Annotated in this window: 47 protein-coding genes, 1 tRNA gene, 1 rRNA gene, 1 other RNA gene and 1 riboswitch; of the genes, 38 read left to right on the forward strand and 12 right to left on the reverse strand. The window is 46.4% G+C overall.

Translation table 11 applies throughout. The features are described from left to right. The 10 genes from rrf to AC1DE7_RS30475 form a co-directional block, all read left to right on the forward strand. A 5S ribosomal RNA gene (gene rrf / locus AC1DE7_RS30430) occupies window positions 1-109 on the forward strand; the annotation flags it as partial. Window positions 110-476: 367 nt separating this feature from the next. Beyond that, on the forward strand, window positions 477-1,934 hold the full coding sequence (gene guaB / locus AC1DE7_RS30435) for an IMP dehydrogenase (RefSeq protein WP_036607306.1): 1,458 nt from the start codon (window positions 477-479) through the stop codon (window positions 1,932-1,934). A 416-nt stretch (window positions 1,935-2,350) separates the two neighbouring features. Then, window positions 2,351-3,742, forward strand: coding sequence for a D-alanyl-D-alanine carboxypeptidase family protein (locus tag AC1DE7_RS30440; protein ID WP_477535798.1), 1,392 nt, complete (start codon window positions 2,351-2,353; stop codon window positions 3,740-3,742). Between the two features lie 217 nt (window positions 3,743-3,959). After that, complete coding sequence (pdxT, locus tag AC1DE7_RS30445) at window positions 3,960-4,550, forward strand: pyridoxal 5'-phosphate synthase glutaminase subunit PdxT (RefSeq protein ID WP_036671585.1); 591 nt, start codon at window positions 3,960-3,962, stop codon at window positions 4,548-4,550. A gap of 273 nt (window positions 4,551-4,823) precedes the next feature. Then, a complete protein-coding gene (gene serS, locus AC1DE7_RS30450) occupies window positions 4,824-6,107 on the forward strand; it encodes a serine--tRNA ligase (RefSeq protein ID WP_017691327.1) in 1,284 nt (427 codons plus the stop codon). A 197-nt stretch (window positions 6,108-6,304) separates the two neighbouring features. Then, window positions 6,305-6,393: transfer RNA gene (locus tag AC1DE7_RS30455), tRNA-Ser, on the forward strand. Window positions 6,394-6,585: 192 nt separating this feature from the next. Beyond that, on the forward strand, window positions 6,586-6,924 hold the full coding sequence (locus AC1DE7_RS30460) for a hypothetical protein (protein ID WP_036607297.1): 339 nt from the start codon (window positions 6,586-6,588) through the stop codon (window positions 6,922-6,924). Between the two features lie 29 nt (window positions 6,925-6,953). Beyond that, window positions 6,954-7,130 carry a hypothetical protein gene (locus tag AC1DE7_RS30465; RefSeq protein WP_340983792.1) on the forward strand — a complete coding sequence of 59 codons (177 nt, stop codon included), beginning with the start codon at window positions 6,954-6,956 and terminating at the stop codon, window positions 7,128-7,130. 21 nt (window positions 7,131-7,151) lie between these two features. Then, window positions 7,152-7,304 (forward strand): small acid-soluble spore protein P, encoded by a 153-nt coding sequence (locus AC1DE7_RS30470; RefSeq protein WP_036607296.1) that lies wholly within the window; start codon window positions 7,152-7,154, stop codon window positions 7,302-7,304. Window positions 7,305-7,539: 235 nt separating this feature from the next. Further along, entirely contained in the window at window positions 7,540-8,634 is a 1,095-nt protein-coding gene (locus tag AC1DE7_RS30475) for a hypothetical protein (RefSeq protein WP_340983791.1), read from the forward strand. A gap of 251 nt (window positions 8,635-8,885) precedes the next feature. Here AC1DE7_RS30475 and AC1DE7_RS30480 read toward each other — a convergent pair whose 3' ends face one another. Then, window positions 8,886-9,455: a GNAT family N-acetyltransferase gene (locus AC1DE7_RS30480; RefSeq protein ID WP_047841147.1), complete on the reverse strand. Its 570-nt coding sequence runs from the start codon at window positions 9,453-9,455 to the stop codon at window positions 8,886-8,888. Between the two features lie 43 nt (window positions 9,456-9,498). Beyond that, window positions 9,499-10,005 (reverse strand): tRNA adenosine(34) deaminase TadA, encoded by a 507-nt coding sequence (tadA, locus tag AC1DE7_RS30485; protein ID WP_076254823.1) that lies wholly within the window; start codon window positions 10,003-10,005, stop codon window positions 9,499-9,501. A 332-nt stretch (window positions 10,006-10,337) separates the two neighbouring features. Between tadA and AC1DE7_RS30490 the strand changes: the two genes are divergently transcribed. Together AC1DE7_RS30490 and rluF are read left to right on the forward strand one after the other, a co-directional pair. Continuing rightward, a complete protein-coding gene (locus AC1DE7_RS30490; RefSeq protein ID WP_036607315.1) occupies window positions 10,338-12,677 on the forward strand; it encodes an ATP-binding protein in 2,340 nt (779 codons plus the stop codon). 18 nt (window positions 12,678-12,695) lie between these two features. Further along, complete coding sequence (gene rluF, locus AC1DE7_RS30495) at window positions 12,696-13,397, forward strand: 23S rRNA pseudouridine(2604) synthase RluF (RefSeq protein WP_036607293.1); 702 nt, start codon at window positions 12,696-12,698, stop codon at window positions 13,395-13,397. 210 nt (window positions 13,398-13,607) lie between these two features. Here the strand turns inward: rluF and motB are convergent, their stop codons facing one another. Together motB and motA are read right to left on the reverse strand one after the other, a co-directional pair. Then, complete coding sequence (motB, locus tag AC1DE7_RS30500) at window positions 13,608-14,426, reverse strand: flagellar motor protein MotB (RefSeq protein ID WP_127551369.1); 819 nt, start codon at window positions 14,424-14,426, stop codon at window positions 13,608-13,610. After that, the gene (gene motA / locus AC1DE7_RS30505; RefSeq protein ID WP_036607291.1) at window positions 14,413-15,213 is read right to left on the reverse strand and encodes a flagellar motor stator protein MotA; all 801 of its coding nucleotides are present in this window, start codon (window positions 15,211-15,213) and stop codon (window positions 14,413-14,415) included. The genes motB and motA overlap by 14 nt, the downstream gene beginning before the upstream one ends. A 233-nt stretch (window positions 15,214-15,446) precedes the next feature. Between motA and AC1DE7_RS30510 the strand changes: the two genes are divergently transcribed. The 3 genes from AC1DE7_RS30510 (at window position 15,447) to rbsK (ending at window position 17,315) form a co-directional block, all read left to right on the forward strand. Next, entirely contained in the window at window positions 15,447-15,740 is a 294-nt protein-coding gene (locus tag AC1DE7_RS30510) for a hypothetical protein (RefSeq protein ID WP_036607290.1), read from the forward strand. 250 nt (window positions 15,741-15,990) lie between these two features. Then, a complete protein-coding gene (locus AC1DE7_RS30515; RefSeq protein WP_017691315.1) occupies window positions 15,991-16,287 on the forward strand; it encodes a 4a-hydroxytetrahydrobiopterin dehydratase in 297 nt (98 codons plus the stop codon). Window positions 16,288-16,331: 44 nt separating this feature from the next. Further along, entirely contained in the window at window positions 16,332-17,315 is a 984-nt protein-coding gene (gene rbsK / locus AC1DE7_RS30520) for a ribokinase (RefSeq protein WP_477535799.1), read from the forward strand. Between the two features lie 74 nt (window positions 17,316-17,389). On the opposite strand, the gene AC1DE7_RS30525 is transcribed toward rbsK, so the two are convergent. The 5 genes from AC1DE7_RS30525 to AC1DE7_RS30545 all read right to left on the reverse strand — a co-directional run bounded on the left by AC1DE7_RS30525 (window position 17,390) and on the right by AC1DE7_RS30545 (window position 22,457). Next, window positions 17,390-17,746 (reverse strand): c-type cytochrome, encoded by a 357-nt coding sequence (locus AC1DE7_RS30525; RefSeq protein WP_036607288.1) that lies wholly within the window; start codon window positions 17,744-17,746, stop codon window positions 17,390-17,392. A gap of 150 nt (window positions 17,747-17,896) precedes the next feature. Next, entirely contained in the window at window positions 17,897-18,391 is a 495-nt protein-coding gene (locus AC1DE7_RS30530; RefSeq protein ID WP_477535800.1) for a GNAT family N-acetyltransferase, read from the reverse strand. A gap of 355 nt (window positions 18,392-18,746) precedes the next feature. Next, entirely contained in the window at window positions 18,747-19,217 is a 471-nt protein-coding gene (locus AC1DE7_RS30535; RefSeq protein WP_405158255.1) for a C40 family peptidase, read from the reverse strand. Between the two features lie 3 nt (window positions 19,218-19,220). Then, window positions 19,221-19,358: riboswitch (cyclic di-AMP (ydaO/yuaA leader) on the reverse strand. Window positions 19,359-19,603: 245 nt separating this feature from the next. Continuing rightward, entirely contained in the window at window positions 19,604-20,455 is an 852-nt protein-coding gene (locus AC1DE7_RS30540) for a hypothetical protein (protein ID WP_036607309.1), read from the reverse strand. Between the two features lie 10 nt (window positions 20,456-20,465). Then, a complete protein-coding gene (locus AC1DE7_RS30545) occupies window positions 20,466-22,457 on the reverse strand; it encodes a M1 family metallopeptidase (RefSeq protein WP_405158256.1) in 1,992 nt (663 codons plus the stop codon). Between the two features lie 101 nt (window positions 22,458-22,558). Between AC1DE7_RS30545 and AC1DE7_RS30550 the strand changes: the two genes are divergently transcribed. Then, window positions 22,559-23,062: a YwhD family protein gene (locus tag AC1DE7_RS30550; RefSeq protein ID WP_017691308.1), complete on the forward strand. Its 504-nt coding sequence runs from the start codon at window positions 22,559-22,561 to the stop codon at window positions 23,060-23,062. 198 nt (window positions 23,063-23,260) lie between these two features. Here AC1DE7_RS30550 and AC1DE7_RS30555 read toward each other — a convergent pair whose 3' ends face one another. Continuing rightward, window positions 23,261-25,339 carry a transglycosylase domain-containing protein gene (locus AC1DE7_RS30555; protein ID WP_100528572.1) on the reverse strand — a complete coding sequence of 693 codons (2,079 nt, stop codon included), beginning with the start codon at window positions 25,337-25,339 and terminating at the stop codon, window positions 23,261-23,263. 412 nt (window positions 25,340-25,751) lie between these two features. On the opposite strand from AC1DE7_RS30555, the gene speE reads away from it, so the two are divergent. Together speE and speB are read left to right on the forward strand one after the other, a co-directional pair. Then, window positions 25,752-26,579 carry a polyamine aminopropyltransferase gene (gene speE / locus AC1DE7_RS30560; RefSeq protein WP_017691306.1) on the forward strand — a complete coding sequence of 276 codons (828 nt, stop codon included), beginning with the start codon at window positions 25,752-25,754 and terminating at the stop codon, window positions 26,577-26,579. 15 nt (window positions 26,580-26,594) lie between these two features. Next, a complete protein-coding gene (gene speB / locus AC1DE7_RS30565; protein ID WP_036607280.1) occupies window positions 26,595-27,464 on the forward strand; it encodes an agmatinase in 870 nt (289 codons plus the stop codon). 308 nt (window positions 27,465-27,772) lie between these two features. On the opposite strand, the gene AC1DE7_RS30570 is transcribed toward speB, so the two are convergent. Then, entirely contained in the window at window positions 27,773-27,904 is a 132-nt protein-coding gene (locus tag AC1DE7_RS30570) for a hypothetical protein (RefSeq protein WP_017691304.1), read from the reverse strand. 628 nt (window positions 27,905-28,532) lie between these two features. Between AC1DE7_RS30570 and AC1DE7_RS30575 the strand changes: the two genes are divergently transcribed. From AC1DE7_RS30575 to argS, 5 genes are all read left to right on the forward strand, one after another. After that, complete coding sequence (locus AC1DE7_RS30575; protein ID WP_477535801.1) at window positions 28,533-29,720, forward strand: WD40/YVTN/BNR-like repeat-containing protein; 1,188 nt, start codon at window positions 28,533-28,535, stop codon at window positions 29,718-29,720. Between the two features lie 218 nt (window positions 29,721-29,938). Continuing rightward, window positions 29,939-31,420, forward strand: coding sequence for an alpha-N-arabinofuranosidase (locus AC1DE7_RS30580; RefSeq protein WP_101315114.1), 1,482 nt, complete (start codon window positions 29,939-29,941; stop codon window positions 31,418-31,420). A 3-nt stretch (window positions 31,421-31,423) separates the two neighbouring features. Continuing rightward, window positions 31,424-31,690: a DUF6171 family protein gene (locus AC1DE7_RS30585; protein WP_477535802.1), complete on the forward strand. Its 267-nt coding sequence runs from the start codon at window positions 31,424-31,426 to the stop codon at window positions 31,688-31,690. Between the two features lie 265 nt (window positions 31,691-31,955). After that, a complete protein-coding gene (locus AC1DE7_RS30590) occupies window positions 31,956-32,381 on the forward strand; it encodes a YwiB family protein (RefSeq protein WP_017691299.1) in 426 nt (141 codons plus the stop codon). Then, window positions 32,378-34,057: an arginine--tRNA ligase gene (gene argS, locus AC1DE7_RS30595; RefSeq protein WP_036667693.1), complete on the forward strand. Its 1,680-nt coding sequence runs from the start codon at window positions 32,378-32,380 to the stop codon at window positions 34,055-34,057. Before AC1DE7_RS30590 ends, argS begins: the two co-directional genes overlap by 4 nt. 288 nt (window positions 34,058-34,345) lie before the next feature. Here the strand turns inward: argS and AC1DE7_RS30600 are convergent, their stop codons facing one another. Continuing rightward, a complete protein-coding gene (locus tag AC1DE7_RS30600) occupies window positions 34,346-35,500 on the reverse strand; it encodes a S8 family peptidase (protein WP_036667694.1) in 1,155 nt (384 codons plus the stop codon). A 461-nt stretch (window positions 35,501-35,961) separates the two neighbouring features. Between AC1DE7_RS30600 and rpoE the strand changes: the two genes are divergently transcribed. The 15 genes from rpoE (at window position 35,962) to AC1DE7_RS30675 (ending at window position 49,268) form a co-directional block, all read left to right on the forward strand. Then, on the forward strand, window positions 35,962-36,531 hold the full coding sequence (gene rpoE, locus AC1DE7_RS30605; RefSeq protein WP_036607268.1) for a DNA-directed RNA polymerase subunit delta: 570 nt from the start codon (window positions 35,962-35,964) through the stop codon (window positions 36,529-36,531). 93 nt (window positions 36,532-36,624) lie between these two features. Continuing rightward, window positions 36,625-36,903: a hypothetical protein gene (locus AC1DE7_RS30610; RefSeq protein ID WP_165789966.1), complete on the forward strand. Its 279-nt coding sequence runs from the start codon at window positions 36,625-36,627 to the stop codon at window positions 36,901-36,903. An 80-nt stretch (window positions 36,904-36,983) separates the two neighbouring features. Then, the gene (locus AC1DE7_RS30615) at window positions 36,984-38,588 is read left to right on the forward strand and encodes a CTP synthase (protein ID WP_100528576.1); all 1,605 of its coding nucleotides are present in this window, start codon (window positions 36,984-36,986) and stop codon (window positions 38,586-38,588) included. Window positions 38,589-38,816: 228 nt separating this feature from the next. Next, entirely contained in the window at window positions 38,817-39,203 is a 387-nt protein-coding gene (locus AC1DE7_RS30620) for a response regulator (protein ID WP_017691292.1), read from the forward strand. 260 nt (window positions 39,204-39,463) lie between these two features. Further along, window positions 39,464-40,318 carry a class II fructose-1,6-bisphosphate aldolase gene (gene fba / locus AC1DE7_RS30625; RefSeq protein WP_036607263.1) on the forward strand — a complete coding sequence of 285 codons (855 nt, stop codon included), beginning with the start codon at window positions 39,464-39,466 and terminating at the stop codon, window positions 40,316-40,318. A 147-nt stretch (window positions 40,319-40,465) separates the two neighbouring features. Then, window positions 40,466-41,719 (forward strand): UDP-N-acetylglucosamine 1-carboxyvinyltransferase, encoded by a 1,254-nt coding sequence (locus AC1DE7_RS30630; RefSeq protein ID WP_036607261.1) that lies wholly within the window; start codon window positions 40,466-40,468, stop codon window positions 41,717-41,719. A 465-nt stretch (window positions 41,720-42,184) separates the two neighbouring features. Further along, window positions 42,185-43,510, forward strand: a complete 1,326-nt coding sequence (gene rho / locus AC1DE7_RS30635; protein ID WP_036607258.1) for a transcription termination factor Rho — start codon at window positions 42,185-42,187, stop codon at window positions 43,508-43,510. A 96-nt stretch (window positions 43,511-43,606) separates the two neighbouring features. Continuing rightward, complete coding sequence (locus AC1DE7_RS30640; protein ID WP_477535803.1) at window positions 43,607-44,881, forward strand: radical SAM family protein; 1,275 nt, start codon at window positions 43,607-43,609, stop codon at window positions 44,879-44,881. A gap of 102 nt (window positions 44,882-44,983) precedes the next feature. Then, on the forward strand, window positions 44,984-45,181 hold the full coding sequence (gene rpmE, locus AC1DE7_RS30645) for a 50S ribosomal protein L31 (protein WP_036607255.1): 198 nt from the start codon (window positions 44,984-44,986) through the stop codon (window positions 45,179-45,181). 146 nt (window positions 45,182-45,327) lie between these two features. Next, an RNA gene (ffs, locus tag AC1DE7_RS30650) (signal recognition particle sRNA large type) lies at window positions 45,328-45,595 on the forward strand. A gap of 174 nt (window positions 45,596-45,769) precedes the next feature. Further along, window positions 45,770-47,515, forward strand: a complete 1,746-nt coding sequence (dnaX, locus tag AC1DE7_RS30655) for a DNA polymerase III subunit gamma/tau (RefSeq protein WP_477535804.1) — start codon at window positions 45,770-45,772, stop codon at window positions 47,513-47,515. Between the two features lie 41 nt (window positions 47,516-47,556). Further along, window positions 47,557-47,868 (forward strand): YbaB/EbfC family nucleoid-associated protein, encoded by a 312-nt coding sequence (locus AC1DE7_RS30660; protein WP_036607248.1) that lies wholly within the window; start codon window positions 47,557-47,559, stop codon window positions 47,866-47,868. Window positions 47,869-47,904: 36 nt separating this feature from the next. Further along, window positions 47,905-48,504 (forward strand): recombination mediator RecR, encoded by a 600-nt coding sequence (recR, locus tag AC1DE7_RS30665; protein ID WP_036607246.1) that lies wholly within the window; start codon window positions 47,905-47,907, stop codon window positions 48,502-48,504. Window positions 48,505-48,737: 233 nt separating this feature from the next. Beyond that, window positions 48,738-48,965 carry a DUF2508 family protein gene (locus AC1DE7_RS30670; protein WP_477535806.1) on the forward strand — a complete coding sequence of 76 codons (228 nt, stop codon included), beginning with the start codon at window positions 48,738-48,740 and terminating at the stop codon, window positions 48,963-48,965. A gap of 33 nt (window positions 48,966-48,998) precedes the next feature. Next, window positions 48,999-49,268, forward strand: a complete 270-nt coding sequence (locus AC1DE7_RS30675; RefSeq protein WP_477535805.1) for a pro-sigmaK processing inhibitor BofA family protein — start codon at window positions 48,999-49,001, stop codon at window positions 49,266-49,268. The last annotated feature ends 339 nt before the right edge of the window (window positions 49,269-49,607 follow it).

The following is a 49,607-nucleotide window of genomic DNA, read 5'->3' on the forward strand; positions in this document are numbered from 1 at the left end:
CGATGGCGGAGGGGTTCCACACGTACCCATCCCGAACACGACCGTTAAGCCCTCTAGCGCCGATGGTACTTGGACCGCAGGGTCCTGGGAGAGTAGGACGCCGCCAAGCAAAGAACCACTGCCGATGTTATTCGGTGGTGGTTTTTATTATATAGTTTTATTATGCAGTATGGGATTAAAATACAGATTGAATTTGGTGATTTCTCAGCACAATAGGATGTATACAGGTAACGTTATTCGATATGAATTGACGTTTTTTTGCGTAATAACTAGACTTGTCCGCTCTGGAAAAACAGTTGTGTTCATCAGGCAATACACCTGATATAACCAAGTACTTTTCCTTGACAGTCTAAATATCGCTTTGCTAAGATGGCAATAATAAATTTTTCAGAAAACGTATTTTCGGCGTAAAATACAGCCTGGAATCTTCGGGTTTTGGACCGTAAAGCTGAGCAAACATAAGGAGGAACACTTGCGTGTGGGAAGATAAATTTGGTAAGGAAGGCCTCACCTTTGATGATGTATTGCTAGTGCCACGGAAATCCGAGACACTGCCTAAAGAAGTAGATGTATCTATTCGTTTGAGTGATACTGTAAAGCTAAATATTCCTTTGATCAGTGCGGGTATGGATACAGTAACTGAAGCGACATTGGCTATTGCCATTGCACGTGAAGGCGGTATCGGTATTATCCATAAAAATATGTCGGTTGAACAACAGGCAGAAGAAGTAGATCGTGTTAAGCGTTCGGAGAGTGGTGTTATTACAAACCCGTTCTCACTGACGGCAGATCATCTGGTATCTGATGCGGAAGCAGTAATGGCGAAATATCGGATCTCCGGTGTACCTATTATTGAAGGAGATCAGAAGCTGGTTGGTATTTTGACCAACCGCGATTTGCGTTTTATTCATGATTACGGCATCAAAATTAGCGAAGTCATGACTCATGAGAATCTGGTTACCGCTCCTGTTGGCACTACACTGCAAGAAGCTGAAGGTATCCTTCAGAAGCACAAGATTGAGAAACTTCCATTAGTTGATGAGACAAACACGTTGAAAGGTCTTATCACGATTAAAGATATTGAGAAAGCCATTCAATTCCCTCATGCAGCCAAAGATGCTCAAGGACGTTTGTTGGTTGGTGCAGCGATTGGTATTTCCAAAGATACATTTGAACGTGCAGATGCTTTGGTACAAGCTGGTGTCGACCTGATTACGGTAGACTCGGCTCACGGACACCACATCAATATCATTGAAGCTGTACGTCAGCTTCGTGAACGTTTCCCTAGTCTGACCATCGTTGCAGGTAACGTCGCTACTGGCGCAGCCACTCGTGACCTGATCGAAGCAGGGGCTTCGGTAGTCAAAGTAGGTATTGGTCCAGGTTCGATTTGTACAACACGTGTTATCGCTGGTATTGGTGTACCTCAAGTAACTGCAGTGTACGATTGTGCAACAGTGGCACGCGAATATGGAGTTCCGATTATCGCGGATGGCGGAATTAAATATTCTGGTGAAATTACGAAGGCACTGGCTGCAGGCGCACACGCGGTGATGCTGGGAAGTTTGTTTGCCGGCACAGCGGAAAGCCCGGGGGAAACTGAAATCTTCCAAGGACGTAGCTACAAAGTATACCGCGGTATGGGTTCAATGGCTGCAATGAAACAAGGTAGTAAAGATCGTTACTTCCAAGATGATGACAAGAAACTGGTTCCGGAAGGAATCGAAGGTCGTGTCGCTTACAAAGGACCATTGTCTGATACGATCCACCAACTGATTGGTGGTCTGCGTTCGGGTATGGGATACTGTGGTACAAGTAACTTGGAGCAACTTCGTAACGATACAGGCTTTATCCGAATTACAGGTGCGGGACTGCGCGAAAGTCATCCCCATGATGTACAGATTACCAAAGAAGCACCTAACTACTCGTTGTAATCTGAAGAGAGTTAATCATTTCCAGGACAGGCTCGGTGATTTTCACCGGGTCTGTCTTTTTTTGCAGATACCCCTGTGATAGAATAGAACAAGCGGTGACGATCCATGGGTGGATTAAGGCGTTGCGGCGGCTATTTGACGTGAATCTATGAATATGGTTTTGAAAAGCAAATGCAGTGCCAGAAAAGGCTGCCAGTTAAACAGAAGCGCGGACGTCCTTTTACATAAGCATTTGCAAAATGCGGACTAAGTGACAATCGATAACGAACTTTAGGAGCAATAATATTGCTCGTTCGATACAGCGCATATAGCACACATCTCATACATCAAACACGCAGGTTAGGGAACAAGAAAATCGCAGCATAAGCTGCACTGAAGCAATTAACAATGCTTTGGATCGAAGGGAGTATTCATCATTGAAAGCCAAACACATGAATAAAAAGAAACGCCAAATGCTCAAAAAGAGCGTAGCCTCGGTAATGCTAATTAACATGCTTTGCATGTCTGCAGTCATGCCGGTCATGGCTGCTGCGGACAACTCCAGTCAGGTTCTGACTGCTACGGCAACAACAACAACGAAGACGGAAAAAGCCGTAAAGGTGCCTGGGGTAGACTCACTTGGGCTTGAGGTTAGATCAGCGGTGCTAATGGAAGCCTCAACGGGACAGATTCTACTAAATGTCGATGCGGATAAAGCGATGCCACCTGCAAGTATGACCAAAATGATGACAGAGTACATTGTCGCCGAACAAGTCAAACAAGGTAAATTCGGGTGGGACGATATTGTAACTGTTAAAAAGAATGCTGCACAAAGTGTCGGATCACGTATCTTCCTGGCAGAAGGTGACCAGCACACAGTTAAGGATCTCTATATTGCTATGGCTGTTGGCTCTGCCAATGATGCTACGGTTGCTTTAGCTGAGTATGTTGCCGGTTCCGAAGAAGCTTTCGTGAAAATGATGAATGATGAAGCGAAGCGTATGGGCATGAAGGATACGTTCTTCATCAACTCTTCCGGTCTGGACCGAGCAGATATGCCTGCTGATTTCCGCCCAGCTGAAGACAAGGAAACAGTGATGTCCGCTCTGGATGCTGCAATTCTATGCCGATACATCATTATGGATCACCCGGACTACACAGAATTTACAACGATTCAATCCTACAAGTTCCGTCCCAATGATAAAGCTCCAATTATCAATTACAACTGGATGCTGGAAGCGAATAAAAATATAACCAATTTCAAAAGCTATGCCTATGAAGGTCTGGATGGAATGAAAACAGGCCATACCACGAACGCAGGTAATAACTTTACAGGTACAGCAGAACGTAACGGGATGCGTCTAATTAGTGTTGTTATGGGCACAGATTCGGAATCCGCACGTTTCAGAGAAACTAAAAAGGTATTGGACTATGGATTTAACAACTTTGAAGTGAAACAGGCTGTTGCGGGCAAGACCAAAGTGACGGGCTGGGAAGCGGTACCTTTGAAAAAAGGGAAAGAAACAACCGTTCCTGTTGTAACAGATAATGCGGTAAGTTTTGTTGTACCCAAAGGTACTCAGAACCTGAATGTGACGTTCAAAGCCAACGTAACTGAGGCTGACAAGTTGGTAGCACCACTCAAGGCAGGTACGAAGGTTGGTACGGTAACGTACACGTATAAAGCAGAGGGAATTGAGCCACAGGAAAAAACAGTGAACTTGATCACTGCTGAAGAGGCTGAAAAAGGCGGATGGTTCCGTTTGTTCTTCCGTGCCGTGAAGGATTTCTTCGTGGATCTTTTTGACGGGATTAAAAACCTGTTTTAGTCCATAACAAACTTCATGGAAAGAGTATGATCATGATTTTAATGTCTATCTGGTCATATCATTGACAAAATACAAGTTATTCCGACCGGATGGATTGTATATTTACAATTTTTCCGGTAAAATATCAAGTTAGAATTCACGTATGATGAAGTGAAAAAGTACAATGTTCGTTTACCGTATGCAAGATCGTGGCTGGTAAGAGAAGGGGAATGAGCGTATGAAGATCGGCGTTTTAGCACTTCAAGGAGCTGTCACAGAGCATATTCGAAGTATTGAACGTGCTGGAGCAGAAGGTATAGCTATCAAACAGGTTCAGCAATTGGAGGACTTGGATGGTCTTATCCTTCCTGGCGGGGAAAGCACGACGATTGGTAAACTGATGCGCAAGTATGGGTTTATGGATGCCATTCGGGCGTTTGCTGCTGAGGGTAAACCGGTATTTGGTACCTGTGCTGGCTTGATCGTTATGGCTAAACACATTGCAGGGCAAGAAGAAGCTCATTTGGAGCTAATGGATATGACTGTATCCCGAAATGCATTTGGACGGCAGAGAGAGAGTTTTGAGACGGATTTGCCAGTCAAAGGTATTGAGGAAACGGTAAGGGCTGTATTTATACGGGCGCCCTTGATCGAGAGTGTCGGAGACCAGGTGGAGGTTCTCTCCACATACAAGGATGAGATTGTTACGGCTCGTCAGGGACATTTGTTGGCTTGCTCCTACCATCCGGAATTGACGGATGACTATCGTCTGCATACTTATTTTGTAGACATGGCCAGATCCTACAAACACACGGTAGACTCTAAATAATGCATGATGTACAACCTATGATCTCCCGGTCATCGGATCACTTCACCAGAAGCCGTGTAAGGCCACTGGTTGGCAGTTGCATCTGAACGGATGCCTGATGTTGCCTGTATCTGCTTCATAGCGGGAATCGCAGCGGAGGGTGACAAGGGGGATATAGGTTGTTTTTTGGGTTACAGGTTCCGATAAGTATATAGTAAGGTGTATACAGTAGAGTTTTGAGAATGGATTTAACATAAGGCTTCACGTTGTGAGGTTATTTAGGAGGGGTATATCGTGCTTGATGTGAAAATATTGCGGAATGAGTATGCACGTGTAGAAGAAGCATTGACTAAACGTGGCAAATCGCTGGATCTTATCGCTGGATTTACCGAGATGGATGCCAAGCGTCGGGAATTGCTTCAAGAGAGTGAAACACTGAAGAGCCGTCGGAATACGGTCTCTGCGGAAGTTGCTAGACTGAAGAAAAATCGTGAGAATGCTGATGATCTGATTGTGGAGATGCGCGAAGTGTCTGATCGAATCAAAGCCATGGACGAGGAAGTTCGGGAACTGGAAGTAAAGATCAATGATCTCACAATGGCGATTCCGAACATTCCTAACGAAAGCGTACCTATTGGAGCTTCTGAAGACGACAATGTTGAGATTCGTCGTTGGGAAGAGCCGAAGTCATTTACTTTTGCACCAAAAGCACACTGGGAAATTGCACAGGATCTCGATATTCTTGATTTTGAAGCGGCTGCCAAAGTAACAGGTTCCCGTTTTACCTTTTATAAAGGTCTAGGCGCACGTCTGGAACGTGCATTGATTAACTTCATGATGGATCTGCACAGCGATCAACATGGATATGAAGAGATTCTGCCTCCATACATCGTTAATCGGGACAGCTTGTTTGGAACAGGTCAACTGCCTAAGTTCGAAGAAGACCTGTTCAAGTTGAAAGATACCGAATATTATCTGATCCCTACTGCTGAAGTTCCGGTAACGAACTATCATCGCGAAGAGATTCTGAATGTAGATCAATTGCCTAAGCACTTTGTGGCATACAGCTCTTGTTTCCGCTCTGAAGCCGGTTCGGCTGGACGGGATACACGCGGCTTGATTCGTCAGCATCAATTCAACAAAGTAGAGCTGCTCAAGCTCTCTACTCCAGAGACTTCGTATGAAGAGCTGGAGCAAATGACTCAAAATGCGGAGCGTGTGCTTCAATTGTTGGGCTTGCCGTATCGCGTCCTGACATTGTGCACGGCAGATATGGGCTTCACCTCAGCTAAAACGTATGATATTGAAGTATGGTTACCTGAGAGCAATACCTATCGTGAGATTTCTTCGTGCTCCAACTGTGAGGACTTCCAGGCACGTCGTGCCAATATCCGTTTCCGCAGAGAGCCAAAAGCCAAACCGGAATTTGTTCATACATTGAACGGGTCAGGATTGGCGGTTGGACGGACGGTAGCCGCTATCCTGGAGAACTATCAACAGGAAGATGGTACGGTTGTCATTCCTGAAGCATTACGTCCTTATATGGGCGGTGCAAGTGTGATCGCACGTCGCTCTTAAGTAAGAGTTAGCTAACCATCCTCATCAAGGGGAATACAAATTCAATCCGTCATTTCGGAATGGCGGATTGGAGTGTTTTGTATAACTGAGGCAGTTGTCTGATACGGAATTATCAATTTTAATATAAAAAGGTTGCATTATAATGTCGAGATGTGGTATGATACTTTTCGTGGCAAGTTTATAAAAGTTAATTCCCTGGAGAGGTACCGAAGCGGTCATAACGGGGCGGTCTTGAAAACCGTTAGGGGGCAACTCCACGTGGGTTCGAATCCCACCCTCTCCGCCATACTACACTTATAACAAGGATTCGAGCGATCTCGCTCGAATCCTTTTTTGCGTTGTGAGTTTGTCCAGCGTAGTGAGCATACAGGTTGGTGACCGATGTATATGTTGCATAGGACAACGTTATATTTTGAATAAGGCTAATATGTATAAAAACATCTTCATCGCCGCACTTTATAGGAGTGGAGGTGGTAAGATGAACCGCGAGTTAAACATCGATCAGACAGAGCTTGTAGGGGCTTGGCAAGAACGTTTGCCTCAAGTCCTGAATGTTGGAGACCAGGCTCAGGTAATGGCCGATGAAGCCGATCAGCAGGCGATTCGGATACACATTGCTACAGCAGGGCACGAGATGTACTCTTTTGATTTCAAATGTGCATATGTCGATTCCCGTGAAGTCAGCGTACAGCTGATTGATGTGGAACGGGATGGACGAACGACGGATGAGCGTACAGAACCGATTCAGGAACTGGCTCACGATTATACACGGCACATTCATGAATGCGCCCAGTCGTTACAATCCCAGACGAGATAATAGCCTGAAATCTGAAGGAGTGAACTCAATTGACTAAAGCCAAAGCGGGAGTAGACAAAAACCTGCAAAATGTAGTCGATGATCTGGAGCAGCCTGCCGTAAACAGTCATTATGCCCAGCAAAATCAGCAAGATATTAATGATCGCCGTCATCAGGATGCACTGAATCATGACAAAACGGAAGATAGGGACCCATCCCATTCCTAACAATGATGAGGGGGCAATAATATGAGCAAACCAAAAACAATTCCCGTACCGGAAGCGCAAGCATCCGAACAGCATCGTCATTCATCCAAACGCTCTTCCATGCAGGAACCATTATCCGGTTCCAAAAAAGTAAAAAATCAAAATCATGTGGATCATTTGAATCCTCAAGGTTAATAGAAGAAACAGATTCACGCAAAAGTCCCTTGTTACCTAACAGGGGGCTTTTGCGTATTCATACATATATAAAGACAGGCACATGGTTATTCCCAAAGCTGACATAGGTCTTTGTAGCCATTTTAAAGAGGAAAGATCACATTTTTCCCAAATTAGGTTTCGGTATCTGGTGATATGGTATATCATTGATATTGAATTACTTTTTTTTGGGGTTATCACGAGAGGAGAGAAACAAATGACTAAACGTATGGGGGCGCTTCTTCTCACGTTGCTGTTGACCGTATCTATGGCATTAACAGCATGTAGCAGCAAGCAGGAACCAAAAGAGGCATTGAAGACGGCTGCGGCCAATGCTTCCAAATTGACTTCGTATGAAATGAGTTCTAATTTCACTATTAATGAATTGAGCTATAAACCTGGGGATGCTTCACAAACTGATCCTACCATGACTCAGTTTATGAGCATGCTGAAGGATGCTCAGTTGAATGTAACAGGTGTATACCAAAGTGAGCCAATGCAGACAGAGATGACTCTTGGCATCGAGCTTAAAGGCGACATGGGTATGACCTTTAACATCCCAATGGTGATGACAGCAGAGAAACTCTATGTGAAAGTGCCGAATATTCCGTTCTTCCCGATTCCGGAGAATGTTGTTAACAAGTTCCTGGAGCTGGACCTGAAAGAACTGGCTGAGCAAGAGGGTACAGAATGGAACCCTGATGCTATGGACGCAGCCAAAACGCAAAAGCTGAGCAACGAAGTCATGGACGCAGTGCTGAGCGAGTACGATCAAGCTAAATTCTTCAAAAATCTAGACACCAAAGATGCAAAACTTCCTGAAGGTGTAGATGCGAAGCAAGTTGTACAATTCTCGGTGAATAATGACAATGTTAAAGAAGCAGTTACTGTACTGGTAACAAAAGCTATGCCTAAAGTATTGGATATTATTTCCAAAGAGGAATATCGTGAAATGCTGCAAATGGATCAGGCTGATATCGACAAAGCTAAAGAAGATCTGAAGATCACTGAAGCAGATCAGGCTGAAATGGCTAAAGACTTGGATAAATTGAAAGATGTTCTGACAATCAACCAATTCAACATCGATTTCGCATTGGACAAAAACGACTTCCCTGTATATCAAAAGATGGTCGCTGATGTGCTGATCAAGCCAGAAGGTACAAAAGACGAAGTGAAATTGGCATTTACCGGTTCCAATACGTACACTAAGATTAACGAAAAAGCAGCATTCAAAATCAACATCCCTACTGGCGATGACGTAATTACTATGCAAGAGTTCGAAGAACTGATGAACGCTTCATACGGATACTAATCTCGCTGAGTTCAAACCGTCTGTGATTCAAGTGAAGGATAATATCCTTCCGCTTGGGTACAGGCGGTTTTTTTTGTTAGACAGCGTAAGGGGGATATCCGCAAAATAATTGATTTTGAATCGTGGCTGGTGATCTATAAAAATAAAACCGCACTCTCTCCTACATAGCTAGGGTAGTGCGGTTTTATACATTAAATTTGTATATTTTAGAATTGGAATGCAGACGGTTGAGAGGATACGTTTCTTCTTAATTAGTTTGCAAGTTCGTCCAAGTCTTCAGCAAGTACAGCATAGATCTGATGATCCTGATATTTGCCGTTGATCTTGAGGTATTTGCGCGCAGTACCTTCAAACTGGAATCCGTTCTTCTCCAGTACGCGCTGTGAACCTTTGTTGGAGGGCAATACTGCAGCCTGAATCCGATTTAACTTTAGCGCACGGAAGCCATAAGCTACGGCCAGTTTAACCGCTGCTGTCATTCGTCCGCCACCCTGATAATCTGGATGGATAAAGTAACCCATATCCGCATAATTGGCAACGCCCAATACGACATTGTTGATACTTACTTGTCCAATCAACAGGCTGTCTTTAATGGTATAGATTCCAAATTGATATCCTGTACCATCTTCTGCTGCCTTGACCCGATCCTCAATCCGCCGAGTCTGAGCATCCAGTGTATAGAATTCATCGTCTCGCACGGGTTCTACAGACTGGTAGGGGACGCGTGTGACCTGAATCAGGTCCAAATAGGACTGTGTATCTTGGGGTGTGAGCAACCGAAGGCTTATGCCATTGGCTGTATCATAGAGTGTTAGTGCCATTACAGCACACTTCCTTTCTAATTGGGATGTTTGTAGTCGGTGACTACTTTAACTTTTGGCGCAGACTTCTGAAAAATTGAGTTAGCATCGTGGAGCATTCAGGTTGGAGAATATCCGCAATAACCTCGGTGCGATGGTTAAAACGCGGCTCCTGTAACAGGTTCATCAGTGTACCTGCACAGCCTGCCTTGGGATCAGCCGTACCATAGATAACGCGGGGAACTCTGGATTGTACAATTGCACCTGCACACATTGGACAAGGTTCCAGTGTGACGTACAGAGAACAATCCAACAAACGCCAAGCTCCGATGGTCTCGCTGGCCTGACGAATAGCCACCATCTCTGCATGGGCGGTGGAATCCAGTGTAGTTTCACGCAGATTGTATCCCCGACCAATAATTTGGTTATTTTGTACGATTACAGCTCCAATCGGCACTTCCCCGAGAGCTTCAGCCTTGTAGGCCTCGGCAATGGCCTCTCGCATCCAGTGCTCATGTTGAGCCTCTTCAGATAAATTCCCAAGATCGGGCTGGGGAGAATGGTCATTCATTACTATATAACTCCTTCCAAAATCGTTTATTCAGCGAACAAATATTCGGGTTGTTAACATGTTGTGCATAGAATTGTGGATAACCATGTAGTTGCTCACATAGTTATAAACAAACTATCCACAAGCCTGTGGGTATGTGGATAAATATAGTGATTAATTTCATTGTAGAGTTCGAAAATGCAAAAAACAACGAATTTCGAGCTTTTCAGTCATTCGGTAACTTTTGGACACGGGTCAATTATCCTTTTCAAAAAGAGATACAAGCGTTATGATGGAGATAGGTTTTGCCATATATCGCCAGAGGGTACAAGCCGAGAGGTGAACAAAAAAACTTGTCTATTAAAACGAAATTATCCATGATTATGTCGTGCTCAGTGCTCGTTATTTTAGTGTTGAATATCGCACTGAGTTATTATACTACAGAAGAGAATCTGAGGCAGGACAGTGAAACCAAGATGGTGCTCACTGCAAAGCAGATTGCAATTGCTGTCGAACAGAATCAATACAGTTCGGATTATGTAAAACGGCAGATTGGAAACAATCTGTGGCTTGCTGCTGTCATGGCAGCGGAAGAATTGGACCCGGATATTAATAATATCACAAATGAAGAACTTGTACGCTTGAGCCAAAAGGTCGGCGTCTCACATATTTCGTTAATGGAGCAGACGGATGATGACATCGTTGTTAACCGCTCCTCAGATCCGAGAGAAATCGGGCTGTCCACCAAATCCATGACTTATTGGTATCAGGCCTTTAAGCAATTATTTGAAAAACAACAGGTGACGATTCCCCAAGGACAGAAGTTGGAGCATTTCTGGTCAGATGGATTCGAATATTCGACATCCAGTCCTTCGGATATTGATATCTGGGGTTACTACCATGATGGAAAGAGAAACTACATAATCAATCCCTTCTATAATAATACGGAAGTTGATGACTATGTGAAAATCTCTAGTCCGGATGAGATTTTAAATAAAATTCGTGAGGTCAATCCCTCCATTCTGGAGATTACAGGCATCAATCCGTTGACTTTTGGTAGCCCGAACATGGGTGATGACGGAAGAGATTCGAACTTTAGCAAGTTGAATAACAGACCGATTCGTTTTGGTACATACCAGTATGGTTCTACGGATGAGGATCATCGTGCTGTGGTGCGCGCCATTCGAACAGGGCAAAATGTATCTTTTGTCAGTGAAACGCACGAACAGAAGGTACTGAAGAGTTTTATTCCCATTTTTACACCCAATCAGTCTTCCTATGTGATCAGTATTGTCATGGACTATAAGCAAATATCCTCCATGGTATCTGAGCAGTTGGTGAGCCATGCCTCCATATCGTTGGTTTTGCTGGAGATTGTGATCTTTGGCAGCTATTTGCTCGCAGGGTATATTACGCGTCCGATCCAATCCATACTGGGCAAAGTGAATGATGTAGCAGATGGGCACTTTGATTTCCGTCTGAAAGTACGGAGGAAGGATGAACTTGGCCAACTGGCCAATCGTATTAATGCCATGATTCGTAATCTGGGCCATTATACGAGTCGTCTGAAACAGATGTATGAAGAGAATCGGGCGGTGAAAGAACATCTGGAGTCCATTATCAATCAGACAGCGGACGCCATTCACATTACGGATCTTGAAGGAAAAGTGCTGCGGGTTAACCGCGCATTTGAACAATTATATGGCTTTCGAAGTCGTGAGGTGGAAGGTCGTAATCTGAAGATCATCCCGCCAGAGGCAGAAGAAGAAATGAAACGTCAGCATGCCCAACTCGTTGAAGGGATGTCCATTACGTCCAACGAAACTACCTGGATGAAGAAAGACGGGACCCGAGTAGAGGTCAGTGTCAGTACGGCTCCGGTACGAGACGAGGCTGGAGAGATTACCGCGCTCATTAGTGTCTCCAGGGACATTACAAGCCGTAATCGGATGGAAGAGCTGCTGAGACGTTCTGAGAAGCTAACAACCGTGGGCCAGCTTGCAGCAGGTGTGGCACATGAGATTCGTAATCCACTGACCACGCTGCGCGGATTCCTGCAGTTACAGCAAGAGAGCAACAAGCTGAATCATCGTCATCTGGATCTGATGTTATCGGAGCTGGATCGAATCAACCTTATTGTTGGTGAATTTCTGATTCTGGCGAAACCGCAGGCGGTTCATTTTCAGAATCGGGATATTCGTTTTATTCTTGGCGATGTCATCTCGTTACTGGATAGTCAGGCGCATCTGCATGGTGTAGAATTTGTACTGCGTGCCTCATCCGATTCGGCTATGGTACACTGTGAAGAGAACCAATTGAAGCAGGTATTCATCAATTTGCTGAAAAATGGTATGGAGGCCATGCCAAATGGAGGAAACATCCATATCAAGCTCAAGCATGACGAGCAATCGAAACGCGTCAGAATTGAGATCAGGGATGAAGGGATCGGTATCCCGGAAGAGATGATGCCCAAGCTTGGGGAGCCTTTCTTTACGAATAAAGAGTCTGGAACAGGGCTTGGCCTGATGGTCAGTCAGCGCATTATTCAATCACATAAGGGCATGATGGATATTAAAAGCGTCATGAACAAGGGAACAACGGTTATTATTGAACTGCCTGCATCCGAGCAACAACCGGAAGTTATTGAGGTAGATCAGGTAACAGATGACACACTTACAGATGAAGAGAAATAGATGAGGTGAGATTACCTTTTGCGTATTAATAAATTTATTAGTGAAACAGGTTATTGCTCCCGGCGTGAAGCCGACAAGTTGGTGGATAGTGGTCAGGTAACCATTAATGGAGTTAAGGCTGAACTGGGCAGTCAGGCAGAAGAAGGCGACGATGTACGAATCAATGGCAAGCCAATCAAGGAAAAGAGAAAACACGTATATATCGCGCTGAATAAACCGATCGGGATCACAAGTACAACCGAGCAGCATATTCAGGGCAATATCGTTGATTTTGTCGGGCACGATGAACGTATCTTTCCTATTGGGCGTCTGGATAAGGACTCGGAAGGTTTGATCCTGATGACCAATGATGGTGATATCGTTAACCGGATTCTTAGATCAGAAGGGCGCCATGAGAAAGAGTATATCGTTACTGTTGATCGATCTGTAACCCCGAGTTTCCTTAGAGGTATGAGCACTGGGGTGAAGATCCTGGGTGAAATGACCCTGCCTTGTACAGTGACCCGGATGACGGATCGAGTATTCCGTATCATCCTGACTGAAGGAAAGAACCGTCAGATTCGGAGGATGTGTAGTGCCTTTGGTTACGAGGTTCGTAAGTTGAAGCGTATTCGGATCATGAACATCCATCTTGGAGAAATGGCGACAGGTTCATGGAGAGAGCTTACCCCCGCTGAAAAAGCGGAGCTGGGCGGTCTGTTGGACTATTCGCTGGAATAGTTGATTCGAGTTCGACTAATTAACTGATTGAAGCCCTGCTTTCCGAAAAGGAGCGCAGGGCTTTTTGGTGCAGATTTAATGAAGACTGGTCAATAATACCTAATAGTACGGAAATATGTAGATGAACCAGGCATAAGCCTTATAAAACCAAAAAGACCGTTCTCCTTGTAACTGGAGAACGGTCTTTGGTTAATGAATCGCTGCAGGCCTCTAGTTTCCTCCGCCAACGGCTTTTACATTTGTATTGTTACTTTGATACTTCCGAATGATAGATACCTCTACACGGCGATTCTGTGCCCGTCCCGTATTGGTGTCATTGCTGGCAATTGGGTGATACTCTCCATAACCACTTGGTGTGAATTTGGAAGGGTCCAATTTCGAGTTCAGCAACAGGATTTTCAGGAAGTTGAGCGCACGATCTGCGCTTAGATCCCAGTTATCCTTATATTGGTTGTTCGAAATGGGAATATTATCGGTATGACCGGATACAACCACTTCATATTCAGGGAACTCCTGCAGCATGCTTGAGATTGCTTTGGCCAGGGATCGTGATTCAGGCTTCACATCTGCTCGGCCTGAGGAGAACAGGGCGTTATCACTGATGGTGATCTTCAATTCAGACTGATTCAGCTTGGTGTTCAGCTGGTCTGAAAGTCCGTTCTTCGAGATATATTTGTCGAGTCGCTCTTTGAGTTTCTCCAGGTCTTCTTGTTCTTTCTTAGCCATCTGTGCATCTGTAATCTGAGCTGGTGTTTTCTTGGTGATTTCTGTAGGTTCCTGTTTGTTCTTACCCAAATCAGCACCTGGCGTATCCGGATTCATGGACGAATGGTCCAGAATCCCGGAACCTCCATTTAATGCACTGTTTAGTGCGGAAGCCATCTGCTCGAACTTAGCTGCATCGATTGAACTCATACCGAACAATACAATAAACAGAGCGAGCAACAAGGTCATCAAGTCGGAATAGGGAAGCAACCAGCTCTCGTCTATATGCTCTTCATGTGGTTCGTGCTTCTTAGCCTTTTTCACCTGGTGATCCCTCCTTCTCTTCCAGTTGTTTACGTTCGGAAGGTGTCAGGAATACGGATAACTTTTGGTTGATGGCGATGGTGGAGACACCGGATTGTATGGATAACAGTCCTTCAACCATCATCAGCTTGATCTCCATTTCTTGCTTGGACATCCGTTTCAGCTTGTTAGACATCGGGTGCCATAACACGTAACCACTAAATATACCAAGGAGTGTTGCGATAAATGCTGCCGCAATCGCATGGGAGAGTTTCTCCATGTCACTGAGATCGGCAAGTGCTGCGATGAGACCTACAACGGCCCCGAGAACCCCGAGCGTTGGTGCGTACATCCCCGCCTGAGCGAAGATCAAGGCACTGCCACGGTGGCGCTCCTCTGTAGCATGAATATCTTCCATGAGCACATCACTTACAAATTCCTGATCGTTGCCGTCTATAATCATACGCATACCGCCACGAAGGAACTGATCGTCAATCTCTTCTACTTTTGATTCCAGTGCAAGCAAACCTTCACGACGGGTAGTGGAAGCCCAATCCATAAATGTGCCGATCAGGGATACGCGATCAATAAGTACTTGATTTTTGAAAACAATCCCGAAAAGCTTAGGGATTTTCTTAACTTCAGACATCGGAAATGCGATAAAGATGGTTCCTGCTGTACCAACAAAGATAATAATGTAGGCTGCGGGATTGTTAACCAGGTTGATTAAGGGCGCACCCTTCAAGAACATACCAAATACAAGGGAGACCAGCCCCAAAATTAGTCCAATAATCGTTGAAATGTTCATCATACACCTCATCCATGAGATAAAATTGAATCCTTTCAAGCGGCTGTGTTCGGGCTTCCGGACGAATTTTTGGCCGCAATCCGTTCAATGTTAGGCATTCCTTACGGTTGCTAAAACAGTTAAAACGGTCATATATGTATTTATCGACCAGAAGGCCTTTTTTTTTAAGGGCTATTTTCAGGTATAATAAGATCAAATCCGCTCCTTAGGGGCCGAATAGGAGTGAAAAGCCAATGGGCGTAAAGCATGGACGGGATTATGAAGGAATTTTGACAGATCTGACAACGGCAATCGGACGCATACCGGATCGGTATGTTTTCTTTGAAATGGACGCGGAAGAGTGGGGGAGACTGGCTGCATCTGACCAACTTGAAGTGGATGAGGCGTTGGCGGAGGATCTGTTCTATGCGCTGGGCGAGGAGTCCGTTATTCCGGTTGGAAGTGGCGTGGTCATCCATGATAAGGAACAGCACCGCATTCATATTTTGATCGGGGAAGAAGAGTTGACATTTGTACCTTTAATTTAGTGTGTTTACATGCATTTTCAGGGGTGTGAATGGAATTGGAATTCCCCTCAAAGCCTTATGGTTATTGGTTCTATGCCATGTAGTTGATTGGATTTTGAAGCTTGTCCGTGGTAAGATGTTAGTCGTGAAATGGGCCAACCGCATGGCGGTGAGCCTGGCCTTTGAGGTTGCTGTTGATTGCGCCGAAGGTGTCGGTGGTTATACGGACGCATGTCTGTAATGTACCATCCTATGGGGAGGAAGATAACGCATGGTTTTTTCGCAAGAGGAAGTCGAAGCTCATCTGGGAAGGCTGGAAGGCTGGGAACTGGAAGAGGGACGGTGGATTGTACGTAAATTCGTGTTCTCCAACTACATGAAAGGGATTGCATTTGTGGATGAGGTCGCTGCGATCTCGGAAGCATTCAATCATCATCCTTTTATTACAATTGATTATACAACGGTTACGCTGCGTCTCACATCATGGGATGCGGGTGGTATCACATCTGTAGATATCAAGGAAGCAGGGCAATATAACGAAGCATATGACAAAATGAGGTCGCAATAACGAGGTCGGTTATTATCGCGCGGCCAGAAGTGAGTGAACCATACATGTCAGACTATAATCAGAAACAACCTCTTATTGCTGTCGTAGGCAGTCTCAATATGGATCTTGTGGTGAAGACAGACACGATTCCGGAAGAGGGAGAGACGGTGAGCGGTGAGGAGCTGCATTATCTCGCTGGTGGCAAAGGGGCCAACCAGGCTGTTGCCGCTGCGCGTCTGGGTGGACAGACTACGATGATTGGTGCGGTGGGATCGGACGGTTTTGGCGAACGTCTGCTGCACAGTCTGACGGAAAGTGGTGCAGATGCCTCGCAGGTTCGCATATTGGAAGACACGGTTACAGGGACAGCTTCCATCTGGCTTTCTCGGGGAGACAACCGGATTATCGTTATTCCTGGTGCGAATGGGCAAGTGGCGCCTGAAATGCTGGAAGAGGCGGATACGGTAAAAAGCCTGACTGCAGCCGCAGCGGTGCTACTACAGCTGGAGATCCCGCTGCCAGCGGTTACCCGCGCCGCCCAACTGGCGGCTGAAGGCAGCGCACTGGTGGTGCTCAACCCGGCTCCCGCGGTGCCGGGTCTGCCCCAGGAGCTCCTGCGGTGCGTCGACGTTGTCACGCCAAACCGCAGCGAGCTTGCCGTGCTTACCGGCCGGGATCATCTCCGGCCGGAAGACCTGGATGCGGCGGTCGCAGAGCTCGCCGCATCCCTCGGGGCCACTGTCGTCACGACGCTCGGCCCCGAGGGGGCTGTGTACGCGGCGGCGCCTGGTGGCCGCGTACAAGCAGGGCGTGCCGGCGCGTGCCGTGCGCCCGGCTACGCCGTAAGCGCCGTCGATACGACCGGCGCTGGCGATTGCTTCAACGGCGCGCTGGCGGTAGCTCTCGCGCGCGGTGAGACTTTGGACGCGGCCGTAGGCTTTGCCATGGGTGCGGCCGCGTTATCCGTGACAAAGCTCGGCGCCCAGTCCGGGATGCCGTACGCACGTGAAGTTGAGGCCTTTTTGGCTGAGCATGCCGCAGAGGCTTAATAATTGATATAACAAAGAGGCTCTTATTCTCCGAAAAGGGGATTAAGCGCCTCTTTGTTATGCGTGTGCAGAGATTATTTCTTCTCTGACAGCCACATGGCGATATTTGCAATCTCTTCGTCCTGCAGTTTGCCCTTGAAGGAAGGCATGCCACCTTTACCTTTGACAATCGTAGAATAGATCTTCTCCAGATCATCCTGGCTGCCGATGTTTGCCAGAGCAGGTCCTACGCCACCTTGAAGCTGATCCCCGTGACAGGAAATACAATTGGCTTTGACCAGTGCTTCAGCTTGTCCGGCATCCAATGTTACTTCCGGCATGGTTGGCTTGGCTTCTTCGGCCACTTCTTCTTTCCCTGGAAGCGTAAACATTAAAACAATAGCTAAAGCGCATGCTGCAAAAAATACTCCGCTCATGATCCATTTGTGCATCCCTTATGTCCCCTCCAGAATGAAAGATCATCTAACCTGAAACTATCCATATCATTATAACGGAACCTGTACTGACATCATAGCATTTTGTGGGAATTTTTTGAACTAATCACATAACAAGGGGCAAATTTGGTTGTTTTGCAATGGATTCTAACCGCGAGGCCCCTCATAAACCATACAGTGAAAGGGCTTCAAGCCGCTGGGGGTCTGTCGTTCGTATGTATCCTGGGTGGCAAATCCACTCTTCAGATAGACTTGAATGGCACGAGCATTCCAAGTGAGTACTTCCAGATCAATCTCATTCGTGGGATTTCGGCGAATAGCTTCTTGTACAATGGCATTGACAAAAGCTGTCCCTTGACCCTGACCACACAGCTCTGGATGCATGCCAAGGCCAATCCGGGTTACCCCTTGAAGTGGGAAGTATTGAGCAAACCCACATATACGATCGTCCTGATCCAGGACGATCGCATATTGCTCCTGCCGCAGCTGTGCATCTCCGAATTCCACTTCCAGAGCTTTCATCTGCTCCCAGGGGAGCCAGCTGTAGATATTGTAAGGCGGATCATACTGCCAACTGCAGATAAGCTCCGCATGTTCTTCTCGCATGGGTACAACGTGAAACGTCACAGGGGTTTCCTTCATACACCTGCATGCTCCTTTCCTTGAAACAGAACTCTTTGTCCACTCTACAAAAGAGATGTTCATTTAGCAAGTCTTCCTTCCCAAGAAAAAAAATGAAACAAAAGTTCCGGTAATTTCGTTTATATTATAACGGGATGGGTAAAAACATCATAAGGGCACGGACGAACGAACGCAAAATGAACCTGTTGATGTCGCAGGATATGCCCCGAGTATAACTTGCAACATGAATAAGGATTGAAGCACAAAAAAACCGCCGGATACATTCCTGCGGAGAATGTACCGGGCGGTTCTGTTATGCTTCTTGCTTCGTTCCAGTATGTTTAATGGTTACAGCATCATGTTGCTCAGCTTGTCCCTAGTCAAGGGCCAGTGATTCATATGCGTCCGTGCTCATAATCCGTTTTGCGCCAACATAACGATTGGCCCAATAGTTTTCACTCAATGCACTGATCGTAACGCCTTTGGAAGAAGAGGAGTGTGCGAACTTTCCATCCCCTACAAAGATTCCTACATGGGATACGCCTTTACCTGTTGTATTAAAGAACACCAGATCGCCAGCTCTCATTTCCATGCGGGATACGGAATCGCCCATGTCGAATTGGGAACTGGATTGGCGTGCCAAATCAATACCCAACTTTTCGAATACATACCGTGTAAATCCGGAGCAGTCAAAGCCGTTGAGCGTTGTTCCTCCACTTTGATATGTAGTTCCCATTGCTGAATCAATTACTTTGTCCATCTTAGAATCTGCGAATGCGCTACCTGCACCAAGCGATAATGCGAATGTGATGCTAAGTACAGCTGCGGTTAATTTCTTCTTGAACAAGAGATATTCCCCTTCCAACGCCTGCGAGGTTAGCTTAAGGATTCGGTTGAAGGTCCCCTATGATCCCTCTGTAGCAAGATCAATTCACCCATAACTGGTTCCCCCGCTTCCCAGGTGCCAGGAATTTGGCTATGCTAGTTATGCACCTGCGAAATCAAGAAATGATGATTTAATTTTAAGTAGTTACAAATATGAATGTAAATATTACAAAGTTGTTACTAAAAACTCACTGCGATTATTGTAACAGAGGAGTACGGCTTTGGCAACGTTTAGCAACAAATTTAGCAAAAAAAACCTCGACCTTTGACGGGGAAAGGTTGAGGGTTGCCTATTTATAAGTACATATTAGGCCATGAGTTTAACATTTGATGGTAACAATTTTTAAACTATCTGCTCTCACCTTTGGATATTTTGGACTGCCATAAACGGAAATGGCTGCATATTTTCCACAGACTTAATAGACACCTGGCAAGTGGATACGTCTGTTGTAGTATAAGCCCGGTAAGTCCCGTTAATAACCATGAGGCTGTAGTGAATGCCCCAAAGACGAGCAGGTGTACTCCGCCCAGCAGGAGTGCAATGCCGATTACGGCGATGAGATGACGCAGTGCAATCCAGAGGGCTTTGAGGGTGCCGTGAGCCCCGCCTTCTCCTTCTGGTGCCGAAACACCGAACTGCATGTAGAGTATGACATGGTGGATGATCCAACCATATACAATCCAGGCAGCAACATAAGGTATACCAGGCAAAAGTAATTGAAGGGAATGAAATCCGTCCATGAGAATTGAGTAAAGCTTCGGTATGAGCCAGTAGGCGGGCAGAAGTATCAATAATGTACGTATGGTGTGGAGCAGTAGCATCGGTTTCCACAGATTTTTGATTCCGCGGACAAAGGGGATGCGCTCTTCTGTAGAATTAAAGTGCTGAAGTGAGTAGAGCAGTCCTGCCTGAATGAGGGGGCTGATCAACATGCGAACCAGCAGCATGCCCCCGAGAATCCATAGATAACGATGAACCTCCGGATGGGTAGACAGGTTAAGTTGACTTTCCATTTTGAACAAAAGTGTACTCAGCTCACCGGCATCAGCATCTGGATAGCGAAGGAGCAGTGGGATGACGGCCGATTGTACCATTCGATAGAAGAAATATCCCCAAATGAGTTGATAGAGAAATAAGAGTGCGGCAATGAACATATGCTGACGGACGAGAAACCAGCCTTCACGTATTTTCGCTTTCACCGTTTCCACCTCACCATGACAGACCTCCGAATATGGCTTCTATTAGTTTGGTTACACTCATGCTCCAGCGGGACTTCGTCTGCTCATCCAGTCCGGATTTCAGGAAATTGTTCATATGGCGGTTCTCCAGCACGATCGAGTACAGGGGATCGGTCATGGCCCAGGATACGGGGGATGTGTGAGTTAATTTATACGTGATGCGATCTTCTTTGCCATTCCATTGCTTGGTGAGGATATGCCCGTCTTCAAAAGCAATGCGAACAGGAACGGCGCTGTAATCACTACCTTTTTTTGCGATCGTCACGGATGACTCGTACAATGTTTGACCGTCTTTCTGTACGGGCGTAACACGAATCTTCTCTACAGCAAAGTCAGCCATCCCGTTACTATAGACGTATTGATCAAAATAATCAGACCAGGAAGTGCGGGTCACTTGTTCCACAATTTTCTGAAAATCAGCCGAAGTGGGATGTTTGAAGCGGTACTTCTTCACATAGGTAGAGAGGATGCGTTCCATCTTTTTGGCACCGACTTGATGTTCGATACCAAGCAATACAAGTTTGCCACGTGTATAGACATTGGCTGCATACTCATTCTGTGAATCAAACTTCCAGGATTCTTGTGTTAAGGATGAAGGAGACGTAATCAGTCCCGATTGTACTGGCAGATTCGGAATCAATCCGTATTCCTGCTCCATCAGTTTGTCTTCTGCATAAGAGGTGAATCCCTCATCCAGCCAGGCTTCCTCGAATTCGTTGCTGGCAACCATGCCGTAGAAGTACTGGTGTCCGATCTCATGGACTACGGTACGTTCCAGGTCATAACCCGGAGTAGTATCATCGGCTCCAAAGGCCGTAACTAGCGTAGGGTATTCCATACCTCCAGCGCCGTTCCCCGCTTTGGGTGGAACTACGATGGATAAGGTAGCGTAAGGATATGGGCCAAACCATTTGCTATAATTGGCTAGAGCGGCCTTCGCGGCGTAGAAGTAACGTTCTTTCAGATCCTGATGAGCAGGGTCCAGATATAACTTGATTCGTACACCAGGCACATTGGGTGCAGAGAAGGGTTCCTCGGCGTAGACAAAATCCGGTGAAGCTGCCCATGCGAAGTCATGCACATCATCGGCGTAAAATTGATAGACCTTTTCTCCATTCTTCACCACGGCTTGCTGCGTCGGAAATCCAGTAGCAGCTACTTTGTATGTTTCAGGCACCCGAATACGCACACTATATATACCGAAGTCAGCGTAAAACTCTGAATTGCCATGGTACTGGTGCAGATTCCAGCCTTCCGTTGTTCGTCCACGTCTGCCCACAGGTTCATAGGCACTTAATTTGGGAAACCATTGACCTGCCATGACAAAATGATCAGCAGTTCCCATCCGGGCAAAAATCTTCGGCAGATTCACTTCAAATCGGGTGTGGAGCGTGATGCTTTCCCCGCCTTTGACGGGTTTGGGCAAGCGTACTTTAATGAGGGTGGTGTCCTTGATATTTCCGTCATCTGGTTGCACATACTGCATCCGGTGCAGCAGAGAGAGCCCGTCCTCCGTTTTCATTTCGGTAATGTTCATGGAGCCATAACCATTGGTAGGCATGACATCACCCCGAAGCTTTCCACCGGATTCCTTCATAAAGGTGGTGTCAGCAGAAGAGAAGGCGTTGGGATACATATGAAAGTAAAGCTCGCTGACGGTTTTTTTACCTGGATGTGTCCAGGTAATCGTCTGAGTCCCTTCCAGTACATTCCCTTCGACCAGTTTTACATCCATGTGATATTCCACAACACGGTTGCTGTACACTTCGGCAGTAGGGGTCTGTACACTTTCTGGAGGTGCTGGCGTTGGGGCTATTGCCTTAGGCTTGCCCGATTCGGGGGCGAGTACTGGCAATTCGGAATGAGTTGAGCGATTATAACCCAGAGTGATCCATATCCCTCCGGCAAGTACACACAGGGCCAGGGATGCAGTGAGCCAGCTCTTGGCGCGTCGTGGAATCATCGTTAAATACCTCCCGTTGACAAGCATCTACAGCATGTATATGTTTGCAATGGGGCAATTATTAGTTAAAATATTTGTATCAACCCTTGGAGGTTATAAACATGGACCAAAACGAGCAAAACGGCAAAAAACAGATTGCCTTGAATATCGTTAGTGCAAAAAGCAAGCATAAAGGCTTCGGTGCAGGCTCCATTGAGCTGAATAACCTTTCCCCGGTCATTATTGATAATGGCGAAGCCAAAATCGATATCGGTGCGATGCATGCGAAGAGCAAAGTGGAACGCAATATCAAGTTCTCTACTAATCGTGAGGATGTGCCCAACGGACGCCAGGTATGGCTGGTGTGGGTAGCTGTCGACCGCACGGAGGAAGGCCAACTGTATGGTGGAGCAACGGCATGTGAGATGTGGATTGATACGGAAGCAAGACGTGGATGGAAACTGCTGGCCGAACATGTGAATCGCATGGATTATGCCTTGAAGCGTCGCTTCATGCTGGATGAGCTTGGACCCGAAGCTCGAGCTGCACTTAAGACACTGTTGATCTCACACAACGAAGACTGGTGGAATGCTTCTCCAGATGTATTGAAGGAAGCACTCGCCTAAGGCAGATCTTTCAACACAGTCTAAAAGAAAAAAGGCAAAAGGCCCCTTGACCGGAAAGTTCGGTTGGGGGTCTTTTGCTTGTGCTTTAATCGTATTCATCGATCTGAATAATTATGAGTTTTCATCCAAAGTGAATTTCCAATTGTTCAATATAACCAGGGGTTATAGGTGACGCAACTAAGTCATCGCCCATTTACGTCATTCTACCCACCAACGTTTGAAATCTCCCCACCAAGAATGTTTCTCTTCCTGTATGCCTTGTTGATTCTGTACCTGACGAGTCTTCTCATCTTCTCCAGAATCCGAATCATCCGTTGTACCATGACATACCTCTGTCGGTTCAGTACCATCAATAAAAACTTCCAATCGTTTCTCTTCACAACCGTTGCCTGCCAGCTTGCCGGATTCCGGATCAATATAGACACTTACGACATGATCAGGCACGGTGAAGATTTTGGGTGGTACGCTCGCAAGGGCCTGTTCTGTGAACTGGGCAAAGATCGGCGCTGCCCGGCGGCCATCCGAAGTGGAGATGGCTTTGCCTTGGTCGTACCCAACCCATACCGCGGTGGAGAGCTCCGGTGTGAATCCAACGAGCCAGGCATCCGTGTTGGTTGTTCCCGTTTTTCCCGCAACCGGGCGTTTGATCGCCTTAGACACACGGTTGCCCGTTCCTCCATTTTCGAAGACACTTTCCATTAAACGAGTCAGTACATAAGCTGCCGCAGGTTCCACAACGGTCTCAGCCTTCGTCTGAGGCGATTCATAGAGCACACGTCCTGCGGCATCTGTCACTTGTAGAATGGCTACAGGTGGCGTCCGTTGTCCACCAGCAGCAATGACGGAAAAGGCCGACGCCATCTCCAGCGGGCTGACAGGTGACGTTCCCAGTGCAAGAGAAGGTACGGCGCTCAGGTTGCTTGTAATGCCAAGGTTTTTTGCCATACTCACAACCTGCTCAGGACCGATCTGCATAATGGTGTTCACCGCATAAATATTGTCTGAAGCGGCGATCGCCTGTCTTAGATCAATCTCACCCAGATACTTGTCTCCAAAGTTGCCGGGTTTATAGGTTTTGCGGTCATTGTCATAGTGAAAAAGGGTAGGTTCACTGTTAAATATGGATGCACTAGTGAGCTGCTTGGATTCCAGGGCTGCCAGATACATAATCGGTTTAAACGCCGAACCTGGCTGGCGCGTTGTCGCTAGAACATGGTTAATCTGATTGGTACGGTAATTCTTGCCGCCTACCATGGCTTTGATGTAGCCCGTACGAGGGTCGATGGACACGAGGGCCGTCTCCAGCTCGCTTTTGGCATCCATACCCTTCGCTATGGCGTCTTCCGCTGCTTTTTGTACACGCAGATCCAGGGTGGTGTAGATGTTCAATCCCCCATGATCCAGCATCGCTTCACTGATTCCCAACTCTTTGATGGCCAGATTCCGGATATAGTCACGGAAATACGGGGCGCTTTCCACCGTTTTACGCTCGCTCTCCGGTTTGAACGAAAGCATTTTCTCATAGGCCTTATCGGCTTCGGCCTGGGTGATCTTGCCGATATCAGCCATGGCATTCAGCACAATCTTCTGTCGGTCTTTGGCATTCTTCATATGGTTATAGGGTGAATAGTAGGTAGGTCCTTTCGGGATTCCTGCCAGCATGGCACTCTCTGCAAGATCCAGCTGTTTGGCTGATTTGCCAAAATACATTCGTGAAGCCGCTTCGATTCCGTACGCACCATGCCCATAATAGATTTCGTTCAGATACATCTGCAAAATTTCATCCTTGCTGTATTTCATCTCCAATTGCGCCGTGTACATGGCTTCCTTGGCTTTGCGAGTCCATGTTTTCTCATGAGATAGATATAGGTTACGCGCCAGCTGTTGAGTCAATGTACTCGCACCTTGCGACATCTGCATATGTTCGAGGTTAACGAGCACAGCCCGTCCCATCCCTTGCACGTCGAACCCGTAGTGATTATAGAATTTGCGGTCCTCTACAGCCAGAGTGGCATGGACCAGATCTGGAGCGATATCCTCCAGTTGAACGGGTACAGAGTCTTTGCCACCTGCGGAGAAGGTAGCGATGACTTCACCCTGACTGTCCAGTAATCTGGAATTCCGATCAGAGTCTGCGAGAGGCAGGCTGGTTGCATATAGATAGACCAATCCTGCAGCGGTAGCAAGTATGGCGAGCACGGCGAGCAGAGACAGGTTTTTAAACAATTTACGTACACGGAACCCGCGTTTGCGGGTCTTTTGATTTGGCTTGGTCATGGAACGGGCTCCTCTCTTTTCTTCCAGTATGGGACTTGATTGGCAGGGATATTCAATCGGGTGCATAAGCAAACAAAATGTAGCGTTTTCGCCTTAAAAACCGTTTTGCAGTATAAACGTCAATCGCGTATAATGCAAAAGGGTAATGAAAAGGTAAGATTCGGCACAAGATACTAAAGCGCGTAAGGACGAACAGACGAATGGTCATTGATTCATTGATTAGTCAGACGCTCTGCACGCTCTGGTCAATTTAATCTATATAATGAAGTGAACCGCGGACCTTTCCCGCAGGCCAGCAATCATAACGCGATATGGCGCCGAACGCTGGACGTGCTTGGGCGAACCGAATATAGTGCACAGCACTTGATCGGGTATGGCTGATCATTAACTTTACGGAAAGAAGGTAGAGATTATGGAATTGTGGTTTACGGAGAAACAGACCCCGGTATTCGGGATCACCGCGAAGATTAAGCAGACCTATGTTACAGAGAAAACGGATTTTCAAGATTTGGCCATGGTAGAGACCGAAGAATTCGGTAACATGTTGCTTCTTGATGGCATGGTGATGACGACTGTAAAAGACGAATTCGTATATCACGAAATGGCGGCACACCCTGCGCTGAACACTCACCCGAATCCGAAAAAAGTTCTGGTTGTCGGTGGCGGCGATGGCGGAGTCATTCGTGAAGTCATTAAACATGCTGCTGTAGAAAAAGCAGTTCTCGTCGAAATCGACGGTAAAGTTATTGAATACTCTAAAAAATATTTGCCTGAAATCGCCGGCAAGTTGGACGAGCCTAATGTTGAAGTGCTCGTAAACGACGGCTACATGCATATTATTGAACATAAAAATGAATACGATGTGATCATCGTAGATTCTACGGAGCCTGTAGGTCCGGCTGCGCCATTGTTTGAGCGTGGGTTCTACCAAGGCATCTACGAAGCATTGAAAGAAGACGGAATCTTCGTTGCCCAAACGGACAACCCTTGGTTCAAGGCGGATTTAATCCAGAAGGTGAACAAAGACGTCAAAGAAATCTTCCCGATCGTACATGTGTACGGCTGTAATATTCCAACCTATCCAAGTGGTTTGTGGACATTCACCATGGGTAGCAAGAAACATGACCCGCTCGAAGTGGATGAGACTCAAATCCCGGAGATGGATACCAAGTATTACTCTCCGCGTCTGCACAAAGCAGCATTTGTACTTCCTAAATTCGTGGAAGATTTAACGAAATAAAAGGGGAAATCATTAATGAAACTGGATCAAGCTTATTCAGGAAACGTATTTATTTGCAGCTCTGAGGATTATGAGAACTCCAAAGCAGTTATCTATGGCATGCCGATGGATTACACCGTCAGCTTCCGTCCGGGTTCCCGTTTCGGCCCATCTCATATCCGTCAAGCATCGGTTGGACTTGAAGAGTACAGCCCATATCTCGACAAAAGCATTGTAGACATGACATACTTTGACGCTGGAGACCTGCTCTTGCCTTTCGGTAACGCGGGACGCAGCCTTGAGGTAATTCATGAATACATCGGCAGTCTGCTCGCTGACGACAAATTCCCAGTTGGTCTCGGTGGCGAGCATCTGGTTACTTGGCCAGTCATCCAACAGATGTACAAGAAATACCCGGATCTTATCCTGATTCATATTGATGCACACGCTGACCTTCGTGAAAACTATGAAGGCGAGCCATTGTCCCACTCCACACCAGTACGTAAAGCAGCTGAGTTGATGGGTGGCAAAAATATCTATCAGTTCGGTATCCGTTCCGGTTCCCGTGAGGAGTTCCAGTATGGTCGCGAGAACATCAACTTCTATCCATTTGAAGTGGCAGCTCCGATGAAGGAAGCTCTTCCGAAGATGGGCAACCGTCCGGTGTATGTGACCATCGACATCGATGTGCTTGATCCGTCAGCAGCACCAGGAACAGGTACAGCAGAAGCGGGCGGCATTACGTCCAAGGAACTGCTGGAAGCCATTCATATGATCGCAGGATCTGATGTAAATGTAGTTGGTTGTGACTTGGTTGAAGTTGCACCAATCTATGATCCAACACAACAGACACAGATTGTAGCTGCGAAGCTGATCCGTGAAATGCTACTTGGATTCGTGAAATAATCACAGAATAATCGATAAGTATAACGCTCTCTGTCTGCGCGGGTTCAACTTTGCGCAGGGGAGGGCGTTTTGTATTGTTAACTTTTGTACAGAGCTGTGCTATACTGACTACATAAGTATTCAGTAGTATATTAATTGATATATTACATTCGTGAAGTATATGGTGATCGGGTTCGGTCATATACTAAAAAGAGCCTTTACCGCTGCCAACGGTAAAGACTCTTAGGACCCGAAAGGCTGTGGATTGCCACGGCGCGCATGAACTAAATAATGCTATTCAAGCAAAACCCACCGTCAGGCTTCCGACCTTATGAGGTGGGTTTTCGCTTGCTACGAAACTTTTTGCGCAACCAACGGTAAAGCTTTCGCCCACTCAGTACAATACTGAGGATCGCAGCAATCCATCGGATTACATCAAGCAACGCCACAAGTTTGACCAACGACGTCACCCCCTTTCGGGAAGCTGCGCCGTGGTCTGGAAAACATCCACCGATATTCAAAAGTCCATAACATTAATTATAGCACGTATGTTCCCTTTCCTCTACCATTTATTTCATGTGTTAGTATGGACTCTCCTCTTACGCAGATATCGTGCCTTGGTATGACTCTATCTTAATATTTGTGTATAATATGGAAATAGAGGAAGGGCAAGGTGGATGTGAATGCGTGTGATTCGGACTCAATTGAGTATGTATTCCAAGTGGCTGACTGCAGTTTTTATAGTGTTTGTCATCAATTTTGTATTAGCAGTGACGATATTTCTCAACTTTACGTTGATGGTGGCTGATCTGGCTATGCTTTTTGCTGCATATAGTATTCGGGAATATAAATACAACAAAATATATTTTAGTTTATGCCTTTTATTAAGTATCAGTTTTGTTATCCTTGCTGTGGTGACGTATCCCATTTAATTTAGAGTACACAATGTTTGGTGATGAACCACCCTTGCCTACATGATCCAATCATGGGTAAAGGTGGTTTTTTTCTTGCAAAATTGTCATCAGGGTTAATCAGATTGTTACGTTAGAACCATCATATTTGGGTAAAACCATAGAAGGAGGTGTTACGATGACAACCAAGAGTACAATGACATGGAAACGGATTGGTGCACTCGCATTATCGTTAACGCTGGCTTGGGGGATGGGTCCGGTACATACGCTATCAGGTGCTAACGCTGCATCCTCACAGGCATGTGGAAAGGGAGATCATGGACTATCTGCTACATTAAAAAAGGGCAGCGGTGTGGAAGAGCAACACCTGCAATTTACTGACATTGATTTTCTTAATGATATGACTGGACGAGCTGGGGGTGAAGGCTTCCTGATCGGTACCTCGAATGCAGGATGTACGTGGCAGTCCATATATACCGGGCAGTGGCAATTCACTCAGCTTGATTTTCCGAATAATGTGAACGGATATGCGTTGGCGCGAGTGAAGGATTCACCTGCAACCTATCTGATCCGTACCCATGATGGGGGATCGCACTGGACGCGGCTCGATACGCCGGGCATTCAATTCAAGCGAATCGATTTTCGCAATAAAGATGTAGGTTATGGTTACACCTATAATGGTGCATATCAGACGAAGGATGGCGGGGTAACCTGGAGTAAATTGAATACACCTGCCAACACGCGTGCAGCTGCCTTTGCAACAGAGAAACAAGGGTATGCCGTTGTGGTTGTACCTGGATCGGGATATCATCTGAAGCAAACGAGTGATGGCGGCAAGAACTGGACAACCTCTCTTCGAGTTGTCTCAGACACATGGAGCGGAGCGGATCTGTATGCACATGGCCAGCAAGTCTGGGCCCTTCTGTATGGTGATGCAGGCATGTCCCAACAATCGTACTCCCTCTATGCGAGCGGTAATCAAGGCAAGAACTGGACCCAAGTATTTGCGCAATCCACAGCAGGGGGAGGTCCTGCACCGGGTACAAACAGTACGGGCAAAGGAAACGGACCAGCCAACCCGGGTGGTCATCCCGGCAACATGGCGTTGATTGGTAATCAGACGGCGTATCTGTCTGCAGGTTCACCCGCAGCTGGCAAAGTGGGTATTGGACGTTCTTATGATACAGGTTCCAAGTGGAAAAATATTGACCTGAAAGATCCGGGATACAGTTCCCGTATCTCGTTCTCATCGGCCAAGACGGGTTGGCTCGTAGTCACAAGTGATAACTCTCCTGCGATCTATCAGACTATAGATGGTGGAACGACGTGGACACAAAAAATGTTGTTGCCTTCAGAGCAGGATTAAGTAGCCTGTTATTCTGAAATAATAAACGGGCAAATCCAAATTAGAAATGTATAAAAATCAATTTGGTAAGTCTCTGTATGAATTTCTATAACAAACAAGCCTCTTCCTAATCAATTACACAGGAAGAGGCTTGTTTGTGTAGAAATAAAAACGGTTGAAACCTACTCTAAAACGAGTTATTGTAAGCGATAACAATACATTATATGGAGGTTGAAATAATGGTTGATGTTATTTTAAAGGCGGATTCTGATAAAGGATTAATAAATCGCAATATATATGGTCACTTTTCCGAACACTTGGGACGTTGTATTTATGAGGGGCTGTGGGTAGGAGAAGATTCACCTATTCCGAATACGGATGGGATTCGAAATGATGTATTGACGGCCTTGCAGAAGCTTAATATTCCAGTACTTCGCTGGCCAGGCGGTTGTTTTGCCGATGAATATCACTGGAAAGATGGTGTAGGTCCGAAGAGTGAGCGTGCTCGTATGATCAATACACACTGGGGCGGTGTGGAAGAGAACAATCACTTTGGTACACATGAATTCTTGAGATTATGTGAGTTGCTCGGCACGGAGCCATATATTAGTGGCAATCTGGGTAGCGGTACAGTGCAGGAGATGCAGGAATGGGTGGAGTACATCACATTTGACGGCGAATCCCCGATGGCGAACTGGCGTAAGAGTAATGGTAGGGAAGAACCGTGGAAAATGAAGTATTTTGGCGTGGGAAATGAGAACTGGGGATGCGGCGGCAATATGCGTCCTGAATATTATGCGGATGAATATCGCCGGTATGCTACATATGTACGTAACTATTCCGGGAACGAGATTTATAAAATCGCTTGTGGACCGAACGAAGGTAACTATGAATGGATGGAAGTCCTGATGCGGGAAGCTGCTCGCTTTATGGATGGAATCAGTCTTCATTATTACACCATCCCTACAGGAGAGTGGAACGATAAAGGCGCAGCTACAGGATTTGGTGAGGCTGAATGGTTCACTACCTTGAAAAAGACGCTCCATATGGATGAATTACTGGTGAAGCACTCCGAGATTATGGACAAATATGATCCAGAGGGCAGAGTCGGCATTATTGTGGATGAATGGGGCACGTGGTATAACGTTGAGCCGGGAACCAATCCAGGGTTCCTGTATCAACAGAATACGATGCGGGACGCTGTGCTTGCAGGTGTTAACCTGAATATTTTCAACCAACATAATAAACGGGTACACATGGCAAATCTTGCGCAGATCGTCAATGTGCTTCAATCGCTTGTGCTCACGGAAGGGGACAAAATGCTCCTGACCCCTACGTATCATGTATTTGATATGTATCAGGTCCATATGGATGCACAGCGACTGGATTTGAATTATGAAAGCCCAGGATACACATTCGGAGAAGAGACCATTCCGCAACTCAGCTTATCAGCTTCCCGCAACAAGGATGGGGTCATTCATGTGACAGCTTGTAATCTGAGTCACACGGATGAGTTGGAAGTTGTGTGTCAGCTGGACGCAGCTCAAGCGGCTAAAGTAAACGGGCAGATTCTGCACCATACTGATTTTGGTGCATTTAATACCTTTGAACAGCCGAATCATGTTCAGCCTGTGGCGTGGGATGGAATCACACTGGAGAATAACACACTGCGTTTTGTCCTTCCACCAGCATCGGTTGGGGTGCTCGCTGTCGAGGGTTAATGCATGAAAAGGCAGGAACCTTGCAAAGGCTGTAATGATCAGTACGATGTGAAGATTAGCGATGCCAAAATGGCCAGACTTGTGGAGATTGCCTCACGTTCGCGTCCGACGGTACAGGATGAGGAATATGAACGTCGGCTATCCATCTGCTCTGCTTGTCCGGGATTGCAATATGGAACAACTTGTCGGCATTGTGGTTGTCTCGTACAGGTGCGAGCGAAGCTGAGTGAGTCGACATGTCCTTTTCCTTATGAATCCCAATGGGACTGATCGGAGGAACGAATCTTATTATAATGAAGCAAAAGGGAGTTGCACTTTACCGGTGCGGCTCTTCTTTTTTGGCTTGATGAGGAAAAAACTCTGAATTTGGATTTGAATTGAGCGAGGGAACTGGATATAGTTATACAGTAGAGTGTAGGATAGCGAGCTATCCGGGAATATGAGCGCGTATAGCGACACAACAATACGGGAAGGGCTGTTCTCACCAGCCGTGCCTGATTTTGCGTCGCCTCGAATATAATGGAGGTTAACATTCATGTCGAACATGCGACCGGTACACATCCGGCTGCACAGCCGTTATGAAGGTGAAGATGTGCTGCAGGAAATGCAGGGTGAAGCCGTGTTAAAAGGGTCTGTTCTTTATGTTCGTTATGAAGAACCGCAGGTTGGACCTGAGGGAGGTACAACCCGTACAACATTGAAGCTGGGCGGACAATCCATCAAGATTATACGTCATGGTGAGGTGGAATCGGAGCAGACTTTTGAGTTGAATCGGAAGCTTCCTGGTTTCTACCGATCACCATACATGTCGTTTGCCCTGTCCACGCATACACAGAAGCTGGAACTTTCCATTCAGGGATTGAGCGCACGCGCAGCGTGGAGCTACGACTTTTACCGCTTTGATGAAGAATCTGGACATTTCGCGATTAGTTTGCATATACAGGAGGAACCAATTTCATGACACGTAATCCACTAGATACGATTAACGAACGGGTAAGTACGGCCATCGGCAACGCCATTGTGACGGCCGGAATTGTTACGCAGGACGAATTGCCAGCCATCACATTGGAAGTGCCGCGTGAGAAGACACATGGAGACTTGGCGACCAATGCTGCCATGCAGCTGACCAAGATTGCCAAGCGCAATCCGCGTCAGATTGCTGAAGAGATCATTGCCAATCTGAATCTGGCTGAAGCAGGAATCGAGAAGGCTGAGATTGCGGGCCCAGGATTCATTAACTTCAAATTGGACAAGAGTTACCTTTATCCAGTACTTGCGCTTGTGCAGGAGCAGGGTAAAGATTACGGAAGAATTAACATCGGAGAAGGACGCAAAGTCGAGATGGAGTTTGTCAGTGCCAACCCGACAGGCAGCCTGCATCTGGGTCATGCCCGTGGAGCAGCTGTAGGTGATGCACTATGTAACATCCTTGACTACGCAGGATATGATGTAACCCGTGAATACTACATTAATGACGCAGGTAATCAGGTGTTTAATCTGGCTCGTTCCATTGAAGCTCGTTATCTGCAAGAGCTGGGTCAGGATGCTGAGATGCCTGAAGACGGTTATCACGGTGAAGATATTAAAGGATTCGCCAAGCAGCTTGTTGCTGAAAAGGGTGACGAATTGCTGTCCATGCATCCGGGTGACCGTGCGGCTTATTTCCGTGACTTTGGTCTGGAGAAGGAACTGGACAAGATCAAACGTGACTTGAATCGCTTCCGTGTTAACTTTGACATCTGGTTCAGCGAAACTTCCCTGTACGATAACGGAGAAGTGCTGCGAGTGCTTGATGAATTGCGTGACCGTAATGAGATCTATGAGCAAGATGGAGCAACTTGGTTGAAAACGATGCAGTACGGTGACGACAAAGAACGTGTATTGATCAAGAACGATGGCACGTATACTTACCTGACGCCAGATATTGCTTATCACCGCGACAAATATGCTCGTGGATACGACACGATGATCAACATCTGGGGTGCCGATCACCATGGATATATTCCACGGATGAAAGCCGCGATGCAAGCACTGGGTAATGACCCTGAGAAACTGGTGGTCTTGATTGCACAGATGGTGAGCTTGTTCCAGAACGGTGAAAAAGTGAAGATGTCCAAGCGTACAGGTAAAGCTGTAACGATGGAAGATCTGATGGATGAAGTCGGCATTGATGCCATCCGTTACTTCTTCACAATGCGCAGCATGGACTCCCATCTGGACTTTGACATGGACCTTGCGATTTCGACATCCAATGAGAATCCGGTATTCTACGTACAATACGCGCATGCCCGTGTATGTAGCGTATACCGTCAGGCTGAAGAACAAGGTATTGAACTGTTGCCACTGGCACAGATTGACCTGTCCAAGCTGACAACAGAGCACGAGTATGACCTTCTCCGCAAAATGGGAGAGTTGCCTGAGGAAATCTCGGCAGCAGCAACAGGATATGCGCCTCATCGTATCATCCGTTATGTATACGAGTTGGCATCCCTGTTCCACAGCTACTATCGTGCAGAACGTGTCATTACGGAAGACACGCAGCAAACTCAAGCACGTCTGGCACTGATCGGTGCTGTACGTACCGTTATCGCAACAGCGCTTCGTCTGGTAGGCGTAACCGCTCCTGACAAAATGTAAATTCCAGGCTAGCGGCACATCCGCCGCTCTGCCTAACAAAAAAGTCTCCAAGTCCACGTTGCAACTGCAACGTGGTACATGGAGACTTTTTTTATTGTGTACCCGGAGTTGAAGAAAACGAAATGCCTGACCCATCCAAGGCACACTAGCCTGCTCTGACATCACAGTGGGCGTAACCTAGAGTTTCAGCCGCTACGTAATACTCCCTCGTGCGTACTGCCTGGTCCGGGCTACTGCGTTTCGCCACGAAGCCTCAATCAAGTTCGGCTGACGGCTGACAGAGCTGGCTCACTCCCCGCCCTCCTGCATTAGCTTCAGGGCATCAATCTCACCACCACGCACCTTGCTCTTTGCTGTGGTAGTCTTGCGAGCACGCAAAGGGATCGTAGCACGTTTGACGAGTGTCTTGATTTCACTAGGGGATAACCCCGGATGTTTGGAGAGTAGCAAGGCGATAGCGCCACTCACATGGGACGTCGCCATGGATGTGCCGCTCATCTCGTGATGCTTTCCTTGTACCCAGGAGGAGACAATTTTATCACCGGGTGCATAGACATCCACATATGCGCCACGATTGCTGAAGGACGCAATACGTCTGTTTTTGTCGGTTGCCCCAACAGATATGGTCTGGGGATACCGTGCAGGGTAATCAATACTGCGGCGTTTGCCGTCATTTCCTGACGAAGCAACAATAACGATTCCAGCATGGTATGCACGATTGACAACGTCAAGAAGCGCCTTGCTGCGTGTTTTCATGCCGAAGCTCATATTGATGATATCGACCTTGTTGCGCACACACCAGTCGATGCCAAGTACAATATCGGATACATAAGCCGATCCGTTGTGGTCAAATGCTTTCACCGGATAGATCAGGGAGCGTGGAGCTACACCAATCATGCCTGCGGTACTGTTGGCAGCAGCGATAGTCCCTGCTATGTGGGTGCCGTGTCCGTTATCATCATGAGGAAGCAGGCTGCGGTTTAACAGATTGATTCCGCGTGCCAGGGAATAACGAAGATCAGGATGGTGATAATCAGCACCTGTATCAATCACACCGATTTTAATCCGGTGTCCGGTAGACACAGACCATACTTTGGGCGCCCGAATCTGCTTCACTCCCCAGGGTATGCCTTGAGCATTGCTTGGTTTGCTGTGGAGTGCGTTGGCATGAAGGGAGATGGGAACGTCTTCTTCAATCGTAATTTCATCCCCATAGCGGTATAGGTCCTCCGGGCGTTGGACTGGAGCGATAATGGAACGAGCTAGTCGCGAGGAACGGACAGCCCCAAGGTCGGTGAATTCATTCCGCATTCGGGACAATTCTACGAGACAGGCCTCGTACTGCTGCGGTTTGGCAAATCGGATCAAATATCGCCCTCCCTGTTCTGGTTCAGGGCGTCGCATTCCGTCAATCAATTGATGCAATAAACCAGTATAGTCCATAATGGGCAGCCCCCTTCGGGATGAACATGCTGAGGTATTCTATGAATGCGCTCATCCCGCCGCATGGGGAACTTGCCCTTTTTTTACAAAAACACATTCTCTTCGTGTCAAAACGGGCGCAGGGACATATGATGGATGGAGAGCTAGAGGGCTCTTGCGGGGAACCTGGTGAGGAGTAATCCTCCAAGGGTATACAGTCAGAAGGCGGAGGGGACTCCGTCTTTTTTATTATGGAGTTGTCTCTTTGGCAAAGAGGATATTCCTGTGGGTTTGATGTCACTTCACGTTTAATATGTGGACATATTGTTGCTGCTCTCCGCATTTGCGTCACATCCGTACATAAAAACTTGCTTTTTAACGCTAAATAGGTTTTACTTAGGTTTGTTAATGGATATGTTATACGTAACAGTCCAGTTCGTAGGGGTTAAAAAGTGAATTTTGTGTGAGAGGAAGTGTCTGCAGTGAGTACCTCGCTCAATTTGAAAATTGATAAAGAAAAGGTAAAAGAGATCCCTTTGGTGGACCTTGCCTTTATGGTGCTGAAAGCGGCTAATACGCCGTATTACTATCGTGACTTAATGAATGAGGTAGCGAAGCAGCGCGGAATGACTGATGAAGAAATCAACGAGTTTATCGCCCAGCTATATACCGAGATTAATATCGATGGCCGTTTTGCTTGCGTCGGTACAAGTCTGTGGGGCTTAAAGCGCTGGTATCCGGTAGCTGGAACAGAAGATTCCATGACGGGTGCGAAGCGTCCGCGTATCATCAACGATGAAGACGATGATCTGGAAGATGAAGACTTCGGTGAAGAAGAAGACAGCTATAGCAGCGATGAAGGCTTCGACAGCACGGATAAAGAGGAAGAAGAAGACGAAGAAGAGGAAGAAGAAGACGACATCTTTGACGAAGAAGACAGCGAAGAAGAAGTGCTGGTTGAAGATGACGATCTGGAAGATGAAGACCTCGAAGAAGACGAAGAAGAGTCCGAAAACGAGGATGAATTTGACGACGATTCTGATAATCGGTAGTCATTTTTGACGTCTATAATTTACCCGTTTCCCCGGAATAGTCAGCCTTGACAGCAGACGGGGTAACGGGTAAACTATTGCATGGGCTTATGAATGAGCGACAATATATTTATGTTTTTTATAGAAGGTGCCCCGTCCTGCGGGAGTACTTTTTTTTGTATTTTTAGAGGCATAATTTTGCAAAATGATTTTTTTCCGTATGCTCCCGGCCAACATTTCGTGGCCCGTTTTTGTATATCAAAAACACCAAATGGAATGAAGGCCATCGGAATATTTGCACCATTTTTTGCTGTAGAACAACGTGTATTTAAACCGTCTTCGCAGAAAGAGCAGTTCGCAGATGCAGGGAATTTCTGCCATTGCTCTTTTTAACGATGATTACCTGGGAAACAGGTTACGATAACACCATATATCGCCTGAATTTCTGTACTTATATTAGGAGGGTAATAACAGTGACAAAGTATATTTTCGTGACGGGCGGAGTTGTGTCCTCCCTGGGCAAAGGGATTACGGCTGCTTCTCTGGGCAGATTGCTGAAAAACAGAGGGCTTAAGGTAACGATCCAGAAATTTGATCCATATATTAACATCGACCCGGGAACAATGAGTCCTTATCAGCACGGCGAGGTTTTTGTAACGGATGATGGCGCGGAAACGGATCTGGACCTTGGCCACTATGAACGTTTTATTGATATCAATCTCTCCAAAAACAGCAACGTCACGACTGGTAAAGTATACTCTTCCGTCATCAGCAAAGAGCGGCGCGGGGAATATCTGGGCGGAACGGTACAAGTTATTCCACACATTACGAACGAGATCAAAGAGCGTGTATTCCGCGCTGGACGTGAAGCGGGTTCGGATGTGGTTATTACGGAAATTGGTGGAACAGTGGGCGACATTGAGAGTTTGCCTTTCCTGGAAGCTATCCGTCAGATCAAGAGTGATGTAGGTCGCGACAATGTGATGTACATCCACGTAACACTTATTCCTTATATCAAAGCAGCTGGTGAAGTGAAAACAAAACCAACGCAACATAGTGTTAAGGAATTACGCAGCATCGGTATTCAACCGAATGTGATTGTATGCCGTACGGAGTATGAATTGTCTAAAGACATGAAAGCCAAGATCGCTCTCTTCTGCGACATTGATGAGAATGCCGTGGTTGAATGTCGTGACGCAGACACGTTGTATCAAGTACCTTTGAACCTGCGTGAAGAAGGCTTGGATGAGATCGTGGTAAATCACCTGAAACTGACTACTCCTGCACCGGATATGAGCGAGTGGGAAGGGCTGGTTGACCGGATCAACAAGTTGGAGCATACAGTTGAGATCGCTATTGTTGGTAAATATGTAGCGTTGCATGATGCATACCTGAGTGTTGTTGAGTCGTTGTCTCATGCAGGATTTGCATCCAATGCTGATGTGAAAATTCGCTGGGTTCCTTCTGAAGATATTACGGATGAGAATGTAGGCGACCTGTTACATGGTATTGGCGGTATCCTTGTTCCTGGTGGATTCGGAGATCGTGGTATTGAAGGTAAAGTATCGGCAATCCGTTATGCTCGTGAGAAACAAATTCCGTTCTTCGGTATTTGCCTGGGTATGCAGGTTTCCGTTATTGAGTATGCACGTTCCATCGTTGGCTTGAATGGTGCGAACAGTTCCGAAATTAATCCGGCTACGGAATTCCCTGTGATTGACCTGTTGCCTGAGCAAAAAGATATCGAGAATCTGGGTGGCACGATGCGTCTGGGTCTGTATCCTTGTAAGCTTCAGGAAGGTTCTTTGGCGATGGCTTGTTATGATGACGAGCTGGTGTATGAGAGACACCGTCACCGGTATGAGTTCAACAATGAATACCGTGAAACGATCGAAAAAGCAGGACTGGTTATCTCGGGTACATCCCCGGATGGACGTCTGGTTGAGATCGTGGAACTTCCAGGACACCCATGGTTCCTGGCGGTACAGTTCCATCCGGAATTCACTTCCCGTCCGAACCGTCCGCAACCATTGTTCCGTGATTTTGTAAAAGCTTCTCTGGAGAATGCGCAGAAGTAATAAATTTTTTGTGTTAACGTAATAGATATTGGGGATGTTCCTGGCAACCATAGTGGATGCCGGAACATCCTTTTTTTTTTTCGTAAAAAGTGGGTGAAAATGCTTTTTGTCATTTTGTGAAGGTAGCAGGATTTTAATGGAAGAGGTAGAATACTTATCATGACGACTATGGGATAGTTATCCAGATTCGAAGGTGTGCATGCTTTCCTAATTCTAGGAGGTTACAGAGTGGAAGATAAAAAAGTTTTGATTGTTGATGACCAGAATGGTATTCGAATCCTGTTAATGGAAGTGTTCAGCAGTGAGGGGTATAACACGTTTCAAGCACCCAACGGCAAGGTTGCTCTGGAGATTGTGAATAATGACAAGCCTGACCTGGTATTGCTCGATATGAAGATTCCTGGGATGGACGGTCTGGAAATCCTGAAGCATATTAAAGAAATTGATCCGGGTATCAAGGTGATCATGATGACCGCTTATGGTGAACTGGACATGATTAAGGAAGCCACGGATCTCGGAGCGCTCATGCACTTTACGAAACCGTTTGATATCGACGAGATGCGAGTGGCTGTGAATATGCAACTTCGCAACGGTACCGCCAATAAATGCAGCTGAATCCTGTTGATACAGGATTTTTTTGCGTGTGGAGAACATAGAAGGTACTTGGTGGGAAAATGAGGTATTTCACTCCTTTATCCGGGGAATATTGGAAATGGGGAAGTTATAAAGCGGTGTCTATGAAAACTGTGCTGCAAAGCACAGCATTTTTGCAAATGCTTGTTTAGTATTTGACATGGGATGTGGTATAATAAGCCCGTATGTGATTTCGGCTAAAAACCATAGACACAACCCAAACCCCTAGGAGGATTGAAACCATGCCATTAGTATCTATGACAGACATGTTGAACAAAGCACTTGAAGGAAAATATGCAGTTGGTCAATACAACATCAATAACCTTGAGTGGACTCAAGCGATTCTTGGTGCTGCTGAAGAAGAGAAATCCCCAGTAATCTTGGGTGTATCCGAAGGCGCAGCACGTCACATTGGTGGCTTCTACACTGTAGTTAAAATGGTAGAAGGACTCATTCACGACATGAAAATCACTGTTCCAGTTGCAATTCACCTGGACCACGGTTCAAGCTTCGACAAGTGTAAAGAAGCGATCGACGCTGGATTCACATCCGTAATGATCGACGGTTCCCACCACTCTATCGATGAGAACATCGAAATGACTAAAAAAGTTGTTGAATATGCACACGCTAAAGGCGTTTCTGTAGAAGCTGAAGTAGGTACTGTAGGCGGACAAGAAGACGACGTTATCGGCGGTATCATGTACGCTGACTTGAACGAGTGTATCCGTATCGTTAAAGAAACAGGTATCGATACATTGGCACCAGCTCTTGGTTCCGTACACGGTCCTTACCATGGCGAGCCTAACCTGGGCTTCAAAGAAATGGAAGAAGTTCGTGACGCGGTACAAGTTCCACTCGTATTGCACGGTGGTACAGGTATTCCTAAACACGACATCGACAAAGCCATTTCCCTGGGTACGTCCAAAATCAACGTAAACACAGAGAACCAAATTGCTTTTGCAAGAGTGGTTCGTGAAGTGCTTGCAGCTAAACCAGACGCTTACGATCCACGTACATTCATCGTACCAGGCCGTGAAGCAATTAAAGAAACCGTTAAAGGTAAAATCCGCGAGTTTGGTTCTAACAACAAAGCGTAATTTATCTTTACCAGTTCCATACTGTGAAATGGAAAAACACCGCCTAGCCGGTGTCTTTCCATTTTCACACCTTATTTCTACATCGGAAGCCAACAGCACGTATTGCCGTTCATCGGCTGCAAAACACGTAGGGGGACATTAAGCTTTATGGAAAAATTGATGATTAGTGGCGGACGTCCGTTACAGGGAACTGTAACTATAAGCGGCGCCAAGAACAGCGCCATTGCGCTTATTCCTGCAGCATTGCTTGCCGAGTCAGAAGTCGTGTTGGACAACCTGCCGCTTTTGAGTGACGTGGCGGTTTATGCAGAAATTTTGGAGGAACTCGGAGCACATGTGACTTGGGAAGGCAGTCAGATGAAGATTGACCCTTCTGACATCAAATCCATTCCTATGCCGAATGGTCCCGTGAAGAAGCTTCGTGCTTCGTATTATATGATGGGTGCATTGCTAGGGCGTTTCAAAGAAGCGACCATAGGTTTACCAGGGGGCTGTAATTTTGAGCCTCGTCCAATTGATCAACATATCAAAGGGTTTGAAGCGCTTGGCGCAACCGTAACAAACGAACATGGCTCCATTCATTTGCATGCCAAAGAGCTGCGCGGAGCAAAAATCTATCTTGATGTAAGCAGTGTCGGCGCAACCATTAATATCATGCTGGCGGCTACTCGTGCCAAAGGCTCTACAATTATCGAAAACGCGGCTAAAGAGCCTGAGATTATAGATGTAGCAACACTTCTGAATTCCATGGGTGCCAGCATCAAGGGTGCAGGTACCGAAACGATCCGTATTGAAGGGGTCTCGGAGCTTAAAGGCTGCCGTCATTCCATTATTCCGGACCGTATCCAAGCAGGTACGTATATGATCGCTGCAGCGGCGACGCGCGGAGATGTTCTGATTGACAATGTGATTCCCAAACATCTGGAAGCTTTAACGGCAAAACTGCTAGAAATGGGTGTTGGCATTGAGGAATTGGATGAAAGTATACGTGTCATTGGTAAACCAAGCTATAACCATGTGGACGTGAAGGCACTTGTATATCCTGGTTTCCCAACGGATCTACAGTCACCAATGACCAGTGTTTTGACACAGGCAACCGGTGTGAGCGTCCTGAGCGACTTTGTATACAGTAATCGATTCAAGCATGTGCCTGAGTTAGTGCGGATGGGTGCAAAGATTCGAGTAGAAGGACGGTCAGCGATTATTGAAGGCAGTGCATTAAACGCGGCCAAAGTAAAAGCATCCGATCTTCGCGCTGGAGCAGCGCTGGTGATTGCAGGTCTAACCGTCAGTGAAGGTGTGACCGAAGTAACGGGGGTCGAATATATCGACCGCGGTTATGATCATCTGGTGACTAATCTGCGACTGCTCGGTGCAGATGTATGGCGGGAAACTGATTAATAAGAAGCATTATGCATGATTCAGTCCTACACATGTTTATTTTAACTGAACTGCATATCTTTTTGATGATTAGGTAAACCTGTTTTAATAGAGTTCTCAGTCTCTCCGGCATAAGACGAAATGTTTCTGTTTCCTTTACCGGAGGGTCTTTTTTTGAAATAAACTTCATATGGCTGTAAGAACATCATTTCTCATCCCCAACCCCCGGTTTTGTTTGAACTGCGCTCCATAGCCGGTCTATCCGGATTGATCGCCTCAATGCATCGTTCACTCAATAGCGGATATTGCCGAATGTTGGCCATCCCACCCGGAAACTTACACTCAAAGACAAGTATTTGCATTATAACGGTTACATTCCGTACAATGGACAGAAGGGATTGTGGCAGACGCCGCTCTCTATAGCCGGAACATCTAGCGAAACTATCCATTTCACACGGACTTATTAATTGAATAGGTGGTTATTATATGGATCTACAAATTTCCGATTTGGAAGAAATGAAACTAACGGACCTCTACAAACTGGCCAAAAAATATCAGATACCGTACTATGGTACGTTAAAAAAGAAAGAATTAATCTTTGCTATACTGCGTGCACAAGCTGAACAGAGTGGCCTGATGTTCATGCAAGGCGTACTCGAGATTTTACCTGAAGGTTACGGATTTCTTCGGCCGATCAACTACTTGCCAAGTACGGAAGACATCTACATCTCAGCTTCTCAGATTCGCAAGTTTGACCTAAGAACAGGTGACCTCGTATCAGGTAAGTGTAGAACGCCTAAGGAAAACGAGAGATACTTCGGTTTGTTGCAAGTCAACGCTGTAAATGGTGAGAATCCATCGGCGGCTGCAGAGCGACTTCACTTCCCGGCACTAACCCCACTGTATCCGCAGAAAAAACTGGTTCTCGAAACATCCCCCAACCATTTGTCCACACGAATTATGGATGTGCTCGCCCCGGTAGGATTGGGACAGCGCGGATTGATCGTAGCACCTCCCAAAGCGGGTAAAACGCTTCTCCTCAAAGAAATTGCCAACAGCATCTCAACTAACAATCCTGAAATTGAACTGTTTGTCCTGTTGATTGATGAACGTCCAGAGGAAGTAACGGATATGTCGCGTTCGGTAAAAGGGGAAGTTGTGGCTTCGACATTTGATGAACTGCCTGAGAATCATATCAAGGTGGCGGAATTGGTGCTTGAGCGTGCGCTTCGTCTGGTTGAGGCCAAAAAAGATGTTGTTATCCTGCTGGATAGCATTACGCGTCTCGCCCGTGCATATAACCTGGTTATTCCACCATCCGGTCGTACACTTAGTGGTGGTATTGATCCAGCTGCGTTCCATCGTCCGAAACGTTTCTTCGGTTCTGCCCGGAATGTGGAGGAAGGCGGAAGCTTGACGATCCTGGCAACGGCATTAATTGATACGGGATCACGTATGGATGACGTCATTTATGAAGAGTTTAAGGGTACAGGTAACATGGAGCTCCATCTGGACCGTCGTCTGGCAGAGCGCCGCATATTCCCGGCGATCGACATTCGTCGTTCGGGTACACGTCGTGAAGAAGTGTTGCTGAGCAAGGAAGAGTTGGATACAATCTGGGCAATTCGTAAAAACATGAATGATTCCCATGACTTTGTTGAAGGATTCCTGAAAAAACTTCGTAACAGTAAGACAAATGCAGAGTTTTTGGCCGCATTTGATTCGGCTGGTAATAGCCCGACAAGCAATTCGGGTACAACAACAACCCGTCGCTCACCTAGACAGACAGCAACGTCAGGTACATCGACTTAAGTGTCGTTCGACCAATAACATACTTTTATAGCGTTGCTGTGAATTTTACAATACACTCGTCGTTAGGTTTAACCCATTAGATGTGAGGAGAACATCATGTATTTAGTATACGCAGATGAAAAAGGCAATGTATTTGATCATCCTTCCCTGTACGGGCTTGCCCGCAGTGGAGATATGATCGTTGAGATTATGGAGGATGAGTTGATTCCTCTGCCAGAGGGTGCAACGTTGGTTGGACTCCCAAGCACCCGGCCCATTGGTATGGACCCGGATACCGGTGAGATGTTACCAATGCCAACGGACACACAGGCTGTAGGTGCTTTGCTTCCACAGGGATTCACTCGTTTGTGTCTCCCTGGTTATGTGAAGACGGATAAAGAGTATAAATTGCCGTTATTCGGCTATTCCGCAGTAGTCTGGAAAGATGGCAGTTTCTATGTCACCGCTTCGAAGTCGGATAGTCCTGAAAAATGGAATCCACTCAACTGTGATCGTGACGATGTGCGTTCCGGGGTCAAACGATTGACGGAGCAATACCCCGAGAACCGTCTTTACACCCATCTATCCAACTGTGCGCTTGGATATGAATGTCTAACTTCATCAAACACGTTCCTGAATCGTTGGGAAGGTGGAGTGCCGGTATCCTATTCTTGCAATGCGGGCTGTTTCGGGTGTATCTCCGAGCAACCGGATGATAGCGGCTTTGTTTCCCCGCAGACACGTATGAACTTCCGACCACGTGTGGATGAGATTGTGGAGGTTATGCTGGAACACCTGAAGACGCCGGAGTCCATCATTAGCTTTGGACAAGGTTGTGAAGGGGAGCCTTCCACGCAGGCCAAGCTGATTATTGAAGCGATTCGCGAAGTGCGTTCCGTAACGGACATGGGGTATATCAACATTAATACCAATGCCGGTCTGAATGATCACATTAGAGGTATTGTAGATGCTGGATTGGATCTGATGCGTGTAAGTACAATTAGTGCACTGGATGACCATTATAACGCCTACTATAAACCACGTGGTTATACCTTAGCCAATGTTGAGAAGTCGATGAAATACGCAGCGCAGCAGGGTGTATACACGTCCATTAACTATCTGATCTTCCCAGGCGTAACAGATCGTGAAGAAGAGATTGAGGCGATGATTGAGTTTGCAAGAAGAACCGATCTACGCTTGATTCAGATGCGTAATCTCAATATTGATCCAGAGAGCTATCTGGAATTAATTCCTCCTGCTCAAGGTGATATCTTGGGCATGAAGCAGATGATTGAGATCTTTGAAGACGAGTTGCCTGGTGTTGTGATTGGATCGTATACCCATGTTCCACCCGCTGGAATGGCACGTCCAAAACGGTTGATTACCTCTTAACAATAATGGATTGCAACAGGCGCAAGGTCGTGTTATAATCTCAGGGTTGTGCCATTTACTCTGGGTCCGCTTGAGGCTCAGGGCGGAAAGAGGTGAAAGGTAATGAAAGAAGCAATTCATCCTAATTACACGATTGGTCAAGTATCTTGCGCTTGCGGGAATACTTTTGAGACAGGTTCGGTTAAAGACGGACTTCGTGTAGAGATTTGCTCCGCGTGCCACCCGTTCTTCACAGGTAAACAGAAGTTTATCGATGCTGGCGGCCGTGTTGATCGTTTCAAAAAGAAATACGGAATCTAATTGGACAATTCTTGGAGTTGTCTGCTAATTGCATCCAACACACCCCTGCTGATCTGGCAGGGGTTTTTATATGTTATATGTAAGCATAGTCCGATTCACGTTCCTCTGGTTGCAATTTGGATAACCTTACGTTATACTATTTCTTACCGTGCTAGATGGGGAGGTAGCGGTGCCCTGTAACTCGCAATCCGCTATAGCGAGGTTGAATTCCTGCTAGAGGTTTTGCCGATGTGAGGTTTGGTCCCTAAACGTGGTGTTGACGGTTGGGTCCTCCGCAATGAGTACTCATGAACCTGGTCAGGTCCGGAAGGAAGCAGCCATAAGTGAGATCACTCTTGTGCCGGAGGGTTGCCTAGCCCGAGCTATTGTTCAGGGGTGCCACTTGGATCGCAAATATCGATAGCAGGTGCACGGCTTACCTTTTAAATGTAGAGACCTTTGCAGTTGTATGTATGCAGAGGTCTTTTTGATATGTCTTAATAAACCACGCATGAATGAGTCAGATAAAGTTTGGATTCACCCTAGAATATAGTATAATAGGGGAACGACAAAGGACTCGAATGCGAAGTGGAAGGAAGGTAACGCATCATGGAGCATATCGCGTTATACCGGGCTTGGCGTCCCCAGTCGTTTCAAGATATGGTGGGGCAACAGCATATTATTCAGACCTTGCAGAACGCGATTCGTGAACAGCGGACTTCCCATGCCTACTTATTTAGCGGGCCCAGAGGAACGGGAAAGACAAGTGCCGCCAAGATTTTGGCCAAAGCTGTGAACTGCGAACGTGGGCCTGCGCCTGAACCTTGTAACGAGTGTGAAGCTTGCCGCAGAATTACGACTGGCGCTGTGATGGATGTGCAGGAGATTGACGCTGCATCCAATCGGGGCGTTGAAGAAATCCGTGATCTTCGGGAAAAGGTTAAATATGCGCCAACCGAGGTCCGGCAGAAAGTCTATATTATTGATGAAGTGCACATGCTGACAACGGAGGCATTCAATGCTTTGCTCAAAACATTGGAAGAGCCACCACCACATGTGATGTTTATTTTGGCAACAACGGAACCGCACCGCCTTCCGGCTACCATTATATCGCGCTGTCAGCGATTTGATTTTCGCCGGGTATCCCTGGAAGAGCAGACAGCAAGACTTACACTGATCTGTGAACAGGAAGGCATGGAAGCTGACCAGGATGCGCTCCAATACATTGCCCGTTTATCGGACGGTGGAATGAGGGATGCACTTAGTGTGCTGGATCAGATCTCTTCATTTACGGATGGACGAGTAACGTACCAGCAGGTCATGGACATGACGGGTGGAATTGCTTCAGAGCAATTTGCCAAATTGGCTGCTTCGCTGCTCAAGGGTGATGTTGGTCATATTTTGCAGATGATTGAAGGTTTCATGCATGAAGGAAAGAGTGCAGACAAGTGCATGGAGAATTTACTGTATTATTTCCGTGATTTGCTTATGATTAAGATGGTACCTGATGCAGATAAACTGACGGACCGGGTACTTAATCCGGAGTCTTTCCGTGATATGGCGGAGTCATTCACCAAGGAACAACTGTTCCGCATGATTGACACCCTTAATCGGTACCAGAGTGAAATGAAATATGCAGTACAACCACAGACATTATTTGAAGTTGCATTGCTTAAACTGTGTAGTATTCCAGCTCAAGGTGAGGCTTCTGTTCAGGTGGGATCTTCAGCTCATGCAGCACCTGCTGATGGGGGAGAGATCAACCGCTTGAAGCAGCAGCTTGCTGAGTTGGAGAAGAAGTTGGATCGTGCACTGAAAAGTGGTTTGTCTGGTGGGGAAGGTTCATCGAGTGCTCCATCTCGCCCGGCAACAAGAGCGCCGGTATCGAGAGGCAATTCGCCTGCGAAGCTTCCTGCACAGTTGGATCAGTATGTTGCACGCAAGGGAGCTCCTGAGTTCGCAGATATCAGCAAAAAATGGAGTCAGATCCTGCAACGAGTGAAGGAAGAGAGGGTTACCGTTCACGCCTGGTTTGTGGATGGTGAGCCGGTATCATTGCTTGAAGACAATGTGTTGGTTGCTTTTAAAAACAACATTCACCGTGAAACAACGGAGAAGCAGGCTAACCGTGAAGTCATTGAGCGGGTGTTGTCCGAACAACTTGGGCGTCCGGCACGATTGGTGACGATGATGCTCAAAGATTGGACCGGAGCAATGGAGGGAGCTTCTGAAGCGCCAAAGGAGGACTTTAAGCTTGAACCTGAGCATGAAGACGGCGGTTCAGGCAACAAACAGCCTTGGATTGATGAAGCCATCCAGCTCTTTGGTGAGGATCTTGTAGTGATCAAAGAATAATGCGCATAGCGCGATAACCATAACAAAGGAGATGAACAATTATGAACAACATGAACCAAATGATGAAACAAGTGAAGAAAATGCAGGAGCAAATGCTGAAAGCACAAGAGGAACTGGCGGACAAAACAGTCCAAGGTACTTCTGGTGGCGGTGTAGTGACGGCTGAAGTTAACGGACACAAGAAATTGCTTGCTATCACGATCAAACCTGAAGCGGTAGATCCGGAAGATGTTGAAATGTTGCAGGATCTCGTTATGACAGCTGTTAATGATGCTATGGCCAAAGCCGATGAGATTGCCAACAAGGATATGGGCAAGTTCACAGGCGGCATGAATATTCCGGGATTATTTTAATTAAAAAATTGATCCTGTCAAAGGAGACACAATCGATTGTATTATCCCGAACCAATAGCCAAGCTGATTGATGCCTTCACCCGGTTGCCGGGTGTGGGTCCCAAGACGGCAGCGCGTTTAGCTTTTCATGTGCTTAACATGAAGGAAGATGACGTTATCGATTTTGCCAAAGCGCTCGTTAGTGTGAAGCGTAATCTTCATTACTGTTCTGTATGTTGTAATATTACTGATACGGACCCATGTCGCATATGTCAGGATAAGTCCAGGGATGTATCTGTAATCTGTGTAGTTCAGGATTCGAAAGATCTGGTGGCCATGGAGCGGACCAAGGAATTCGATGGGTACTATCATGTGTTACAGGGCGCGATTTCACCTATGGAGGGAATTGGCCCAGACGATATTCGTTTGAAGGAACTCCTGGTTCGATTAAGTGATGAACGTATAAAAGAGATCATCTTGGCAACGAACCCCAATATTGAGGGTGAGGCTACAGCGATGTACATCTCCCGGTTGGTGCGTCCGTTTGAGATCAGTGTGACTCGTATTGCGCATGGATTGCCTGTAGGTGGCGATCTTGAGTATGCGGATGAAGTGACCCTTTCCAAAGCGTTGGAAGGTCGCAGGGAGATGCGTTAGTGTGATCAATTTGTATTACGCAGCGGACTTCCTTGGAAACTTCGGATGTTAAATAAGTTTCGATGTGCAAAGAGAGCCTTAGGGCTCTCTTTTTTTTGTGAAGAAAATGAACGCTCGAGTTCTAAGTTTGTCCTTTCCCTGATAAGTATGAGAATATGCTGTGCTGATCAGGAGGGGGAGAGATTATGTTTTTGTGGCGAAATACACGGAACTCGGTAGAGAAACACAACAGAATGTTGAAGGAACTTGAGGCGGATCAGATCTATGCAGATATTCAGATGGCTAAGCAGGAGTGGGAACGGGCTATGAGACAGTTTGAAGATGCACAGGGGCAGGATGAGATTGATTATGCTATTTATGTATTGGAGGCAGCTGAGCGGAAGTACCAGATCCACTTGAGAAGAGCAAAGCGAGTCAGAGCTAATGATGATGTTACATCACAGCGAGGGGTTAGTATGTAGAGTCAGTTTACATTAAACACGGAGGTGTAACATATGAAGAGTATCATACTGGGAAGTGTATTGGTTATATCTTTACTGGGGCTTATCGCTATTTTATTCAGAAAGCGGATAGGGTTATCGTTTTTCACGTCATTTGGAATTCATCTGGTGCTGGCTGCAGTAGGGATATATATCGTGAATTATTCCGGCTGGATTACAGGAACCTACATCCCGCTGAACCCTGCAACGATAGGGACTGTAACTGTTTTGGGATTGCCAGGTGTGGGGCTATTATTAGGGTTGAAAATTTCTTTGTTCGGATAGTTGACTCGCAGGATATTTATATGGTACATTATATCTCGTTGCTTTGCTTGGTTGGTTAGATGCTTTAGATGAAATGAAGGAGTTCATTGCGAACTTCGAAAAATAATTTCAAAAAAACACTTGACCAAAACAAACGGAGTATGATATATTATAAAAGTCGCCGCTGAGAGAAAATGGTGACGAAAAAACGAGTTTGATCTTTGAAAACTGAACAACGAGTGAGTAAACATTCTGCTTGCAGAATGAACGCAAAAGTTTGAGACAAGCCTTGGCTTGAATCGGCTGGAGCACAAATGAGATTTTTAATCTCGTCAGATTCAAAATGAGCTTATCGCTCTT

This window comes from Paenibacillus sp. 10L310, assembly GCF_056395745.1.

What these genes read in the sequence shown, in the direction of transcription:
- pdxT (WP_036671585.1), top strand. Translation starts at nt 3,960, where the DNA reads ATGAAGATCGGCGTTTTAGCACTTCAAGGAGCTGTCACAGAGCATATT.
- AC1DE7_RS30460 (WP_036607297.1), top strand. Translation starts at nt 6,586, where the DNA reads ATGAACCGCGAGTTAAACATCGATCAGACAGAGCTTGTAGGGGCTTGG.
- AC1DE7_RS30470 (WP_036607296.1), top strand. Translation starts at nt 7,152, where the DNA reads ATGAGCAAACCAAAAACAATTCCCGTACCGGAAGCGCAAGCATCCGAA.
- AC1DE7_RS30475 (WP_340983791.1), top strand. Translation starts at nt 7,540, where the DNA reads ATGACTAAACGTATGGGGGCGCTTCTTCTCACGTTGCTGTTGACCGTA.
- AC1DE7_RS30480 (WP_047841147.1), bottom strand. Translation starts at nt 9,455, where the DNA reads ATGGCACTAACACTCTATGATACAGCCAATGGCATAAGCCTTCGGTTG.
- tadA (WP_076254823.1), bottom strand. Translation starts at nt 10,005, where the DNA reads ATGAATGACCATTCTCCCCAGCCCGATCTTGGGAATTTATCTGAAGAG.
- motA (WP_036607291.1), bottom strand. Translation starts at nt 15,213, where the DNA reads ATGAACATTTCAACGATTATTGGACTAATTTTGGGGCTGGTCTCCCTT.
- AC1DE7_RS30510 (WP_036607290.1), top strand. Translation starts at nt 15,447, where the DNA reads ATGGGCGTAAAGCATGGACGGGATTATGAAGGAATTTTGACAGATCTG.
- AC1DE7_RS30515 (WP_017691315.1), top strand. Translation starts at nt 15,991, where the DNA reads ATGGTTTTTTCGCAAGAGGAAGTCGAAGCTCATCTGGGAAGGCTGGAA.
- rbsK (WP_477535799.1), top strand. Translation starts at nt 16,332, where the DNA reads ATGTCAGACTATAATCAGAAACAACCTCTTATTGCTGTCGTAGGCAGT.
- AC1DE7_RS30525 (WP_036607288.1), bottom strand. Translation starts at nt 17,746, where the DNA reads ATGCACAAATGGATCATGAGCGGAGTATTTTTTGCAGCATGCGCTTTA.
- AC1DE7_RS30530 (WP_477535800.1), bottom strand. Translation starts at nt 18,391, where the DNA reads ATGAAGGAAACCCCTGTGACGTTTCACGTTGTACCCATGCGAGAAGAA.
- AC1DE7_RS30545 (WP_405158256.1), bottom strand. Translation starts at nt 22,457, where the DNA reads ATGATTCCACGACGCGCCAAGAGCTGGCTCACTGCATCCCTGGCCCTG.
- AC1DE7_RS30550 (WP_017691308.1), top strand. Translation starts at nt 22,559, where the DNA reads ATGGACCAAAACGAGCAAAACGGCAAAAAACAGATTGCCTTGAATATC.
- AC1DE7_RS30555 (WP_100528572.1), bottom strand. Translation starts at nt 25,339, where the DNA reads ATGACCAAGCCAAATCAAAAGACCCGCAAACGCGGGTTCCGTGTACGT.
- speE (WP_017691306.1), top strand. Translation starts at nt 25,752, where the DNA reads ATGGAATTGTGGTTTACGGAGAAACAGACCCCGGTATTCGGGATCACC.
- speB (WP_036607280.1), top strand. Translation starts at nt 26,595, where the DNA reads ATGAAACTGGATCAAGCTTATTCAGGAAACGTATTTATTTGCAGCTCT.
- AC1DE7_RS30575 (WP_477535801.1), top strand. Translation starts at nt 28,533, where the DNA reads ATGACAACCAAGAGTACAATGACATGGAAACGGATTGGTGCACTCGCA.
- AC1DE7_RS30580 (WP_101315114.1), top strand. Translation starts at nt 29,939, where the DNA reads ATGGTTGATGTTATTTTAAAGGCGGATTCTGATAAAGGATTAATAAAT.
- AC1DE7_RS30585 (WP_477535802.1), top strand. Translation starts at nt 31,424, where the DNA reads ATGAAAAGGCAGGAACCTTGCAAAGGCTGTAATGATCAGTACGATGTG.
- AC1DE7_RS30590 (WP_017691299.1), top strand. Translation starts at nt 31,956, where the DNA reads ATGTCGAACATGCGACCGGTACACATCCGGCTGCACAGCCGTTATGAA.
- argS (WP_036667693.1), top strand. Translation starts at nt 32,378, where the DNA reads ATGACACGTAATCCACTAGATACGATTAACGAACGGGTAAGTACGGCC.
- AC1DE7_RS30600 (WP_036667694.1), bottom strand. Translation starts at nt 35,500, where the DNA reads ATGGACTATACTGGTTTATTGCATCAATTGATTGACGGAATGCGACGC.
- AC1DE7_RS30610 (WP_165789966.1), top strand. Translation starts at nt 36,625, where the DNA reads ATGAGCGACAATATATTTATGTTTTTTATAGAAGGTGCCCCGTCCTGC.
- fba (WP_036607263.1), top strand. Translation starts at nt 39,464, where the DNA reads ATGCCATTAGTATCTATGACAGACATGTTGAACAAAGCACTTGAAGGA.
- AC1DE7_RS30630 (WP_036607261.1), top strand. Translation starts at nt 40,466, where the DNA reads ATGGAAAAATTGATGATTAGTGGCGGACGTCCGTTACAGGGAACTGTA.
- rho (WP_036607258.1), top strand. Translation starts at nt 42,185, where the DNA reads ATGGATCTACAAATTTCCGATTTGGAAGAAATGAAACTAACGGACCTC.
- AC1DE7_RS30640 (WP_477535803.1), top strand. Translation starts at nt 43,607, where the DNA reads ATGTATTTAGTATACGCAGATGAAAAAGGCAATGTATTTGATCATCCT.
- rpmE (WP_036607255.1), top strand. Translation starts at nt 44,984, where the DNA reads ATGAAAGAAGCAATTCATCCTAATTACACGATTGGTCAAGTATCTTGC.
- dnaX (WP_477535804.1), top strand. Translation starts at nt 45,770, where the DNA reads ATGGAGCATATCGCGTTATACCGGGCTTGGCGTCCCCAGTCGTTTCAA.
- AC1DE7_RS30660 (WP_036607248.1), top strand. Translation starts at nt 47,557, where the DNA reads ATGAACAACATGAACCAAATGATGAAACAAGTGAAGAAAATGCAGGAG.
- AC1DE7_RS30670 (WP_477535806.1), top strand. Translation starts at nt 48,738, where the DNA reads ATGTTGAAGGAACTTGAGGCGGATCAGATCTATGCAGATATTCAGATG.
- AC1DE7_RS30675 (WP_477535805.1), top strand. Translation starts at nt 48,999, where the DNA reads ATGAAGAGTATCATACTGGGAAGTGTATTGGTTATATCTTTACTGGGG.